General features: G+C 64.3%; 55 protein-coding genes and 1 pseudogene (1 of these 56 running past the window's edge). 33 read left to right on the forward strand and 23 right to left on the reverse strand.

What is annotated here, in order from left to right:
• From Q2941_RS25085 to Q2941_RS25095, 3 genes are all read right to left on the reverse strand, one after another.
• The coding region (locus tag Q2941_RS25085; protein ID WP_458194021.1) for a hypothetical protein at positions 1 to 249 on the reverse strand (249 nt) is incomplete at its 3' end.
• 170 nt (positions 250 to 419) lie between these two features.
• Positions 420 to 929 (reverse strand): GNAT family N-acetyltransferase, encoded by a 510-nt coding sequence (locus Q2941_RS25090; RefSeq protein ID WP_458194022.1) that lies wholly within the window; start codon positions 927 to 929, stop codon positions 420 to 422.
• A gap of 29 nt (positions 930 to 958) precedes the next feature.
• Complete coding sequence (locus tag Q2941_RS25095; RefSeq protein WP_027525656.1) at positions 959 to 1,513, reverse strand: PAS domain-containing protein; 555 nt, start codon at positions 1,511 to 1,513, stop codon at positions 959 to 961.
• A gap of 457 nt (positions 1,514 to 1,970) precedes the next feature.
• Here Q2941_RS25095 and Q2941_RS25100 point away from each other — a divergent pair, with 457 nt between their 5' ends.
• Positions 1,971 to 2,777: a rhomboid family intramembrane serine protease gene (locus Q2941_RS25100; protein WP_458194023.1), complete on the forward strand. Its 807-nt coding sequence runs from the start codon at positions 1,971 to 1,973 to the stop codon at positions 2,775 to 2,777.
• 190 nt (positions 2,778 to 2,967) lie between these two features.
• On the forward strand, positions 2,968 to 3,396 hold the full coding sequence (locus Q2941_RS25105; protein ID WP_027525654.1) for a CBS domain-containing protein: 429 nt from the start codon (positions 2,968 to 2,970) through the stop codon (positions 3,394 to 3,396).
• A 3-nt stretch (positions 3,397 to 3,399) separates the two neighbouring features.
• On the opposite strand, the gene Q2941_RS25110 is transcribed toward Q2941_RS25105, so the two are convergent.
• Positions 3,400 to 4,503: a patatin-like phospholipase family protein gene (locus Q2941_RS25110; RefSeq protein ID WP_458194024.1), complete on the reverse strand. Its 1,104-nt coding sequence runs from the start codon at positions 4,501 to 4,503 to the stop codon at positions 3,400 to 3,402.
• A 234-nt stretch (positions 4,504 to 4,737) separates the two neighbouring features.
• Here Q2941_RS25110 and Q2941_RS25115 point away from each other — a divergent pair, with 234 nt between their 5' ends.
• Both Q2941_RS25115 and Q2941_RS25120 read left to right on the forward strand, forming a co-directional pair.
• Complete coding sequence (locus tag Q2941_RS25115) at positions 4,738 to 5,799, forward strand: hypothetical protein (protein WP_027525652.1); 1,062 nt, start codon at positions 4,738 to 4,740, stop codon at positions 5,797 to 5,799.
• A 447-nt stretch (positions 5,800 to 6,246) separates the two neighbouring features.
• The gene (locus Q2941_RS25120; protein ID WP_027525651.1) at positions 6,247 to 6,441 is read left to right on the forward strand and encodes a hypothetical protein; all 195 of its coding nucleotides are present in this window, start codon (positions 6,247 to 6,249) and stop codon (positions 6,439 to 6,441) included.
• A 71-nt stretch (positions 6,442 to 6,512) separates the two neighbouring features.
• Here Q2941_RS25120 and Q2941_RS25125 read toward each other — a convergent pair.
• Positions 6,513 to 7,260, reverse strand: a pseudogene (locus Q2941_RS25125) (zinc-binding dehydrogenase); the annotation flags it as partial.
• 146 nt (positions 7,261 to 7,406) lie between these two features.
• Here Q2941_RS25125 and Q2941_RS25130 point away from each other — a divergent pair.
• A complete protein-coding gene (locus Q2941_RS25130; protein WP_254111798.1) occupies positions 7,407 to 9,869 on the forward strand; it encodes a putative bifunctional diguanylate cyclase/phosphodiesterase in 2,463 nt (820 codons plus the stop codon).
• On the opposite strand, the gene Q2941_RS25135 is transcribed toward Q2941_RS25130, so the two are convergent.
• The 3 genes from Q2941_RS25135 to Q2941_RS25145 form a co-directional block, all read right to left on the reverse strand.
• Positions 9,855 to 11,129 (reverse strand): serine hydrolase domain-containing protein, encoded by a 1,275-nt coding sequence (locus tag Q2941_RS25135; RefSeq protein ID WP_371933141.1) that lies wholly within the window; start codon positions 11,127 to 11,129, stop codon positions 9,855 to 9,857. The two genes, Q2941_RS25130 and Q2941_RS25135, sit on opposite strands and share 15 nt — an antisense overlap.
• A 126-nt stretch (positions 11,130 to 11,255) precedes the next feature.
• Positions 11,256 to 11,819: a nitroreductase family protein gene (locus Q2941_RS25140; protein WP_027525648.1), complete on the reverse strand. Its 564-nt coding sequence runs from the start codon at positions 11,817 to 11,819 to the stop codon at positions 11,256 to 11,258.
• Between the two features lie 112 nt (positions 11,820 to 11,931).
• Positions 11,932 to 15,456 (reverse strand): autotransporter outer membrane beta-barrel domain-containing protein, encoded by a 3,525-nt coding sequence (locus Q2941_RS25145; protein ID WP_458194025.1) that lies wholly within the window; start codon positions 15,454 to 15,456, stop codon positions 11,932 to 11,934.
• Between the two features lie 267 nt (positions 15,457 to 15,723).
• On the opposite strand from Q2941_RS25145, the gene Q2941_RS25150 reads away from it, so the two are divergent.
• Positions 15,724 to 16,638, forward strand: a complete 915-nt coding sequence (locus Q2941_RS25150; RefSeq protein WP_458194026.1) for a hypothetical protein — start codon at positions 15,724 to 15,726, stop codon at positions 16,636 to 16,638.
• On the opposite strand, the gene thrS is transcribed toward Q2941_RS25150, so the two are convergent.
• Positions 16,635 to 18,677 (reverse strand): threonine--tRNA ligase, encoded by a 2,043-nt coding sequence (thrS, locus tag Q2941_RS25155; RefSeq protein WP_027525645.1) that lies wholly within the window; start codon positions 18,675 to 18,677, stop codon positions 16,635 to 16,637. The genes Q2941_RS25150 and thrS overlap by 4 nt on opposite strands.
• A 403-nt stretch (positions 18,678 to 19,080) precedes the next feature.
• On the opposite strand from thrS, the gene Q2941_RS25160 reads away from it, so the two are divergent.
• The 3 genes from Q2941_RS25160 to Q2941_RS25170 all read left to right on the forward strand — a co-directional run bounded on the left by Q2941_RS25160 (position 19,081) and on the right by Q2941_RS25170 (position 21,975).
• Positions 19,081 to 20,247: a COG3904 family protein gene (locus Q2941_RS25160; protein WP_458194027.1), complete on the forward strand. Its 1,167-nt coding sequence runs from the start codon at positions 19,081 to 19,083 to the stop codon at positions 20,245 to 20,247.
• Positions 20,248 to 20,296: 49 nt separating this feature from the next.
• Positions 20,297 to 21,475, forward strand: coding sequence for an MFS transporter (locus Q2941_RS25165; protein WP_458194028.1), 1,179 nt, complete (start codon positions 20,297 to 20,299; stop codon positions 21,473 to 21,475).
• Positions 21,476 to 21,579: 104 nt separating this feature from the next.
• Positions 21,580 to 21,975, forward strand: a complete 396-nt coding sequence (locus tag Q2941_RS25170; protein ID WP_254111803.1) for a hypothetical protein — start codon at positions 21,580 to 21,582, stop codon at positions 21,973 to 21,975.
• Between the two features lie 35 nt (positions 21,976 to 22,010).
• Here Q2941_RS25170 and Q2941_RS25175 read toward each other — a convergent pair whose 3' ends face one another.
• Positions 22,011 to 22,403, reverse strand: coding sequence for a hypothetical protein (locus tag Q2941_RS25175; protein WP_458194029.1), 393 nt, complete (start codon positions 22,401 to 22,403; stop codon positions 22,011 to 22,013).
• Between the two features lie 83 nt (positions 22,404 to 22,486).
• On the reverse strand, positions 22,487 to 23,797 hold the full coding sequence (locus tag Q2941_RS25180; RefSeq protein WP_458194030.1) for an alpha/beta hydrolase: 1,311 nt from the start codon (positions 23,795 to 23,797) through the stop codon (positions 22,487 to 22,489).
• A gap of 353 nt (positions 23,798 to 24,150) precedes the next feature.
• On the opposite strand from Q2941_RS25180, the gene Q2941_RS25185 reads away from it, so the two are divergent.
• Complete coding sequence (locus tag Q2941_RS25185; protein ID WP_027525640.1) at positions 24,151 to 25,518, forward strand: APC family permease; 1,368 nt, start codon at positions 24,151 to 24,153, stop codon at positions 25,516 to 25,518.
• A 2-nt stretch (positions 25,519 to 25,520) separates the two neighbouring features.
• Positions 25,521 to 26,735, forward strand: a complete 1,215-nt coding sequence (locus Q2941_RS25190) for a hypothetical protein (protein WP_458194031.1) — start codon at positions 25,521 to 25,523, stop codon at positions 26,733 to 26,735.
• A 111-nt stretch (positions 26,736 to 26,846) separates the two neighbouring features.
• On the opposite strand, the gene Q2941_RS25195 is transcribed toward Q2941_RS25190, so the two are convergent.
• Positions 26,847 to 27,017 carry a hypothetical protein gene (locus tag Q2941_RS25195; protein ID WP_198031851.1) on the reverse strand — a complete coding sequence of 57 codons (171 nt, stop codon included), beginning with the start codon at positions 27,015 to 27,017 and terminating at the stop codon, positions 26,847 to 26,849.
• 104 nt (positions 27,018 to 27,121) lie between these two features.
• Positions 27,122 to 27,460: a membrane protein insertion efficiency factor YidD gene (gene yidD, locus Q2941_RS25200; RefSeq protein WP_027525638.1), complete on the reverse strand. Its 339-nt coding sequence runs from the start codon at positions 27,458 to 27,460 to the stop codon at positions 27,122 to 27,124.
• Positions 27,461 to 27,688: 228 nt separating this feature from the next.
• Here yidD and Q2941_RS25205 point away from each other — a divergent pair, with 228 nt between their 5' ends.
• Positions 27,689 to 28,588 carry a COG3904 family protein gene (locus tag Q2941_RS25205; RefSeq protein ID WP_027525637.1) on the forward strand — a complete coding sequence of 300 codons (900 nt, stop codon included), beginning with the start codon at positions 27,689 to 27,691 and terminating at the stop codon, positions 28,586 to 28,588.
• A 121-nt stretch (positions 28,589 to 28,709) separates the two neighbouring features.
• Here the strand turns inward: Q2941_RS25205 and Q2941_RS25210 are convergent, their stop codons facing one another.
• The gene (locus Q2941_RS25210; RefSeq protein WP_027525636.1) at positions 28,710 to 29,165 is read right to left on the reverse strand and encodes an iron-sulfur cluster assembly scaffold protein; all 456 of its coding nucleotides are present in this window, start codon (positions 29,163 to 29,165) and stop codon (positions 28,710 to 28,712) included.
• A gap of 257 nt (positions 29,166 to 29,422) precedes the next feature.
• On the opposite strand from Q2941_RS25210, the gene folE reads away from it, so the two are divergent.
• The 4 genes from folE to Q2941_RS25230 all read left to right on the forward strand — a co-directional run bounded on the left by folE (position 29,423) and on the right by Q2941_RS25230 (position 33,051).
• Complete coding sequence (folE, locus tag Q2941_RS25215; RefSeq protein WP_027525635.1) at positions 29,423 to 30,112, forward strand: GTP cyclohydrolase I FolE; 690 nt, start codon at positions 29,423 to 29,425, stop codon at positions 30,110 to 30,112.
• 28 nt (positions 30,113 to 30,140) lie between these two features.
• Positions 30,141 to 30,563 (forward strand): phosphoribosyl-AMP cyclohydrolase, encoded by a 423-nt coding sequence (gene hisI / locus Q2941_RS25220; RefSeq protein ID WP_027525634.1) that lies wholly within the window; start codon positions 30,141 to 30,143, stop codon positions 30,561 to 30,563.
• Between the two features lie 152 nt (positions 30,564 to 30,715).
• The gene (locus Q2941_RS25225; RefSeq protein ID WP_458194032.1) at positions 30,716 to 31,732 is read left to right on the forward strand and encodes a lytic transglycosylase domain-containing protein; all 1,017 of its coding nucleotides are present in this window, start codon (positions 30,716 to 30,718) and stop codon (positions 31,730 to 31,732) included.
• Positions 31,733 to 31,875: 143 nt separating this feature from the next.
• Positions 31,876 to 33,051: a DUF2336 domain-containing protein gene (locus Q2941_RS25230; protein WP_458194033.1), complete on the forward strand. Its 1,176-nt coding sequence runs from the start codon at positions 31,876 to 31,878 to the stop codon at positions 33,049 to 33,051.
• A 175-nt stretch (positions 33,052 to 33,226) separates the two neighbouring features.
• Here the strand turns inward: Q2941_RS25230 and Q2941_RS25235 are convergent, their stop codons facing one another.
• From Q2941_RS25235 to Q2941_RS25245, 3 genes are all read right to left on the reverse strand, one after another.
• A complete protein-coding gene (locus Q2941_RS25235; RefSeq protein WP_254111810.1) occupies positions 33,227 to 33,805 on the reverse strand; it encodes an Hpt domain-containing protein in 579 nt (192 codons plus the stop codon).
• 30 nt (positions 33,806 to 33,835) lie between these two features.
• Positions 33,836 to 34,381 (reverse strand): response regulator, encoded by a 546-nt coding sequence (locus Q2941_RS25240; protein WP_027525630.1) that lies wholly within the window; start codon positions 34,379 to 34,381, stop codon positions 33,836 to 33,838.
• Between the two features lie 87 nt (positions 34,382 to 34,468).
• Complete coding sequence (locus tag Q2941_RS25245) at positions 34,469 to 35,248, reverse strand: NAD kinase (protein ID WP_027525629.1); 780 nt, start codon at positions 35,246 to 35,248, stop codon at positions 34,469 to 34,471.
• 189 nt (positions 35,249 to 35,437) lie between these two features.
• On the opposite strand from Q2941_RS25245, the gene Q2941_RS25250 reads away from it, so the two are divergent.
• Entirely contained in the window at positions 35,438 to 37,000 is a 1,563-nt protein-coding gene (locus tag Q2941_RS25250) for a S10 family peptidase (RefSeq protein WP_027525628.1), read from the forward strand.
• On the opposite strand, the gene Q2941_RS25255 is transcribed toward Q2941_RS25250, so the two are convergent.
• Positions 36,990 to 38,375, reverse strand: a complete 1,386-nt coding sequence (locus tag Q2941_RS25255; protein ID WP_458194034.1) for a serine hydrolase domain-containing protein — start codon at positions 38,373 to 38,375, stop codon at positions 36,990 to 36,992. The two genes, Q2941_RS25250 and Q2941_RS25255, sit on opposite strands and share 11 nt — an antisense overlap.
• Positions 38,376 to 38,486: 111 nt before the next feature.
• Complete coding sequence (locus Q2941_RS25260) at positions 38,487 to 39,029, reverse strand: tetratricopeptide repeat protein (protein WP_027525626.1); 543 nt, start codon at positions 39,027 to 39,029, stop codon at positions 38,487 to 38,489.
• A gap of 272 nt (positions 39,030 to 39,301) precedes the next feature.
• Here Q2941_RS25260 and Q2941_RS25265 point away from each other — a divergent pair, with 272 nt between their 5' ends.
• The 4 genes from Q2941_RS25265 to Q2941_RS25280 all read left to right on the forward strand — a co-directional run bounded on the left by Q2941_RS25265 (position 39,302) and on the right by Q2941_RS25280 (position 41,749).
• A complete protein-coding gene (locus Q2941_RS25265) occupies positions 39,302 to 39,682 on the forward strand; it encodes a His-rich protein BRANT (RefSeq protein WP_027525625.1) in 381 nt (126 codons plus the stop codon).
• A gap of 204 nt (positions 39,683 to 39,886) precedes the next feature.
• The gene (locus Q2941_RS25270; protein WP_458194035.1) at positions 39,887 to 40,309 is read left to right on the forward strand and encodes a hypothetical protein; all 423 of its coding nucleotides are present in this window, start codon (positions 39,887 to 39,889) and stop codon (positions 40,307 to 40,309) included.
• 286 nt (positions 40,310 to 40,595) lie between these two features.
• Positions 40,596 to 41,303, forward strand: coding sequence for an outer membrane protein (locus tag Q2941_RS25275; protein WP_458194036.1), 708 nt, complete (start codon positions 40,596 to 40,598; stop codon positions 41,301 to 41,303).
• Between the two features lie 206 nt (positions 41,304 to 41,509).
• A complete protein-coding gene (locus Q2941_RS25280) occupies positions 41,510 to 41,749 on the forward strand; it encodes a hypothetical protein (RefSeq protein WP_027525622.1) in 240 nt (79 codons plus the stop codon).
• Positions 41,750 to 41,758: 9 nt separating this feature from the next.
• Here the strand turns inward: Q2941_RS25280 and Q2941_RS25285 are convergent, their stop codons facing one another.
• Complete coding sequence (locus tag Q2941_RS25285; protein ID WP_027525621.1) at positions 41,759 to 42,013, reverse strand: hypothetical protein; 255 nt, start codon at positions 42,011 to 42,013, stop codon at positions 41,759 to 41,761.
• A 290-nt stretch (positions 42,014 to 42,303) separates the two neighbouring features.
• A complete protein-coding gene (locus Q2941_RS25290) occupies positions 42,304 to 42,699 on the reverse strand; it encodes a hypothetical protein (protein WP_458194037.1) in 396 nt (131 codons plus the stop codon).
• A 107-nt stretch (positions 42,700 to 42,806) separates the two neighbouring features.
• On the opposite strand from Q2941_RS25290, the gene Q2941_RS25295 reads away from it, so the two are divergent.
• The 4 genes from Q2941_RS25295 (at position 42,807) to Q2941_RS25310 (ending at position 46,383) form a co-directional block, all read left to right on the forward strand.
• Entirely contained in the window at positions 42,807 to 42,971 is a 165-nt protein-coding gene (locus Q2941_RS25295) for a hypothetical protein (protein ID WP_254111815.1), read from the forward strand.
• Positions 42,972 to 43,014: 43 nt separating this feature from the next.
• Positions 43,015 to 43,551 carry a GNAT family N-acetyltransferase gene (locus Q2941_RS25300; RefSeq protein WP_198031849.1) on the forward strand — a complete coding sequence of 179 codons (537 nt, stop codon included), beginning with the start codon at positions 43,015 to 43,017 and terminating at the stop codon, positions 43,549 to 43,551.
• A 154-nt stretch (positions 43,552 to 43,705) separates the two neighbouring features.
• Complete coding sequence (locus Q2941_RS25305; RefSeq protein WP_027525618.1) at positions 43,706 to 45,403, forward strand: methyl-accepting chemotaxis protein; 1,698 nt, start codon at positions 43,706 to 43,708, stop codon at positions 45,401 to 45,403.
• A gap of 260 nt (positions 45,404 to 45,663) precedes the next feature.
• Complete coding sequence (locus tag Q2941_RS25310; protein WP_458194038.1) at positions 45,664 to 46,383, forward strand: class I SAM-dependent methyltransferase; 720 nt, start codon at positions 45,664 to 45,666, stop codon at positions 46,381 to 46,383.
• A 14-nt stretch (positions 46,384 to 46,397) separates the two neighbouring features.
• Here the strand turns inward: Q2941_RS25310 and Q2941_RS25315 are convergent, their stop codons facing one another.
• A complete protein-coding gene (locus tag Q2941_RS25315; RefSeq protein WP_458194039.1) occupies positions 46,398 to 47,132 on the reverse strand; it encodes a dienelactone hydrolase family protein in 735 nt (244 codons plus the stop codon).
• A gap of 100 nt (positions 47,133 to 47,232) precedes the next feature.
• On the opposite strand from Q2941_RS25315, the gene Q2941_RS25320 reads away from it, so the two are divergent.
• The 3 genes from Q2941_RS25320 (at position 47,233) to Q2941_RS25330 (ending at position 50,374) form a co-directional block, all read left to right on the forward strand.
• The gene (locus Q2941_RS25320) at positions 47,233 to 47,949 is read left to right on the forward strand and encodes a class I SAM-dependent methyltransferase (RefSeq protein ID WP_458194040.1); all 717 of its coding nucleotides are present in this window, start codon (positions 47,233 to 47,235) and stop codon (positions 47,947 to 47,949) included.
• 100 nt (positions 47,950 to 48,049) lie between these two features.
• Positions 48,050 to 49,891 (forward strand): outer membrane protein assembly factor BamB family protein, encoded by a 1,842-nt coding sequence (locus Q2941_RS25325; RefSeq protein ID WP_458194041.1) that lies wholly within the window; start codon positions 48,050 to 48,052, stop codon positions 49,889 to 49,891.
• Positions 49,892 to 50,200: 309 nt separating this feature from the next.
• Positions 50,201 to 50,374: a hypothetical protein gene (locus tag Q2941_RS25330; RefSeq protein WP_198031848.1), complete on the forward strand. Its 174-nt coding sequence runs from the start codon at positions 50,201 to 50,203 to the stop codon at positions 50,372 to 50,374.
• Between the two features lie 95 nt (positions 50,375 to 50,469).
• Here Q2941_RS25330 and Q2941_RS25335 read toward each other — a convergent pair whose 3' ends face one another.
• The gene (locus Q2941_RS25335; RefSeq protein ID WP_027525614.1) at positions 50,470 to 50,868 is read right to left on the reverse strand and encodes a hypothetical protein; all 399 of its coding nucleotides are present in this window, start codon (positions 50,866 to 50,868) and stop codon (positions 50,470 to 50,472) included.
• A 258-nt stretch (positions 50,869 to 51,126) separates the two neighbouring features.
• Between Q2941_RS25335 and Q2941_RS25340 the strand changes: the two genes are divergently transcribed.
• The 5 genes from Q2941_RS25340 to Q2941_RS25360 all read left to right on the forward strand — a co-directional run.
• Positions 51,127 to 52,347 (forward strand): tyrosine-type recombinase/integrase, encoded by a 1,221-nt coding sequence (locus tag Q2941_RS25340; protein WP_458194042.1) that lies wholly within the window; start codon positions 51,127 to 51,129, stop codon positions 52,345 to 52,347.
• A gap of 96 nt (positions 52,348 to 52,443) precedes the next feature.
• Positions 52,444 to 53,895: an SMEK domain-containing protein gene (locus tag Q2941_RS25345; RefSeq protein ID WP_458194043.1), complete on the forward strand. Its 1,452-nt coding sequence runs from the start codon at positions 52,444 to 52,446 to the stop codon at positions 53,893 to 53,895.
• Positions 53,892 to 54,947, forward strand: coding sequence for an argonaute/piwi family protein (locus tag Q2941_RS25350; RefSeq protein WP_458194044.1), 1,056 nt, complete (start codon positions 53,892 to 53,894; stop codon positions 54,945 to 54,947). The genes Q2941_RS25345 and Q2941_RS25350 overlap by 4 nt, the downstream gene beginning before the upstream one ends.
• Before the next feature lie 83 nt (positions 54,948 to 55,030).
• On the forward strand, positions 55,031 to 55,300 hold the full coding sequence (locus tag Q2941_RS25355) for a hypothetical protein (protein WP_458194045.1): 270 nt from the start codon (positions 55,031 to 55,033) through the stop codon (positions 55,298 to 55,300).
• 301 nt (positions 55,301 to 55,601) lie between these two features.
• On the forward strand, positions 55,602 to 55,910 hold the 5' portion of the coding sequence (locus Q2941_RS25360) for an AAA family ATPase (RefSeq protein WP_458194046.1). The gene runs 1,257 nt beyond the window's last position; only the first 309 of its 1,566 coding nucleotides appear in the window; it begins with the start codon at positions 55,602 to 55,604; its stop codon lies beyond the right edge, outside the window.

Raw genomic sequence — 55,910 nt, forward strand, 5'->3', positions numbered from 1 at the left:
ACCTCCGGCATTATTCATCGCTGAGTTGTAGCGGGAATCGGACTGCTTCATGTAGGTCGGGGACGTGTCGCGAGGAGGCGTCGGCAGACGAACGATGCGACGGCCTTCCGGGGTGACGGTCGGAAGAATTTCGCCACACCCCGCAAGGAAGAAGACGTCGCAGGTCGTAACGCGCTGGTGGAATGCGTTGGCGTTGGTCGCGGCCATCGCGGTCGTCACAGCGAAACTGATCAATGCAATTGCTGTCAATCTGGATTTCGTAAACATAAGAATTCTCCAGTCTTCGGTTCAGCGAAGCCCGGAACGGCCCGCTCAGCCGTTGGACGGGAGCTGATGAAGACCGGTTCGAGAGGCTACACGGCAACGTGAACGATCCGCGGCGGCAGCAGACCTGCACGCTGCGCCGCACTAGGCGCCGTTCAACCGCGCTGATCGAGATCGCGGATCATGTATCTCGCGCCTTCGCCATAGGACGCCAGCTTGATGCGCGACGCCGCGTCGGGCGCGATCACGCGAAAACCATGGCGCGCCCAGAACGGAGAGGTGTCGTAGACGGAGACGAGCGCGAGATGTTCGATTCCGTTCGCGCGCGCCAGGCGTACGAGCATCTCGATGTACGATGTCGCGACGCGACTGCCGCGTGAGGCAGGCATCACCGCGACGTCATGCACGTAGAGGCAGTCCGGCGCGAGCGGCAGCCTTTGCAGGAAGTCGTCGAGCGGCGGAATCCGGTGGAGCGTCCAGGGATGAGCAATGCCGTAGCCAGAGACATCGTCGCCCGCGATGAGCACCCCGCAACCTTCCGGAAACAAGCTCATCTTCTCCGCAAGGACGTCGGCGCGCTCCGGCAGATCGGGATGGATGGCCGTCGCGATCGCGATGATCGCCGGCAGATCGGAGGGCTTGGCGCGGCGCCAATCTGATTGCACGTTGTTTCCCGCGCGCCCGAAGCGGGCGTCTATCTCAGCCCCTCATATACCATCAATCCGCGCGCGATCTGCAGCTTGCGGATGGCGCGAGGCAACAGCTTCTCCGGCTGGTGCAGATAGCGCCAGGAGGTGAGGGCGAATTCGCCGAGCGCGCCATATTCGTCGTCGAACGGGGCGAGCACACCGGTGACGCTGACCGGCGTATGCGGGCGCGCGTTGAAGGGCAGCAGCAAGAGCTCGAGATGGGCGCGCGTTCCGTCCTGCCGCGTCGCGGTGAGGCCGGCGATGGCGCCGAGCGTCTCCTCGGCGACGATGGCAGTGATCTCCTCGATCTCGGTGCGGCTTTCGCGCGTAAAGAGCGCGGCAAAGCTCTGATCCTTGAGGTCACGTCCGGCGAGTGCGCAGACGCGCGTGCCGGCGACGCGGAAGGGGAAGCCGAGCGTCGGCTCGCAGGACAGGACAAAGATGTCGCCGAGCAGCCCGCGGACGGCGGCCGGATCGATATCGGCACGGTCAGGCGCCCGCGCGGTGCCGCGCTTGTCGTCCCAGTAGGCGAAGAATTCGCGGCTTGACGGATGTTTCATGACTCTACGCTCGCCCCTCGGCTGCACGTCGTGGGACAGACTTGTCCCGCTTCAGTGCACCTCGGGTCCCCTTCTTTGTTGTGCAGGAGCGGATCTGCAGCGTCCATGCCGCAGGCGCGTTTTTGGCCCCCAGGGACGGGCCTTTGCGTCGTTAACGTTAAATTAACGATGGGCTTTAACCCGTTCGCGCGGCTGCTATGGTCGCCGTGGTCGCAAGCCTCGCTGCTTTACTCCAGGTTCTCGGCGGGGCCTGTACACAAGGCGTCAAACAGTTTGGTCACGGGCCGTGGGGAGGGGTGGGGATACACCTTTTTCCTCCAAGTCCCGGAAGGCCGACACGGACAGGGAGGGCTTTCCCAGGGCCCTCCCTTTTCCTTTTGTGCACTTGCACGGGGTGGGCAAAGGCGACTATCTCCACGCTTGTCGCACTGTTCGCGCTTTGAAAGCCAAAAATCCCTTGGACGCCCCGCCAAATTCTCCGCCGGATGAACCGGCCGCACTTCAGGACGCGCGGCGCGAGCCGGTTTTGACGCTGCCGGGCGCGCTGACGGCCTACATCGCGCTGCTGGCGGTGATCCATCTGCGGGTGCTGCTGCCGCCTGAGCTCGAAAACTGGACCATCGACGTCTTCGGCTTCATCCCGAAGCGCTACGATTCTTCGCTGCTCAACCTGGCGATCCCCGGCGGCGCCGGTGCGAAGGTATGGACCTTCGTCACCTATTCGCTGCTCCACGCCAATCTCACCCATCTCGGCTTCAACGTGCTGTGGCTGTTGCCGTTCGGCAGCGCGCTGGCGCGGCGCTTCGGGCCGGTGCGCTTCTACCTGTTCCTGGCGGTGACGGCGGCGGCCGGCGCGCTTGCCCATCTGCTCACCCATGAGCATGCGGTGGCGCCGATGATCGGGGCGTCGGCGTCGGTATCCGGTGCCATGGCGGCCGCGATCCGCTTTGCGTTCGTGCGCGGCAGCTTCCTGTCCTTCAGCCGCAGCGATGCCGACACAGCGGCAAGAGTGCCGGCGCTGCCGCTGTCGCGGGCGCTGCGGGACGGGCGGGTGATGGGTTTTCTCGCGGTGTGGTTCGGCGTCAACATCATCTTCGGCATCGGGGCCATCGGGGTCGACACCGAGGGCGCAACCGTCGCCTGGCAGGCGCATATCGGCGGCTTCTTCGCAGGCCTTCTGCTGTTCTCGCTTTTCGATCCCGTGCCGCGCGCGCGCCCCAATGCTGCAGATGCGTCATCACAGGACATTTCAGACCGCGTTTGAAGCGACGCTTGCGGGATGGGGCGATTTCATCCATCATCGCATGCGAAGAATGTCGTGATGCGACAAGCCGGTAGCGGCCCTGCTTCGCGCAGCGCCTGAGAATGAAACCGGCATTGAGACTGTTAGTTGAAGACTCGCGAACAAGTCCGGCCCAAGCTTAGAGGGCCGGGTAGGATTCAGGGAGGCGGCAATGACGGTACGTTCTATCCTCGACACCAAGGGCCACCAGATCATGACCGTCGAGCCCGACGCAAAGATGTCGGCCGCAATCAAGCTGCTCGGGGAGAAGAAGATCGGCGCGGTGCTGGTGATGAATCAGAGCCGGCTCGAAGGCATCCTGTCGGAACGCGACATCGTGCGCGTGCTGGGCGAGCGGGGCGCCGGCGTGCTGGAGGAGCCGGTCTCGAGCGTCATGACCCGGAAGGTCGTGACCTGCAAGGACACCGACACGGTCTCCGCGATCATGGAGATGATGACCACTGGCAAGTTCCGACATCTGCCGGTCATCGATAATGGCAAGGTGGTTGGCCTGATCTCGATCGGCGACATCGTCAAATGGCGCGTGCGCGAATACGAGACCGAGCAGGAAGCCCTGCGCGACTACATCAAGACGGCCTAAGCCTCATTCGCTGACTTTCTCGGCCTTGTTTTGATCAGTCTTGTTCTGGTCAGTCTTGGGCGCGGTGCCTTCCGGCGCCGGCGCCAGCACGTGGATCGCCTCCTGGATGGAGTCGATCGCGCGCTCGGCGGCGCGGGTGCCGAAGGCGATCAGATCGTCGGCGCGGTGGAAGTCGAACCAGCCGATCTGGCCGACCCGCGGCGTGATCAGCATGTCCGGCGGATCGCCCGCAAGGCGCGCGCGGGTGATGCGGTCCTGCATGATGTTGAAGGCATCCACCATTACCGAGGAGATGCCGGGCCGTCCGCCGCCGCCGAAGAACTCGCGCTTCACGGTGCGCTCGGGCGAGAAAAATCTCGGGAAGCGCCGCTTGGCGGTATCCTTGGCGCCGTCCTTGGCCGCCGCGTCCTCGGTTGCTGCCGGCTCGACCGGGGCGGCCATCGCGCCGTGTGAATAGATGGTCGTGGAATGGGTGAAGATGTCGCTGGAAAGATTTGCGGCGATGACGATTTCCGCGCCCAGCGCCCGCGCCGCGGAGACCGGCACCGGGTTAACCAGCGCGCCGTCGACCAACCAGCGGTCGCCGATCAGCACCGGCGCGAAGATGCCCGGCAGCGCGTACGAAGCGCGCATCGCCTCGACCATGCGGCCGCGAGTCAGCCAGATCTCGTGGCCGGTGCGGACTTCGGTGGCGACCGTGGCGAACTTGATCGACAGATCCTCGATCAGGGTCTGGCCGATCGCTGCCTCCAGTCGGGTTGCGAGCTTCTCACCGCCGATCAGGCCGGAGCCATTGAGGCGAATGTCGAGATAGGAGAGGATGTTGCGCACGCCCTGGAAGCTGCGGGCCCAGTCCTCGAGCGTGTCGAGATGACCTGAGGCATAAGCGCCGCCGACTACCGCGCCGATCGAAGTGCCGACCACGACGTTCGGCACTATTCCGTTGGCGAGCAGCGTTCTCAAAATACCGATATGGGCAAAGCCACGCGCCGCACCGCCGCCGAGCGCAAGGCCGATGACCGGACGACGAATGCTGCCGAGCCCCACCTTTTCGCTGTTCGCACTGTTGGAGCCGTTCGCGCCGCGACCCTTCAACATATCCAGCACCGAAGATCTCCTACGACCCGACTGACGCTAACCAGACTAGGCACCGCGATCCAGCCCCGCCAGAAACACAGCGAAGCATGGTTTATGCCGCTTTGGGGAGGGCACTGGGCAGGAGTATGGCGATGGCTGGTTGCCGCAAGACTAACCATTTGAGGTTCCGCCCGTTCCAGAAACAGGTGTTTCCCGGGGTTCCGGTGGCTTGAATTTGCCGCGTTTTCGGTGAAAAGCACGTACATGATTTTCGGGGGTGACGGCATCAGACGGTGGCGGCGCGGCGGATGGCTGCTGCCGGCCGTTTTGCTTGCCTGCTTCCTCGGCGATGGCGCCGCTCACGCGCAATTGTTCTCCGACCGCCCGCCGCCGGTGCCACCGGCCGCCGTGCCCGATCCCGGTGCGGCCGTCAGCCTCGCGCCGCCCTCGGGCCCGGGCGCGGCGCCGCCGAGCCTGCCGCCGACGCTGACGCAGCCGGCATCTCCCACCATCCCGCCCTCGGTCGCGACCGTCCCGCCGGCCGCGCCCATGGGAGCTGCTGCGCCCGGCCAGGCCGTGCTGTCGCTGACCGCTAAATACGGCAAGGATCTGCCGCCGATCACCAGCGGGCTGGTGTGGCGGGTGTTTGCCGACCGCCCCGACGAGAACGGCACGTTCAAGCTGATCCGTGAGGATCGCAACGCCACGCCCAACATCGTGCTGCCGCCCGGCAATTACGTCGTGCACGTGGCCTTCGGTCTCGTCAGCGCCGTGCGCACGGTGAGCCTGAAAGCCGAGACCGACCGCGAGGCCTTCGTGCTGCCGGCGGGAGGCCTGCGCATCGAGGGCCGCGTCGGCACCAGTCGCATTCCGCAGAACCAGATCTCGTTCGCGATCTACAAGGGCAGCCAGTTCGAAGGCGGCGAGCGCTCCTCGTTGGTGCCGAACGTTGCCGCTGGCGACGTCGTGCTGCTGCCGGAGGGCACCTACTACATCATCTCCAACTACGGCGACGCCAACTCGGTGGTGCGCTCCGACATCCGCGTGCAGGCCGGCAAGCTCACCGACGTGACCATCACCCACCGCGCCGCCGTGATCACGCTGAAGCTCGTCAGCGACAAGGGCGGCGAGGCGCTCGCCAACACCGCCTGGTCGGTGCTCACCCCCGGCGGCGACGTGATCAAGGAATCGATCGGCGCCTTCCCGAAGGTCGTGCTCTCCGAAGGCGAATACCGCGCCATCGCCAAGAACGAGGGCAAGGTCTATGAGCGCGGCTTCAACGTCGTCAACGGCGTCGACGGCGAAGTCGAAGTCGTCGCGCGCTGACGCGTTCAGTCTGAACGGGACAGCGAAGCCTTCTTACCTCGCCCGCTTCTCATCCAGCGCACGAAATGCCGGCCAGGCGCTCGTCGACCGCTCGGCGCGATCGCGAAAGCTATACCGTCTCGAAGCGAGGGCAATCGTTATCCCGCGCATTTGCAGGCGCGAGTCGGCGGCTGAGATTTTGGCCTGGATGACCGGTGAGTCTCTCCTCACCGCACCTCCAGGCGTGAGTTCCGATTTGCATGCGCGTGCGAAAGCGCTACCAAAATCGTCTTCAGGCGCAAGGCCTGGGGAAACACCGCACCAGCAACGCAATTCCGATAATCAATTTTGTTCTCTTTCGCTCCTGCTGCGTTATATCTCTGGCATCCGTCCAAGGGGGCCGGATGCGCGGGTCGTCTGTCTTCGCCTCGCGTGGCCGGCAACGAGCAGGGGGCGCAACCCATCGGCATGTTCGAAGTGGTCCTAACGAGACGCAAGCGATTTGGCTGGCGGTGGCAGGTTTGCGACCAGTCAGGCAAGCTGTTTGCCGATGGCTTCGAGCGCACCCGTCCGGCGGCCAAGTATCAGGGTGAACGCGCGCTGTTCTTCCTGCTGTCCCAGGCCTATCTGAACAACCGGTCGGCAGCCTCGAGCGAGGACTAGCGGGCGGCAGCCTACCCGGCCTCGGAAGGGCGCGGGACCATGAAGCGCGACGAGATTGTCATCTCGCCGGCTCAGGGCCCGACGATTAGCGTGCCCTTTGCATCGCGGTCGCGGATCAGCGCGTAGGCGTCCGCGACGGTCTGAAGCGTGAAGCGGCGGGCATCGAGCAGCGACACGAGCTTGCCCGCTTCGGCAAGGCGGGTCGCTTCCGCCAGGATCTCGCCGTGATGCGCGCGGCCCTCGCCGCTGAGCAGAGGCAGCAGCGTGAACACGCCGGAATAGGTTGCGGCACGGAACGACAGCGGCGCGAGCGCATGCGTGCCCCAGCCGAGCGCGCTCACTTCATGGCCGAAGCGGCGCACGGCAGTGAACGAGGTGTCGAGCACGGTTCCGCCGACGGTGTCGTAGACGAGATCGAAACCGCGCCCTGCCGTGTGCCGCGCAACGTAAGCCTCCACAATATCGTCGCGGTCGATGAAGGTTGCGCCGACACTTTCGATGTACGTTCGCTGCGCCTTGGAGCCGGTGGCATACACCTCAGCACCGGACGCACGTGCGAGCTGGATCGCGATATGACCGACGCCGCCGGCACCGCCGTGGATCAGGACCTTGCTGCCGGGTGAAATTCTGGCCCGGTCGGCCAGGCCTCCCAGGCGGTGATGAAGATGAGGGCAGGGCGGCCGTCTCCCGCATACTGAGATTGGCAGGCTTCAGCGCCAGCAGGTCTGCATCCACTGCGGTGAATTCGGCAAGCGATCCCTGGACGCCACCAACGCCACCCGTCATCCCGTACACTTCATCGCCCGGACTGAAGCGCGTACGAACTGTCACAGTCGCTAATGCGCACTAACCATCGCCTGACTTAAAACTGTCATAATCGCCCCTCGAGCGCCGCAGGCAAAAACCTTTTACACGCCATTAAGTGCGCCTGCCTTGGATGCGTTGGGATAGCGTTGGGGACTGCAATGAGTGCCGCGAAGAAGATGCCGGGCAAACCGGCCACCGACATGTTTGACGACATCCCGGTGCTTCAGCGCAAATGGCACGCTGCGTTACGGCCGGGCGAACGGTTGCCGCGCTACGAGGATGTGATGCTCGGCAGCCTCGGGCGGCTCGCCGACCACATGGCGCTGCTTCGGGCCGACGGTGCGCTCGAACTGTCGCGCAGTGGACGCTACGTGCAGACATGGCTCGGCGACGAGCGCTGGGACGTTCCGGTGGCAGCCTTGGCGCCCGATTGCGCAACTGCGCTTACGGAAGTCGCGGCGAACGCGCTGCGGAACGGCCGCCCGCATCATGCGCGCGCACATTGCGTGCGCGACGGCATGGTCAGGACCTACGATGTGCTGGCGCTGCCGACCGCCTCGCGCTGGGGCGCCATGCTGATCGGGACTTACGTCAACGAGCGCGGCGCGCAATATAATCTCCTCGATGCGATCTTCTCTGCGACCGACGATGCGGTGGTGTCGCTGGCCGCGCTGCGCGATGCCGATGCGAGGGCCTTCGACTTCCAGATCGTGCATCACAACAGAAGCGCGGAGGTGCTGCTGAAGGCAGCGAGCGGAAGCCTGTTATGGCGCCGGCTCGGAGAGGGCGGCACGATCCTTGGAACACCCGGCGTCGTGGAGCTTCTGCATGCAGCCATCTCGGGCGGCCGCAGCGAGCAGCGCGAGATCGAGCACGATGGACGCCATCTCCGGCTCTGCGCCACCGCCTTTGCCGACGTCGTGTCGCTCACGATCTCCGATGTCACCGCGCTGAAGCAGCGCGACGCATCGTTCCGGCTGCTGTTCGACAACAACCCGATGCCGATGTGGGTGTTCGACGCCGAGACGAAGCGCTTCCTGGGCGTCAATGACGCCGCGGTCCAGCACTATGGCTACGACCGGGACGCCTTCCTGCGCATGAGCCTGCTGGAGATCTGGCCGCACGACGAATGGGACAGCCACTCCGAGGCGCTGCAGCGCCTTGGCGACACCTATCACTCCTCGCGCAACTGGCGGCACCTGCGCGCCGACGGCAGTGAGATCGAGGTCCTGACCTTCGGCCGCCGCGTCACGTTCGAAGGCCGCGACGGTTATCTGGTCGCTGTGGTTGACATCACCGAACGGCGCAAGGCCGAGGCGCGCATCGCCTACATGGCCCATCATGACGGGCTTACCAATCTGGCGAACCGGGAGCATTTCCAGGAACGCCTGAAGCTGGCGCTCGATCAGGCCGGGGGCAAAAGGGTCGGCGTGCTCTGCATCGATCTCGACCTGTTCAAGACCATCAACGATTCCTTCGGCCATCCCATCGGCGACCGTCTACTGAAACACGTCGCCGAGCGCCTGGCGATCGCGATCCGCGGCGCCAACCTTGCCGCTCGCGTCGGCGGCGACGAGTTCGCCGTAATCCTCGCAGCCGACGTGTCGCCGAACGAGGCCAGCGCTTGCGCCAGCCTCCTGATCGAGATGCTGAGCGCCCCCTACGAGATCGACGGCCTGGAGCTGGTGATCGGCGCCAGCATCGGCATCGCGCTGTCGCCCGGCGACGGCGTGACATCGGAGGAATTGATGCGCAATGCCGACATGGCACTCTACCGTGCCAAGTCCGACGGCGGCGGCGTGCATCATTTCTTCGAGAAGGAGATGGATCTGCAGGCGCAGCGGCGGCGCGACATGGAGCTCGACCTGCGGCGTGCGTTCGCCAATGGCGAATTCGAGCTGCACTACCAGCCGCTGGTCTCGATCGCTTCCGACCGCATCTCGGGTTTCGAATCGCTGTTGCGCTGGCGTCATCCGGACAAGGGCATGATCTCGCCGGCCGAGTTCGTCCCGGTGGCCGAGGATATCGGCCTGATCACCCAGCTCGGGGAATGGGTGCTTCGCGAGGCCTGCAGCGAGGCGGTGAAATGGCCGCGCGAGATCAAGGTCGCGGTCAACCTCTCGCCGGCGCAATTCCGCAGCCGCAACCTGGTCCAGGTCGTGATCTCGGCGCTGGCACGATCGGGCCTGGCGCCGAAGCGGCTCGAGCTCGAGATCACGGAGTCGATCTTCCTGGCCGAGACCGATGCCAACCTCGCCACTCTGCACCAGCTCCGCGAGCTCGGTGTCGGCATCTCCATGGACGATTTCGGCACCGGCTATTCCAGTCTCAGTTATTTGCGCAGCTTTCCCTTCGACAAGATCAAGATCGATCGCTCCTTCGTGAAGGATCTCGCGGAGCGCCCCGACTGCGTCGCCATCGTTCGCGCGATCTCGGGGCTCGGCCGCAGCCTCAACATCACGACGACGGCGGAAGGCGTCGAGACCGAGGACCAGCTCGACTGGCTGCGCGCGGAAGGCTGCAACGAGGTTCAGGGATTCCTGTTCAGCGCGGCGCGCCCCGCGGGCGAGATCAAAGAGTTGCTGACGACGATCGGACAGCGCGCCTCACGGGCGGCGTAGCCCGGGAGGGTAGGCGTCGTAGACGAGGGCCTTGAAGGCAGGCGTGATGCGGCCGCGCTCGTTCTGGGTCTGTTGCATCATGACGTAGACCATGTCGAGCTTGGGATCGACGCCGAAATAGGTGCCGCTGCCGGAATCCCACTTCAATTCGCCGATCGAGCCCGGCGGCGGTGGTTTGGCATTGCCGGGATCGGTGCGCACCGCAAGGCCGTAGCCATAGCCGAAGCCGTCACCCGGGAAATAAAAGTAGTCGCGATCGACGCCCGAGCCTGGCCCGATGTGATCCGTCGTCATGTCCTTGAAGGCGGCGGGGCTGAGATAGCGCTTGCCGTCGAGCTCGCCGCCGTTGAGCAGCATCTGCGCAAAGCGCCCGTAGTCGGTGATGGTCGAGAGCAGGCCGCCGCCGCCGGATTCCCATTCGGGATGGGCGAGACGGTCGCGCTCGGCGTCGAGCAGAATCGTGTCGTTCGGCAGCGGCCGCGCCATCCGCTTGAACTCGTCGGGCGTCGTCAGCACGAACTTGGTGCTGGTCATGCCGAGCGGATCGAGCACGTTCTGCTTGAGGAACTGGTAGAGCGTCTGCCCCGAAACGACCTCGATGACGCGGCCGAGCACGTCGGTCGAGTGGCCGTAGCGCCACAGCGTGCCGGGCTGGCGCGCCAGCGGCAGTCTTGCGATGCGCTCGGCGAACTCCCTGTTGTCAAAATGGCCTTCGAAGATGTTCGCGGCCATATAGGCCTCTTCGATCAGCTCGCCGCCGATATATCCGTAGGTGATCCCGGAGGTATGCCGCATGAGGTCCTGAATGGTGACCGGCCGGATCGGGGCCACGATCTTGAGCACATGCAATCGCTCGGCGGCCGGCGTGTCGAGCCCGACTTTCACGCTGGCGAAGGCCGGGATGTATTTGGAGACGGCATCGGACAGCGACAGCTTGCCGGCGTCGATCAGCATCATCGCCCCTAAGCTCGTGATCGGCTTGGTCATGGAATGGATGGAGAAGATCGTGTCCGGCGTCATGGAAAGGCCGGTCCGGACGTCGCGCACGCCGATGGTCTTCAGATACAGCGGCTTGCCGTGCTGCTGAACCAGGATGATCGCACCCGGCAGCCGGTGGGCCGAGACCTCGTTGTCGAAGAATGCCGTGATACGCTCAAGCTGGTCGGGCGAGGGCGCAGGGATGTCTTTCGCGCGGCTGCGCATGGCGGTGCCGGCGAGCAGCGCTGCGCCGGCGAGGAATGTTCGTCGCGTGGTGATCATGGCATGAGCCCGCGCAGCGTCAGGCGGCGGCACGGGCGTGAGCAAGCGTCACTTCGGTATCCTGCCCGGTCGACGCAACGGGATCAAAGCCGGAAGATGAGCGGTCCGTCAACTGGGTGAAGTCGACTAAAACCGCGTCACGATCTCCGAGAGTGCCGGGCGAGGGCGGTCTTCGCTTGGCTTGGTCGGCCTGCCGATGTGCACGAGGCCGGCGAGCTTCTCATCCGGCTTCAGCCCGAGCCCTTCCAGCACGTCGCGGTCGAAAGCAAACCAGCCGGTCAGCCAGCACGCGCCATAGCCGAGCGCGGTCGCGGCCGTGACGATGTTCATGGCGCTGGCGCCGGCCGACAATTCCTGCTCCCAGGCCGGCACCTTCGGATGCGGCTTGGTGAAGCTGACGATCCCGATGACGAGCGGCGCGTCAGTGAGCCGCTTCCTCTCGACCTCGATCTCGGCCGCCGGCGCGCCCGGATTCTTGCGCGCGAACACGCGCGCGATCACTTCGCCGGCGCGCATCCGGGCTTCGCCCTCGAAGACGATGAAGCGCCAGGGCGCGAGCTTGCCGTGATCCGGCACCCGCGCGCCGATGGTCAGGATCGTCTCGAGCTCGGACGGCGAGGGGCCGGGCCCAGCCATCTCGCGCGGCTTGACGGAGCGGCGGGTCTTTAACAATTCGATGGCGTCGGGCACGGGTATCTCTTTCATGGGGCCAATTTTGGCCATCGCATTAGCACGCGATCCTGCTGGCCACGAGACCGTAGACCCCCCATCTAGACGGATTGTGATCTGCGCCCGTTGCAGTTCACCAAGCGTAGCGCACCGCACCCTTGCCGGCATAGGAGCGCGTGACGGCGGAGAGCTCACCTTCGAATGTCGCGGCGGCCGACCAGCCGTTGGACCATTTCAGTTCGGCCGACGTCGTCGTGAGCGCGGCGTTGCGCGCCTGTGCCGCGCCGTTGACTACAAAGCTTGCGCCCGGCAGCGACTGGAAGGTCGCCGCGACCGAGCGATCCGGGTTGAAGTCGTACATCCAGGCGAGGCGGCCGCGCAATGTCAGGATGCCGTCAGGCACGGCGACGGACTTGTCGGTTCGAAGGCCGAGCTCGCTGCGGGCGTCGGTCACGTTCTTGCTGGCGTAGCTCAAATACAACGAGCAGGAAAACGTGGCAGGGGCTTCAAAGAGTATCCGCAGGATTACCTGCACGATACGCTCAAACTCTTCCGCATCCCGACTCGTCGTAACGACCGATCGAGTGCGAAGGCTTGATGAGACAAGTGAAAGCCGGGTGCGGGAAATCTGCATGCCCGGTGCAAAGGTCGACGCGCCAGAGACGACCTGTTCGGCGTAAGCCGGCAGATTGAAGGTGGTCGCCTGGGCTGCTGCGTAGGGCGTGAGGCCAATACCGGTGCCCACAGGTGCGACAAACCGGTAGCCGCCTTCGACGCGGCCCGAATAGGCATTGGCGTTGAACTCGGCGCGCAGACGGTCGACGCCGACGCTGCGGTCGGTGGTGATGTCCTGCCATCCATAGGCGAGGGCGGCAGAGATATACGCCGGTCCCTCGATGTGGCGCAGGTAGGCGCCGGCCTGGAACAGGTCGGAGCGACCCGAACCGAGACCGGTCACGCCAAAATTGGTGCCGCCGCCTGCCAGCGCAAAGCCGGCCAGCGTTTGCGGCGAGAAGCGATAGTCGGCGCCGACCGCGGTGCCCAAGATGCGGCTTGTCGTGTCGTTCGAGCCCAGGGCTGCGTTGCCGCTGGTCGATTGCGAGCCGCCAAAACCGCTCGCCCACGCGTTCCAGCGCTGGGCGAAGGTGTCTTCGCGCGGGTGGGGCAGCATTGCGAAGGCGTCGGTTGGCTTGCGATTGGCGCGCGTGGTCGCGGAATCGTCCGCCGCAAAGCCGCTCGTGCCGTTCGATCCGCCCGGCCTGTCGATCCATTGCATGGAGGGATCCATGAGCAAGCCGATGAATCCATTCATCGCGTTGAACGTGGTCTGCTGCGAACCAGTCCCGAGTTCGCCGGACGCCTGCGTCAGGCCCGCCGGCGTCATCGCGCCATAGACCAGCGGAATGCCGCCGTTCGCATTGAAGAAGTTGGTCAGTGCGTTGCCGACCGCCTGCTGATTGCGGTTGAGGCCGCTCGGAATGGTGTAACTCAGGGTCAGGTCGAGGAAGACGTCGTTGGCGTCATAGCTCAGGCTGGCCGCGAAATTCGCAGGCAGATTGGTGTTCACTAGCGAACTGAAGGTGCCGGAGATGCCGGCATCTGCGGTGAGGATGGTATAGGTCTTGCTGACATAGCTGCCATTGGCGAAGACCGCTTTCACGGTTGCGCCGCCGAGTGTCGCGCCACTGGTTACGTTCGTGGACGATGCCGCCGCCGGATCGAGCTGCACCAGATAGATCGCGCCGGATTGCAAGGCGAGGTTGCCGATGATCGTGAACGACGAGCCCGACGTACCATTGCCCGGCGCGAGTAGGCCGCCGGCATTGACCGTCAGAGTCTGCGGCGCGAGGGTGCCGGCGCCGGTCAGGGCGCCCCCGGCGTTGACGGTCGCCGCCGAGGTGGTGATCGTGCCCTCGACGTCGAGCACGCCGGCATTGACTGTCGTCGCGCCGGAATAGGAACTGATGCCGGCCAGCACGAGCGTCCCGCTGCCGATCTTGGTTAGACCTCCGGCGCCGCCGATTGGGCCATCAAGCGTCGCGTTGAAGCCGTTGGTGTCGAACGTGCCGCCGCCCGCATTCAGCGTCACCGTTCGAGCGGTGGAAAATCCAGCCAGGAATTGCAGCGTGCCGCCGTCGAGGGAGAGGCCGCCCGACGCCGCGCCGAGGCTCGAGTCGGAAGCAACGGCGAGAGTGCCGCCGTTGACGGCCGTCCCGCCGGAGTAGGAGTTGACGCCGGTCAGCGCGAGAGTTCCGTTGCCGATCTTGGTGAGGCCGCCGGTGCCGCCGATGGCGCCATCGAGTGCCGCGTCGTAGCCGTTGGTGTCGATCGTGCCGCCGCCCGCATTCAGCGTCACCGTTCGACTGCTGGAAAATCCCGCTAGAAATTGCAACGTGCCGCCACCGAAGGCGAGCCCGCCGGATGCCGCGCCGAGGTTGTCGTCGGAGCTGACCGCAAGCGTGCCCTGATTGATGCTCCACGGCGTCGTCGCCGTCGTCGTGCCTGTCAGGGTCCAGGTGCTGCCGCCGGTCTTCACGAAGCTCGAAAAGGCTTGATACTGCGCAGTCGAGCCGATGCCGGAGACGTCGAAGGTGCTGTCGGTCGAGCCGCCGAGCCGGAACGTATCGGTGCCCGTGCCGACGACGTTACCGTTGATGACCGAGCCGGCCCAGAGTTCGAGGATGTTGCTGCCCCCGGTGAACGTGATGGCGTTGGCGTCGACCGCCGCGCCGAGGTTCACGCCGGCCGAGATCGTGCCGCTGTTGATGATCGTGAGATTGGCGCCGACGACGCCGTCGCCGGCCGAGCCAGCCTCCCCGTCACTCTTCACGCCATTGGGTAAGCTTGAGGAGGAGCCGGCACCAGGCGCGCCGGACGTGCCGCCGGTGATTGTGCCCGAATTGATCAGCGTGCCGCCGCTGGCGAAAGTGACGGCGGTGCCGCCGTTGCCGCCGTCGCCGCCGGCCGAGTTCTGGGTGCTGGAGGTTGCGTTTCCGCCGCCGCCCCCGTTTCCGCCCGCGATGGTCCCGGAATTGCTGAGGATGCTGCTGCCGGTCAGGTAGACACCGTATCCGCCGTCGCCTCCGTTGCCGCCAAAGCCGTTGCCAGTGGTATTGGCGCCGCCGTTTCCGCCGTTACCGCCGCCGATGGTGCCGTTGTTGGAGTAGGTGAGGACGCTGCCATCGACCACGACGCCATAGCCGCCGGCGCCTCCGCCGCCCCCGCTCGCGGTGCCCGTGCTCGAACCGCCATGACCGCCCGCGCCGCCCGTTGTCGTTGCGGCGTTGACGGTGTCGACGGTCACGACGTCGCCATGCGCGCCGCCGCCACCTCCGCCGCCGCTATTGCCACTGCTGCCATTGCCGCCGCCGCCCCCGCTAAGCCCCGCACCGATGCCACCATTGCCGCCGACCGCGCCGCCGGAGCCCGATCCGCCGCCGCCGCCCGACGCCCCGGCGCCGCCGCCGCCACCGCCGCGGATGACCGCCGGCGAGTCGCCGCCGTAGCCGCCCTGGCTGGTTGCCGAGCTCGTGCCGCCATTCGAAAAGGCAGAGCTGCTGCCGCCCGCGCCGCCTTCGGTCGCCTGCGCGAAGGCAGGGCTCGCTGCAGCCAGTGACAGCGCCGTCGCCAGCCAAAGCTGCTTCGTCGCGACCAGCACTTCACCCCCATTGCATCAAGACGCATCCGGTGAATCCGACCTGCGACCAAGGACGGGTAGCCACCAAGAGGGCTTGCGAGAACTGCGACTTTTTGGGTGGATTCCGCAGATCGTTATCGTTCCAGCGCGCCGTGGCTTGCGTGCAACACCGGCGATGCCGCCTCTGCATTGCCGCCGTCATCAAGAGCGGTGGCAATTGTAAGAGTGTGCGTGAATTGCTAGTTGCCAAAGCGCGGCAGGAAGATCCGCATGTGATGTGAACCGGGAATGTCGGACGCCGCGTTAACTCCTTCTCCCGATGCCGTTGCCGCCTTGCGCGGTCATCCCGCCTTCGTCGCTGCCATCCGGGCTTGTGCGCAAAGTTCGGTCTCGCTCTACCGGGGCGACCGCATCCTGAATGCGCTGCTCAACGACCGCGCCCGCGCTGTGCTTCCGCACGTTGCCCTCTATCTTCATTACAGCCGACGGCGCGCCACAGAGCCGGGGCTGACCGTCGGTGCCATGAAGGACCTGTGCGTCCGCCTAGGCCTGTGCAGCCGCGGACGCTGCGAGGCCATGCTGGCGTTGATGCGTGCGGCCGGGTTGCTTTCGGCCGCGCCGGACCGTGACCGGCGCCGGCGGCCGCTGGTGCCGACCGAGAAGCTGTTGACGCTGCACCGGGTCCGATGGAGCGCCCATTTTGATGCCATCGGCATGGTGATCCCGCAGGCGAGGGCCTATCGGGCCGCCGTCGATGATCCCGCTTTCGTGGGTGCATTTGCGATCGAGCTCGGCCGCCGCTTTGTCGCGGGCTTGCGCGTGCTCGATAACGCCCCCGAACTCGAACTCTTTGCCGAGCGCAGCGCCGGAATGATGGTCTTGTTCAGCCTGGCGCTGGCGGGTCCGGCGGACGAGTCGTTTCCGCCGGTCAAGCCCGTGCCCTTGTCCATGAAGGCCTTGGCGACACGGTTCTCGGTGTCCCGCAAACACGTGTTCACGCTGTTGCGGGACGCCGAAGCGCAGGGATTGCTGCGGCGGGGCGGGGCCGCCAATGATGAAATCACCATCCTGCCGCGCGGGCGCGTGGCCATGGAAGGGCTGCTCGCCACCATGTTCCTCTATCTGGCCGAATGCGCTGAAGTAGCCTTGCCGGGAAGTGCCGCCGCCGGACGCCCGGTCGCGACGGCGGCACCGGTGGTTTAGGCAGCGCCGCGTGCCCGCTTGACGTCAGGCGGGCTCGCCTCGTCGACCAGCGCGGCGATCGCCTCGTCGGTCGGCATCACCTTCTGGCCGTCGCTGCCGAGCCGGCGAACGGAGACCGAGTGCGTCTCGGCCTCCTTCTTGCCGACCACGAGCAGCGCCGGGATCTTGGCCAGCGAGTGCTCGCGGACCTTGTAGTTGATCTTCTCGTTGCGCAGGTCGATCTCGACCCGCAGGCCGGCGCGGCGTGCCTGCTCCACCACCTGCTTGGCGTATTCGTCGGCTTCCGAGGTGATGGTCGTGACCACCACCTGCACCGGCGAGAGCCAGAGCGGGAAGTTGCCGGCATAGTGCTCGATCAGGATGCCGATGTAGCGCTCCATCGAGCCGCAGATCGCGCGGTGCACCATCACCGGCGGTTTCTTGCCGCCGTCATGGTCGATATAGAACGCGCCGAACCGCTCCGGCAGGTTGAAGTCGACCTGCGTGGTGCCGCACTGCCAGTCGCGGCCGATGGCATCGCGCAGCACGTATTCGAACTTCGGCCCGTAGAAGGCGCCTTCGCCCGGATTGATCTCGGTCTTGATGTGATTGTTCTGCGACTGGATCTCGCGCAACACCGTCGCCATCACGCGCTCGGCATGATCCCACATCGCATCGGTGCCGACGCGCTTGTCGGGGCGGGTCGACAGCTTGACGGTGAGGTCGCCGGTGAAGCCGAAATCGGCATAGGTCGACAGGATCAGGTCGTTGATCTTCAGGCACTCGTCGGCAAGCTGCTCCTCGGTGCAGAAGATATGCGCATCGTCCTGGGTGAAGCCGCGCACGCGCATCAATCCGTGCATGGCGCCAGATGGCTCGTAGCGATGCACCACGCCGAACTCGGCGAGCCGCATCGGCAGGTCGCGGTAGCTCTTCAGGCCGTGCTTGAAGATCTGCACGTGGCCGGGGCAGTTCATCGGCTTGAGCGCAAACCAGCGCTTGTCCTCGGCCTCGTCTCCGGCCGACTGCGCCGCGAACATGTTCTCGCGGTACCAGCCCCAATGGCCGGAGGTCTCCCACAGCACCTTGTCGAGGATCTGCGGCGCGTTGACCTCGCTGTAGTCGCCGGTCAGGCGCCGCCGCATATAGGCGATGAGCTGCTGGAAGATGGTCCAGCCCTTGGGGTGCCAGAACACCACGCCCGGACCTTCCTCCTGGAAGTGGAAGAGGTCGAGCTCTCGCCCGAGCTTGCGATGGTCGCGCTTCTCGGCTTCCTCGATCTGCTTGAGGTAGGCGTCGAGGTCCTCCTGCTTGGCGAAGGCGGTGCCATAGATGCGGGTCAGCATCGGGTTGTTGGAATCGCCGCGCCAATAGGCGCCCGCCACCTTCATCAATTTGAAGGCGTTGCCGATCTTGCCGGTCGAGGTCATGTGCGGGCCGCGGCACAGATCGAACCAGTCGCCCTGGAAATAGATCTTGATCGGCTCATTGCCGGGAATGGTGTCGACCAGCTCGACCTTGAAGGCCTCGCCCTTGTCGCGGAACACCTGCTTGGTCTTCTCGCGATCCCAGACTTCCTTGGTGAAGGGTTTGTCGCGCGCGATGATCTCGCGCATCTTCTTCTCGATCGCGGCAAAATCTTCCGGGGTGAACGGCTCGTTGCGGAAGAAGTCGTAATAGAAGCCGTTCTCGATCACCGGGCCGATGGTGACCTGAGTCCCCGGCCACAGCGCTTGCACGGCCTCGGCGAGCACATGCGCGGCGTCATGCCGTATCAATTCCAGCGCGCGGGGATCTTCGCGGCCAACGAACTCGATCTTGGCATCGGACTCGATGGGATCATTGAGATCGGTGAGCGCGCCGTCGAGCGCCATCGCCACCGTGCGCTTGGCGAGCGACGGCGAGATGCCCTTGGCGATGTCGAGGCCGGTAATGCTCTTGTCGAATTGGCGCTTGGCGCCGTCGGGGAAGGTGAGGGTAACCTTGGCGGCCGGGGTCACGGGCTTCAAATTGCTGAGGCTGTACTGGAAACCGGATTCGGACTTGTGGTCGTCGGACATGGCATTTCTCCTGAAGCTCACTCCTGCGAACGAGCGCAGGTAAGCGGGAACGAGCGGTATATCAGGCGATTCGGCCTGCGCAATCGGGCAAAACGAGGAAATTGCCTGCGTCCCGTTTCAGAGCCGGACGCCAGACGCACCTTGACGTTGCATGCGTCCACAGGTTGTTGTTTCATGGGACTTGTCGGGAATGGGCTGCGGTTTTGGGGTTAGTTGCTTCGTGACGTTCGTTGGATCGACTTGCCTCAGGGGCGGCGCCGGCATTGTCATCGTCACATTTCTGACATTGGTCGGCGGGCCAACGTTGGGTCCTGCCTGGGCCGCGCCGGCCCTGAGCCGCGTCTCGCGGGCCCCTCTGACGCCGCAGCCAAGTCAGCCGTTGCCGGGACGCCCGCTGCCACAAATGCGGCCAAAGACGCCGCCGACCTCGCAGCGGCCAATCACGTTCTATGTCGTCAAAGGAGGGCCCGATGCCTGCGGCCGCGGCTGCGACCGCTGGATCGCTGCAGAAGGCACAATCGACGCCGGAGCCGCGCCGCGGTTTCGCAAATTCCTGCAAAAGGTTCCCGATCGCCGCCTGCCGATCTATTTCGCCTCACCCGGCGGCAATCTGGATCAGGCTGTTGCGATGGGTGCCATGCTCCGGGAGCGGGCCGCGGTGGCGCGGGTCGGGCGGACGATGGCGGAAGAGTGTGGCTTCGAGGCGCAGGACAGTGACGTATGTCTGAAGGTGAAGGCCGCGGGGCGCGAATTGCATGGTGACCTCTCCACCCGCGGGGCAGTCTGCGCCTCGGCCTGTCCTTATGTGATGCTGGGAGCTGCGACACGGGAGATTGCACCGGATGCCGTGCTCGGGGTGCACTCGCCGAAGGTCGTGACGCATTTCCGGGTCGAGGCGCCGACAGCGGAGATGCGCGCGGCAGCCACCAGGCGCGGCCTCGATCGGGCCGAGCAGTTGCTGACGAGTTACATCACAAAAATGGGCGTCGACCTCGGCCTGCTCAGGCTTGCCGACACCGTGAGATATGAGGACATGCACATGCTCACGCGCGATGAGATCGTGCGGTTCGGCATCGACCGGCGCGAGCACGTGGAAACGCCGTGGCTGTTCGAATTCGGCATGCGCAGCATGGTCCAGAAGGTTGTCGCCGAGCGGAATGACACCGACAAATCCTTTCGCCTGATTGCGTGGCGCCTCACATGCTTCGACCTCGATCGTTTCGCGCTCGAGTTCCGGCGTCCTGCGGCGTCCGCGGCCAGCCCTACCTCGGTTCGCGTGGCGCTGGGAAGCGCAAACTCGCTGGCGCTCATCTCGATTCCAGTCAAGCTGCAGGGATTTGAGTTCTGGGGCACGCAATTCAGGAAGGCCACGCTGCTTTCGCTGTCGGATGCGCCACACTTCGATTTCACGGAGGCGGCGCAGGGGCAGGACGGCGCCGGGCCATCCCGCACCAGCCGGCTCTCGAACGAAGGGCTCACGGTGGCGCTCGACCGGCTGCTCGCTACCTGCGCGCCGGCGAAGGTGAACACGGCTGGTGCGCGCAGCGACATCGTGGATCCGGCGAAATAGACATGGTCGGACCTTCCGCGCCGTGCCGATGCTACCTACATGCACCTGCATGAAATCCGATCCCGCTTCCCGCCGCTTCGCGCCAACCGCCCTGATGCTTGGAAATGTCGTCACCGGCTGCGCGGTGCTCGCGCCGGCCGGAATGCTCCCTGAATTGTCGTCGGAGCTCGACATCAGCATCCGCACAGCGGGCCTTCTGATCACCTTCGGCGCCATCACGCTCTGCATCGGCTCGCCCCTGACGGCGTGGCTGACCAGTCGGATCGAGCGGCGCATGCTGCTCACCGCAACGCTGGCGCTGCTTGCCGTCGGCAATATCGGCTCGGCCCTCGCACCCGACTATACGAGCCTGCTCGCCATTCGCCTGTTGATGCTCGCGATCGGCGCGCTCTATACCCCGCAGGCCGCAGGCACTGCGGCGATCATCGTGCCGGTCGAAAAGCGTGGCAGCACGATCGCTTATGTGTTTCTTGGATGGTCGATTGCCGCGGCCGTCGGGCTGCCGCTGATCACCTTCATCGCCAGCCGTTACGGTTGGCGGGCATCCTACGGCGCGATTGGCGCGCTCGGCTGCCTCAGCTTCCTGCTGTTGCTGTGGCGGCTGCCGGAGGGGTTGAAGGGCACGCCGGTCGATCTGAAGACCTGGGGCGAAGTCGGGCGCAATCGCACCATCGTGCTGCTGCTTGCGATCACCATGCTGCAGATGTCCGGGCAGTTCGTGATCTTCACCTTCATGGGGCCGCTCCTGAACAAGCTGACGGATGCCAGTCCCGATGCGGTCGGTCTGGCCTTCGGCGTCTACGGTATCTGCGGCTTCCTCGGCCTCCTCATTGCCACGCGGATCGTCGATACCTGGGGGCCCTACAGGACCTCGGTTCTGTTCACGAGCCTGTTGCTCGCGGGCATCGCCGGATGGGCGCTCGGCGCCGGCAGTTTGGCACTGATGATCCTCTCGGTCGCGATCTGGGGGCTGGGCTTTGCCTCGACCAACTCGATGCAGCAGGTGCGCCTGGTCGCGGCAGCGCCGTCGCTGGCGCCGGCCACCGTCTCGCTCAATACGTCCGTGCTCTATGTCGGGCAGGCCGTGGGCTCCGCAGCGGGCGGGGCCTTGTTCGCGCGCGATCTCTTGCACACCATCGGCTTCGTGGCGGCCGGCTTCGTCGTTCTCGCGCTTGCCGTTGTCGGGTTGACCCGGCCCCGGCAGGCCGTGGCGACGGCCGCGGCATAGTGCAAAGCCCGTCACATCCGGCTTTTCTCCTCAGCGGACGCTTGGCAAACCGCGCAGGAGGGCGCTAGAAGGCGAGGGTTGGGGACCAACGAGAGCTGACTGACATGAGGATGATTCTGGCGCTTGTCGCGGTGCTGTATTCGGCCGCCGCTTTTGCGCAAACCGACACGCCGATGGTTGGCGACAAGCCGCTGGTGCAGGTCAAGCCCAAGGGGGCCAGCAAGGGTACCATGGAGGCGGCGGCCAAGGGCAAACCGGAGGCGGCCGCGCCCAAGGGCAAGCCGCAGTCCACCGCGGTCAGGCTGCAGGCCTGTCTCGATCTCGACGACGGCACCAAGGACCGGCTCAACTGCTACGACGGGGTGATCCCGCCCCAGCCGAAGCCGAAGCCCGCAAAGGCGAAGGGCGTCGCCGACTGCCGCTTCTTCAAGGAAGAGGACGAGCGCTTGGCCTGCTTCAACGGCTTTGCGGAAAGCATCCCGAAGCTCCCCAAGAACTGATTGGTGCCTGATCAGAGAAGCGTGCTGACCCGCGGCTAGTCGCTGATCCGGGTCAGCACGGCCCGGAATGCGACGCCGGGAAGCTGCAGAGCGCTGCCCTCGAATTCCGCCATCTCGCCGTCTTCCCGGCCGCTGAGCGTGAGGGTGATCCTGTCCGTTCCGAACAGCGGGCGGAAGGTCGGGTCGTCGTTGTAGCGCTCAGTCGAGATCTTGACCTTGATGCTCTCGCCTTCGCCCGTATACGTGCCGATGAAAGCGAAAGCGGAATTGCCGCCGCGGAGCTTGCCGTCCGTCACATAGAGCACCCCGCACCCCGTGCCGTGCACGGTGTGAAAGTTGGCCTTGTAGAGTCCCTCACGCAACTTCAGCCCCTTACCGAATCCCCAGCCCACGTTATGGGCATCGTCAGGGGAAACAATCCCGGGCACTCCGGGGGCTCGGGCCATCAACATCACATTTTGATCAGCAGGCGGCACCTTGGAGTGTGGTGGCGCGAGCAGCGATCGCCGGGCTAGCGGCTCGATGAGGATGGCGCACTCGCGGCCACGCGTGTCAGCGCCAGCGACGGTGTCGCCGACATCTTGACGAGCACGTCCTTCAGGGGATTCTGCGTCCAGGCGCGGGTCACGTAGTCGCGATGCCTGATGCCGTCGCCGGTCTCGACGAACACCACGCTGCCGGGACGCAAGGGGCCGTCCATGTCCTCCGAGACGCTGATGCCCTTTTGTCGGAGCATGCTCATCAGCTCGCGATCGCGCCGCGCGGTGTAGTGGGTGTACGAGCTGACGAAGAAGCCGGAGCGGTGGCTCTCGATCCAGGAGGCGAACTTGTCGAGCTCGCCATAGACCGCGTCGAGCAGCACGACGCCGCGAACGCGGTCGCTGATGCCGCCGACATCGAGGCTCCAGGCGGTCGGCAGGAAGCCGCCGCTGTAGCCGACGATGACGATCGGCATGTTGGCGAAGGCGCGCGCGCTGTTCGGATCGCCATAGAGGCGGGCGAGATGCTGGCTCGACTCCTCCATGAAGCGCTTGAGCCCGCCGGGCTGCCAGAACTTGCCGGCGCTGGAATCGGCGGCGTCGACCGCCATCTGCGGTGCAAGCAGCACGGCGTTGGCGCCGGACTCGGAGATTTGCTGCGGCACCAATTGCCGGTCGCGCACGTCGCGCTCGAGCGTCGCGCCGTTGCCGTGGAAGAACACAACGATCACGCCAGGCTTGCGCACGTCGAAATGCTCGGGAACGTGCACGAGCACGCGGTTGTCATTGTAGGTTTCGTCCTGCCAGAACACCCGTCCCGAATAGCTGCGATGGCCGCGGCGATCGCCCTTGGAGATGTTGAGGAAGGGCGCGTCGGAGGCGGGATTGTTGCCGAAATACGGGAAGGCGGACGATTTCATGCTGACGAGCGTCGTCAGGTCGTCGCGTTGCGGACGTTGATAGGGCACCTGCGGCTCGAGCGAGGCGACCTTGTAGCGGGCGGGCGCCGGCTCCTGCACCGCGCGCTTCGGCGAGAAGTCCGACATCTGCCGTTGCAGAAAGCTTTCGCTTGCCGAGGGGAAGCGCTCCTTGAACTGCGGGGCCGGGAAGCGATCCTCGAACGTGTCGCCGCTTGCGACTTGCGTGCTGGTCTTGGCGACGATCTGGGTATTGGCCTCGGAGGTTGCCTGGGAGTTCGCCGCCAGCATCGCCGGGTTGGGCGCCTTGCCGCATTGAACCAGCGTCAGCGAGAGCGGCACCAGGACTGAGGCGAGGCCGATCCGGCAGGCAAATCGAAACGCACGACGATGCATGCCGGGCGATCTCGCCCGGTCAGCACTCATGGCTGTTTCGACTCTCGGATCGGCCCCGACCATCCACCCACTAACCCCAAGGCAATCGGCTATCTTGAGCTAGTTGAGCCGACTGGCGTTTAGGCGACGTTAAGCTTAAGCTTCCGGAGAAAACTCCCCACATCCGGAACGCTTGAAATAACCACGCAATCGTGTCGCGATTGTGGGGAGGGGGAGCCGGCCTTCGCAGCTCCGCAGCAGATTTATTGCATGGCAAGGTACATGTGTGGTGCTGAGATACCGCGTTCGATTGCCTCATTTAGCCCTTGTTAACCCTGCTTGAATTGACTGGACCAATCTGCACGATGCTTGGGAGAGGCGCGAGGCCTCAGCTAAGGACGGCGATGACGGCATCAGATGCGGGAAGCGCGGCGTGGACGGGCCGGCGTCTCGGAAGCGGGGCCGGCGTTTCCGTCCTCGTGGCGACTGCGATTGTCGTCGCCGACATGGTCGGCGTCGGGGTGTTCACGAGCCTCGGCTTCCAGGTCAAGGACATCCCGTCCGGCTTCTCGATCCTGCTGCTGTGGACGGTCGGCGGCATTGTCGCGCTATGCGGTGTGTTCTCCTACAGCGAACTCGGCGCGATGTTTCCGCGCTCGAGCGGCGAGTACAATTTTCTCGGCCGCGCCTATCATCCCGCATTCGGTTTTCTCGCCGGCTGGGTCTCGGCGACCGTCGGCTTTGCCGCACCGGTCGCGCTCGCGGCGATGGCGTTCGGCCAATATGCGAAGTCGGTCATTCCGGCCTTGCCGCCGATTCCGCTGGCCATCGGCGTGGTGTGGCTGGTGTCGATCGTGCAGCTAACCGGCGTCAAACACTCATCGACCTTTCAGCTCGTCTCGACGATTCTGAAAGTCATTCTGATCGTGGCTTTCCTGGTCGCGGGCTTTGCGATCGGGGTGCGGCAGCCGGTATCGTTCGTGCCGGCGGCGGGCGACTTCGGCCACATCACCAGTGCGCCTTTCGCGATCGGGCTCGTCTTCGTGATGTACTCCTTCTCCGGCTGGAACGCGGCGACCTACATCATCGGCGAGCTGCACATGCCGCAGCAGAGCCTTCCGCGCGCGCTGCTAGCGGGCACGCTGATCGTGATGGTGCTCTATGTGGCGCTGAACGCGGTCTTTCTCTACGCAACCCCGATCGACAAGCTCGCCGGCCAGCTCGAGGTCGCGAGCATCAGCGGCGCTGCCATCTTCGGCGACCTCGGCGGCCGCATCGTCGGCACCATGATCTGCATCGGCCTGATCTCCTCCATCAGCGCGATGATGTGGATCGGTCCGCGCGTCATGATGACGATGGGCGAGGACATTCCTGCGCTCCGCGTGTTCTCCCGGAAATCGGCGAGCGGCGCGCCGGCCTATGCCATCCTGTTTCAGCTCGCGGTCGCCAACCTCCTGCTCTTCACGCGCAGCTTCGAGGCGGTGCTCGACTTCATCCAGTTCGCGCTGTTGTTCTGCTCGTTCTTCACCGTGCTCGGGGTGATCAAGCTGCGCTTTACGGATCCCGCCTTGCCGCGGCCCTACCGCGCCTGGGGGTACCCGGTCACGCCGGTGGTTTTCCTGCTCGTGACCGCCTTCATGATGTACTATCTGCTGACCGAGCGGCCGGTTCAGTCGCTGTCGAGCATGCTGATCATGCTCTCGGGCCTGTTGATCTACGCCATATTCCGCAGGCGGCCGGACGCCGCTGCAACCTCACACAATCGCGAATAGACATGTTTCGACCCATGAAGATCGCGGCTGTCGCCTTCACCTTGTTGTTCGCGGTCGTAACCCCCGCACGTGCGGCCGGCACCGTCACGGCCGACGACACGGCGCGCTTCCTCGCGGGCATGCAGCCATCCGCGGAGTCTCCGCTTGTGGCGCTGACCAGGGATCCGTCCTGGCAGCGTCACGCCAAGTTCTTCGACGGCGCCTTCGCCCAGCTCGAGCAGCGCCAGCTTTCGAAGATCCGCGCCTGGTCCGACGTCAATCTGGCCGCGCCCAGGCCGACCATGTTCTACATGTTCTCGGGGCCGGATTTCCTCTACGCCGACGCATTCTATTCCAAGGCGAGCACCTACGTGCTTGGCGCGCTCGAGCCGGTCGGCAACGTTCCCGACCTGACGCGTGTGCCGCGGGGCGCGATCGCGCCCGCGCTCTACAATGTCGAGCGCTCGCTTGGCTCGATCCTCAGCTTCAGCTTCTTCATCACCAAGCACATGAAGGTCGACTTGCACGCCAACGAGGTCAACGGCACCTTGCCGATCCTCTACGTTTTCCTGGCGCGTTCGGGGAAGACGATCCGCAACGTCGAGATGATCTCGATCGACGACAAGGGCGGCCTGCATGTCGCAGGCGAAAACGTAGGTCCGAACGCCACCCACGGCGTGCGCATCACCTTCGCCGGCAGCGATGGCGAGGCGCGGACGCTGTATTACTTCTCGACGGATCTCTCCAATTCCGGCGCGCGCGCGGCCGGCTTCCTGAAATTCTGCGAGACGCTCGGACCCGGCAACAGCCTGCTCAAGAGCGCGTCGTATCTCCTGCATGCCGGGAACTTCACGACCGTGCGCGACTGGCTGCTTGCCAACAGCGCCACCATCATCCAGGACGATTCCGGCGTTCCGCTCGCGAACTACAATGCGCGGCAATGGCGGTTCTTCCCGTTCGGGCGCTATCTCGGCCCGATTGCGGAATTTCCAGGCCGCTATCAGGAACGCTATGCCGAGCTCTTCACGCGTGCCCAGCCGATCGATTTCGGCATCGGCTATCGCTGGCGCATGAACGAATCGAACCTGCTGCTGTCGGTGAAGGTGCCGGGAAGCGAGGCCGTGCCGGCCGAGACCACCTCGTGGGCTGAACCGCCGCCAAAGCCGGTCCGTCCGAAGCGGCCGCGTCCGCCCGAGCCGATCCCGCCGCCGCCCGGACGCTTCTTCTGGTTTCGCTAAAGCGCGATGAGATCGCGCTTCAGGTTATTTGTTTGAGCATGATCTCCGCGCAAACGCGTTCCGCGTTTGTCGCGAGGAAACCGCTTCACACTTTCCGGATCATGCTTCTAGCTACCAGTGAACGCTCTGGCTCGGAACGATGAAGGCCGTCGTGCTTGGCGGGGTTGCGAGGCTCGTTGCCAGGTACCAGCCGGAGCCGAGGACGAGGGTGAGCAGCGCGATGATGGCGAGCAGGTCGATGGTCCTGCTGTCGTGACCATGGGGGCTGATTTTCCAGCGCATTGTTGCTTCCTCCCGATTGGGAGCATCACAACAACGCGATCGTAGCATCCGCGGTTCCCTGCACGTCAGAGATGCAGGGCACGCTTGGAAGCGGTGCGACGAAATCAGGGAGCGTTGACGCCGCGCCAGCGTCCATAGCGCCAGGGCAGATACCAGCGTGCGCCTTGCGGGGCTGTCAGCGGCACGTTGTCGATGCCTGACGTTCCGAACGGGTGGCAGCGCAACAGCCGCGCGAGCGTCATCCAGCCACCGGCCCAGAGTCCGAAACGTTCGATCGCCTCATCGCCATAGGCCGAGCAGGTCGGCAGGTGGCGGCAGTTGTAGCCGACGAGCGGGGACAGCGTGTGTCGGTACAGCCAGATCAGCCCGCGTCCGACAATGCGCGGCAGCCGCAGCAGCGATGCGACGATGGTGCGATCCGGTTCTGACGCTGAACGCTTCATGTGCGCCTTGCTGCGAAGCTGTGCGAGGTGTTGCGCGGTTCCAGCGCAGGGAACAGCAAGCCGTTGCGCGGACGCCATATTTTGCATGCTTTTAGGGGGCAGTGCAGCAAGTACCTATGGACGATCTGTATTCCCCCGGATACATTTTTTGTGACGGCCGTGTGATACAGAGTCGGACGTTGCATGGGGCTTGCCTGATCGCTTTTGAGGCTTGGGGAAGGAACCACGTTGAGACTTCTGAAGTCGCTTGATCTTCGCGGCTGGTTGCTTGTGGGAACCGCTGCTTGTTGCGTCGCGCTGACGGGCGCGGTCGCGACCTTCAGCTCTTCCGCGCATGCCGGCGGTACGCTCGAAGAGCGCAAGCTGCCCATGAAATTCAATTGGATTGCATGCGAGCCGAACTGCCGCGGCTGGGTCAGCGCCGTCGGCATCATCACAGCCGATACGCCGAAGGATTTTGAGGATTTTGCCCGCGGGCGCCAGCTTGGCGGCGCGACCGTGGTGCTCGACTCCAGCGGTGGTTCCGTCAACGACGCGATCACGCTTGGGCGGCGCTTCCGTAACCTCGGCCTTTTGACCACCGTCGGCATCAGCGTGCAGAACCGCGGCGGGCAGGGCGCGCGTCCAGTAGTCGCGCCCGAGGCGTATTGCGAGTCCATGTGCGTGTTCCTGCTGCTGGCCGGCAAGACGCGTTTCGTGCCGGAAGCGGCCCATGTCCGCGTGCATCAGATCTGGATGGGCGACCGCGCCGACGACGCGCGGGCCGCAAGCTACAGCGCGCAGGACTTGATGATCGTCGAGCGCGACATCGGCCGGCTCGCCAAGTACACCTTCGATATGGGCGGCGCCGGCGACTTGCTGTCGCTCGCATTGAATGTGCCGCCGTGGGAAGATCTGCACGAATTGGATGCGGCCGAGCTCAAGCTCACCAATGTAGTAACGACGGATGCCGCTTCTGACGTGCTGCCGCATGTCGATGTCTCGGCCCCTGCGATGGCGGACGCTGCGCCGAAGGCGCAGGATCGCTTTGCGGCGGAACCGGAGCAGCAGGTCAGGTCGACCAAGACGGCGGAAGCAATGGTGGCGACAGGCGGTGCGTCGGCGCCTGGCCCGGCGTCACAGAAGTAGTCTCATCTCTCAATGTCATTCCGGGGCGTCGCACAGCGACGAACCCGGAATCTCGCGCCCGAACCTCTGGATTCCGGGTTCGCGCTGGCGCGTGCCCCGGAATGACGTCGTTGGGGGAGGCTCAGTCCTGCGCCGCGGCCGGCTGTTTCGTCTTCGCTTCGATCTGGCCGATGGCGTCGACGACGGCATCGAAGGTCAGCAGTGTCGAAGCGTGGCGTGCCTTGTAGTCGCGGACCGGCTCGAGGAACTTGATCTCGGCCCATTTTCCGTCCGGCGGGGTGCCATTTTCCTTCAGCATCTTGCGAACGGCTTCGCGTAACTCACGGAGTTCGCTCGCAGTCGAGCCGACCACGTGACTTGCCATGATGGATGAAGACGCCTGTCCGAGCGCGCAGGCCTTCACGTCGTGGGCGAAGTCGGTGACGGTGTCGCCGCTCATCTTGAGATCGACCTTCACGGTCGAGCCGCACAGCTTGGAGTGAGCGGTGGCGCTGGCGTCGGGATCGGAGAGGCGACCCAGACGCGGGATATTCCCGGCCAGTTCGATGATCCGCTTGTTATAGATGTCGTTCAGCATGTGATGGAGTCCGAGACCTTCCGGGCGGCTTCCGGCGGGATCGGCCTTGGCGGCCGCCGTCCTCGGTCTTATATAGGGTTGGAACTGGCGGAAAAACAGCCCGGTGGCCTTGTCGGCGGTGGTCGAGCACCCCGCATCCGACGTAGAGGCGAGGGCGGTTGATCGCCTCAATTTGGTTGTTCTCTCAGGCGTCCGGCGGCTTGACCGCCCCGTCTGCCGGTGACACTCCGGCCGCAAGGCCGTCGAACGGAGTTGACATGGACGCGTTGATCAAACCCATCCGCCCGAGCAAGCCTTCCGACAAGCAGGTCGATCGACCCGCTGAGCTTGATCCTGCAGAATTTCTCGCGGCCGCCGTCCGTGCCGACCAGCCGCGCCCAGCGCGCGCCGAGGCCGAGCAGGCGGTGAAGACGCTGCTCGCCTATATCGGCGAGAACACCGACCGCGAGGGTCTGCTCGACACGCCGCGCCGCGTGGTCGAGGCCTTCGACGAGCTCTATCAGGGCTACCACCAGTGCCCGGCCGAAGTGCTGGACCGCACCTTCGGCGAGACCGCCGGCTATGACGACTTCGTGCTGGTGCGTGACATCGAGTTCACCTCGCAGTGCGAGCATCACATGATGCCGTTCTACGGCAAGGCACACATCGCCTACACGCCGGTCGAGCGCGTCGTGGGCCTGTCCAAGCTCGCGCGGCTGACCGACATTTTCGCCCGCAGGCTCCAGACCCAGGAGCATCTGACCGCGCAGATCGCGGCCGCGATCGACGAGATCCTGAAGCCCCGCGGCGTTGCGGTGCTGGTCGAGGCCGAGCATACCTGCATGTCGGTGCGTGGCGTCGCCAAGCATGGCGCGATGACGTTCACCAGCCGCTTCACCGGCATGTTCCGCGACAATCCGGCGGAGCAGGCCCGCTTCCTGTCCCTGGTGCGAGGCTCACAGCGCTGACCCTCGCCATGAATTTGCGAGAGGTCTCGTGTCCACGCACTCCCACGACATCGAGGAAGGGCTGAGCTTCCAGCCCAAATTCGACGCGGCCGGTCTCGTCACCTGCGTGGCAACGGATGCCGCGACCGGCGACGTGCTGATGGTCGCCCACATGAACGACGAGGCGCTGCGCAAGACGATTGCGACCGGCGAGGCCTGGTACTTCAGCCGCTCGCGTAACGCCTTGTGGCGAAAAGGTGAGACGTCAGGTCAAACCCAGCGAGTCGTCGAGATACGCACCGATTGCGACCAGGACGCGGTCTGGATCCGGGTCGAGCAGGTTGGCGCGGCCTGCCACACCGGTCGCCGGTCGTGCTTCTACCGCAAGGTGGAGGCCGATGGCGGAAGCGCGAAGCTCGTCTTCGTCGAGGCCGAGCGGCTGTTCGATCCGGGCGCGGTCTATAAGAAATAACCTCCGTCATTCCGGGTCCATCGCCGGGTGATGCCCCGGAATGACGGGGGATGAGAAATTAACTCCGCATTAACCATACCTGTCCCACCGTGAGACGACATGACGCCGAATTGCCGGCGTCATCAACGCCGCGCGGAGCGGGGCTGCGCAACATGTCGGTCGACAATTCTAGTGCCACGACGACGGCGGGGATCGATCCGTCGCGGGCGCGTGTGACCGGCGCGATCAAACAGGCCTCCAATCTCACCGGTGTCAGCTTCGAATACATGCTGACCACCGCCAAAATGGAATCGGATTTCAATCCGACCGCGGGTGCGTCGGCCTCGTCCGCGCACGGGCTCTATCAGTTCATCGACCAGACCTGGCTCGGCACCGTGAAGGAGGCCGGCACCCAGCTCGGCTACGGCAGCTATGCCGATGCCATCACCAGGACTTCCTCCGGCAGCTACACGGTCACCGACCCGACCATGCGGAGCTCGATCATGAAGCTGCGCGATGATCCGCAGGCCGCATCGAGCATGGCCGCCGTGCTGACGCAGTCGAACAGCTTCAAGCTCACGGGCCTGCTCGGCCGCCGTCCGAGCGACAGCGAGCTCTATATGGCGCACTTCATGGGCGTCGGCGGCGCGGCCAAGCTGATTGCCAACGCCGAGGACAATCCGCAAGCCGTGGGCGCGCGGCTGTTTCCCAATGCGGCCGCGGCCAACCGTTCGATCTTCTACGCCAGGGACGGCCGCGCGCGCAGCGTCTCCGAAGTCTATTCGGTGCTGGATTCACGCTATGCCAGCGCAGCGAATTCGAAATCGACGCGGAGCGCAATGGCGATGTACGGCGACACGCGGTCGACGACGCAGGTCGCGAGCGCAAACGGCGTGCAGCCCACGCCGCTGATCGACAACGCCGCCTATCTCCAGACCTTCCCGGACACGCGCGTGGCCACACCCGGCAGCGCGACCTCGGCAACAACGGTGGCGGACAATTCGCCGGGCACACCGGTGTTTCGCTCGATCTATCAGCCCGGCGACAGCACGCAGCCCGTCTCGGCCACGGTGCAGAAATTGTGGGGCAATAACGCCTCGCTCACGTCAGTTACGAATACGACGCCCGACGTTCGCGCGCCGCAGCCGCTCGACCTCTTTAGCGATCGCAGCGGCACCTTCTCGAGCTAGTCTCGCGCTGCAAAATTTGCAGCCCTTAACAAAACGTCAATAAAACCAGTCGGTTATGGTGAACGCTTTGTTAAGCGTCGTGGTTTATTTTGTCTTGCAGGTGACGGGGCGCCGTCGCGTTTGGTTGCGTAGGCCGGGGCACAATGATCGTTCGGCAGTTTATCAATTGGATCAGAACCGCGTCCGCCGGTGAGCGGGCAGAGGCAACACGGGCTTTGGCCCGTGCCTGGTTGATTTCAGATCTTTCCCACGACGATCGCGTCGCCGCCGAAGGCGCGCTGTTGATGCTGCTCGACGATCCGTCGCCGCTGGTGCGCCAGGCCATGGCGGAGGCGTTTGCACGCTCGACGGAGGCGCCAGCGGCCATCGTCCAGGCGCTGTCGACCGACCAGCCCTCGGTCGCGCTTCCCGTGCTCGAACATTCGCCGCTCCTGATCGATGCCGACCTCGTCGACATCGCCGCGACCGGAAATTGCGAGGTGCAATGCGCCATCGCCCGCCGCATCGCGCTGCCGGCGTCGGTCTGTGCCGCGATCGCCGAGGTCGGCTGCGCGGCGGCCGCGCTCGAGCTGATCGAAAATCCCTATGCCGAGCTCGCGCCGTTCTCCTGGGATCGCATCGTCGAGCGTCACGGCCATCTCGCCGCGATCCGCGAGGCGCTGCTGGTGCTCGAGGATCTGCCCGCGGCCACGCGCGCGGCGCTGGTCGCAAAGCTCTCCGAAACGCTGGCGCAGTTCGTGATCGCCCGCAACTGGCTGAGTGCCGATCGCGCCGAGCGCATCGCGACCGAGGCCCGCGACCGCTCCACCGTCAACATCGCGGCGCGCTCGCGTGGTGAAGATATGCAAGGCCTCGTACGCCACCTGCGCGCGACGTCGCAGCTCACGGCCGGCCTGATCCTGCGCGCGCTATTGTCGGGCAATCTCGAATTGTTCAATGCGGCGCTTGCGGAATTGTCGGAGCTGCCGCCGGCGCGCGTGGCAGCATTGCTGCATGATCGCGGCGGAGCCAGCCCGCATGCGCTGCTGCGCCGCGCGGGTTTTCCGGAATCGACCTTCGCGGCGTTCCAGGTCGCGCTTGAGGCCTGCCACGAGAACGGTTTTGTCGACAGCCACGATGGCGCTGCGCGGCTGCGCAGGCGCATGGTCGAGCGCGTGCTCACCCATTGCGAGACCGATCGCGGCGCGACCGAGCCGCTGCTGATCCTGCTGCGCCGCTTCGCGACCGAGTCGGCGCGCGAGGAAGCGCGCCTGTTCTGCGACGAGCTCGTCGCGGAGGAGGCGATCGCGCCGCTGTATGATGATTTGATCGCGGCGTAGCGATAGCCGTTGCCAAGGCGAACAAGCAACAAAATTCCGTCATTGCGAGGAGCGTAGCGACGAAGCAATCCAGGCTGTTTGCGAGGAGGGATTCTGGATTGCTTCGCGGAGCCTGTCATCGGGCCGCGCTACGCGCGGACCCGGTGGCTCGCAATGACGGGGAGTGGCCGGAACGTTATTCTCCCGGCACGATGCTCGGCGCCAGAATCGCTTCGAGATGCTCGGGGCGGTCGCGGTTGACGTGGGCGAGATAGTCGTCGGCAACGCTGCGCAGGCGGCGGCTGAGCTCGCTCGAGACGCTCAGGCTGTCGAGCTTGGTGTTCTCGTGCACGATGGCCTGAATGGCGTTGATGTGGTGCGAGAATAGCTCGCTCGGCACCCTGGCGAGATCCGGCGCATGCTCGATGACGCGGCACAGGCTTTCGGCGATGACCGCGGCGGACGGATAACCGAACGTCGCGGCATCGCCCTTGATGTCGTGGGCCGCACGAAACAGCTCGTCGCGCGCCTCCCTGGTGAAGCCGTCCGTCTGCACGGCCGCGTAGGCCGCAGCCAGCCGTCCGGCTTCGACCGCCATCCAGTCCTTGAACTCCCCGGAGAGTCCGGCGAGCGCCTGCTCGGCGCGACCGACCGGATCGTCCATGTCCTTCTCTCCGACCCGGCGCAGCACCTTGCGCAGCGGATTGGGCTGCGTGATCAATTGGTGGGTGGCGAAGGCCTTGACCTCGATGTCTCTGGGGCTGTTCTTGGCCATGATGCCTGCCTCGATGGTTGAGAACGCTCGCTAGATGGAGGACCGCGCTTTGTCGAGCAGCGAAGGCTGCTGCAGCACCTCGTGCTTTTCGCCGACGCGGCGTTCGGGGCCCATATAGGCGGAGCTGGTGTTGCGGCGGCGATCGGGCCCGAAATAGGTCTTGGTCTTGATGAAGGGCCGGGGGTTGGCGACCACGTTCAGGATGCGCTGGTAGAGGCCCTTGGCGGAGATCGGCTTGGCCAGGAATTCGGTGACGCCGGCATCGCGCGCCACGGTGACGCGGCGTTTTTCGGAGTGACCTGTCAGCATGATGATCGGCGCGTAGGGGTTACCCTTGGATTCCGGCTGCCGGATCATCTGCGCCAGCTCGAGCCCGTCGAAGATCGGCATCGCCCAGTCCGTGATGACGATGTCGGGCACGTAGTGGCTGTACATTTCGAGCGCGGTCGCGCCGTCTTCGGCCTCATAGACCTCGCGTGCGCCGAAGGAGTGCAACAGCGTCCGCAGGATGCGGCGCATGTGCGGATTGTCGTCGCAGACGAGGAAGCGCAGCTTGTTGAAATCGATGCGGAACATGACGCCCAGGCCGAAGCGGTCAAACTTCGTTAACCATATCGCGTCCGAGGTTAATGAAGCGTTGCCTCCCGCCTGCCGAGGCTGGTGCTAGTAGCCGAACTGCTCGCGCAGGATCCGCTCTTCCAGGCTGTGGCCGGGGTCGAACAGCATCCGCATCGAGATGGTCTTGTCGGACAGCACCTCGACGCGGCGCACGTCGCGCACCTCGTCATGGTCGGCGACCGCCGCCACGGGGCGCTTCTCGCAATCGAGCACCTCGAACACGACATAGGCCGTGTTGGGAAGAAGGGCGCCGCGCCAGCGGCGCGGACGGAAGGGGCTGATCGGCGTGAGGGCGAGCAGGGCGGCGTTGATCGGCAGGATCGGCCCCTGCGCTGAGAGATTGTATGCGGTCGAGCCAGCAGGTGTCGCCACCATGATGCCGTCGGCCATCAGTTCGGACATGCGCTCATGCTCGTCGACCAGGATCTTCAGCCGCGCCACCTGATAGGTCTGACGAAACAGGGCGACCTCGTTGATGGCGTGATGAATGTGAACCGCGCCCTGCACGTCGGTGGCGCGCATCAGCAGCGGATGGATCACGGACACATGTGCGGCCTCGAGCCGCACGCGCAGGTCGACCGTCGAGAATTCGTTCATCAGGAAGCCGACAGTGCCGCGGTGCATGCCGTAGATCGGCTTTCCCGTGCGCATGTTCTGGTGCAGCGTTTGCAGCATGAGCCCGTCGCCGCCGAGCGCCACGACGACGTCGGCTTCATCGGGTGCGCAATTGCCGTACAACCCGGTCAGTTGCGTATAGGCTTCCTGGGCCTCGGTGCCCGCGCTGGCGACGAAGGCGATCCGATCATATCGCTTGGGCTTTGTCATGTAATCGCGGGGCTCGAAAGGGTCAGGCCGGCTCGAAAAGGTGTGCCGAGTCGTCCTATACGACCTCGGCCGTTCTTGTCGAGCGTGACCCCGCGCCATGGCAAACGGTCAATACGCCGTGATGCCGCGCGTTTGTCGTAATCTTGTGCTACAGCCTGTAGCGGACAACAGGGAGTGAGCAACGTGACCATCACATCGCCGGCGCTTCGCCGCGGGGGGCTTTTGCTGGCGCTCCTCGCCTTTGCCACTCTCGGCCCGGCCCGAGCGGACGATCCGCCCCGTCCCGAGGCGACGGCGCCGGCTGGCCAGAAGGGCGGCGGGCGCGGCGGCAACGTGCAAAATGCGCAGCAAAATCCTCCTGTAACGGCCGAGCAGCATCGCTTGCCGCCGGACTCCACCACCCGGCAGACGCTCGAGCTGCCTGGGCGAACGCTGGCCTTCGCCGCGACCGCAGGCTCGATCCGCCTGTTCGACGACAAGGGCGAGCCGCAGGCCGAGATCGCCTACACCTCTTACCAGCTCGACGGCACCGACCGCGCCATGCGCCCGGTGACGTTCTTCTTCAACGGCGGACCCGGCGCATCGTCGGCCTGGCTACAGCTCGGCAATGCCGGTCCCTGGCGGCTGCCGATCAATGCCGACGAGGTCACGCCGTCGACCTCTCCGGAGGTGAAGCCAAATGCGGAGACCTGGCTCGATTTCACCGACCTCGTCTTCATCGATCCGGTCGGGACCGGCTATAGCCGCTTCGTGGCGACCGGTGAGGATGTCCGCAGGCGGTTCTATTCCGTCGACGGCGATGTCAGCGCGCTCGCGCTGGTGATCCGCCGCTGGCTCGAGAAGCACGACCGGCTGCTGTCGCCGAAATATGTCGCGGGCGAAAGCTATGGCGGCATTCGCGGGCCGAAGGTCGTACGCCAGTTGCAGATGCAGCAGGGCGTCGGCGTCAAGGGCCTGATCATGGTCTCGCCGCTGTTCGACTTCCGCGAGTTCACCGGCACCAGCCTTCTGCAATACGTCGCAACGCTGCCCAGCTATGCCGCGACCGTGCGCGAAGCCAAGGGGCCGGTGAAGCGAGCCGATCTCGCCGACGTGGAAGCCTACGCGCGCGGCGAGTTCTTGGCCGACCTCGTCAAAGGCGAGGCGGACAGGGAGGCGGCCACGCGTCTGGCCGACAAGGTCGCCGCGCTGACCGGAATCGACCAGGCGGTGAGCCGCAGGCTCGCGGGCCGCTTTGACGTCGGCGAATTCCGCCGCGAGCTCGACCGCAAGAACGGTAAGGTAACCGGCCGCTACGATGCCTCCGTGCGTGGCTTCGATCCCTATCCGGATTCCAGCAGCTTCCGCTTCGGCGATCCCTCGGGCGACGCGCTTCAGGCGCCACTGACCAGTGCCGCCGTCGACCTCCTCACGCGCAAGCTGAACTGGCGGCCGGATGGCTCCTATGAGGTGCTCAACGGCGCAGTCGAACGGGCCTGGGATTTCGGCCACGGCATCAATCCCGCGCAGTCGGTGTCGGAGCTGCGCCAGATCCTCGCAACGGACTCGAAGATGACGGTGTTGGTCGGACACGGCATGTTCGACCTCGCCACGCCCTATTTCGGCTCGCAGATCGTGCTCGACCAGTTGCCTGCCTTTGCGTCGGCGCCACGGGTAAAACTCGTGGTCTATCCTGGCGGTCACATGTTCTACTCGCGCGATGCGTCGCGGCAGGCATTTCGCGCCGAGGTCGAGGCGATAATCAAACAGTAGGCCGGCGTTTCCGCGGCGTATATTTGTGCGCGATCTCGCGGGCGATGACGCTCTCCGGCTTGACGTTGATGCCGGCGAGCCAGATGTCGCGGATCTTGCCGCGCTTGTCGCGGATACGGCGCACCGGCTCACCATGGCTGGCGTAGCCCGCGGCTGCGGCGAAGGTGCCGGAATCGCGGCCGGTGACTTCGATCTCGGCCGCATCCATGAACGGATTGTTGAAGTGCGGATTGGCGACCACGACGCGGTTGCCCATCGGCACGAGATCGACCGCGCCCCAGATCGTCCACCAGCGGCCCGTCCAGTCGCGTGACCGCCGGTCAGGCGTCCAGCGGCTCTGGAATGCACGCAGGATCTGCATCGCGCCGTCCATCCAAATCGGCGCCGCGCCGTCGATGCAGTTGCTGAGCATGGTGATAGCGAGCTCGCAGGCCGGAATGGAGCACGTCCTTGAGACGTAGCCCTGGAAGCCGCCGCTATGACCGAACCAGTCCCAGCCGTCGTCCCTGCTGGCGTTGACGCCGAGGCCATAATAGCACTCGAAGCTCTGGGGAATGCGCCAATGGTGCCGCGTCATTTCGCGGCGGCTCGCGACCGATAGCACGCTCTTCCTTGCGTTGGGCGCGAGCTGCGCGAAGAAGCGGGCAGTGTCGGCGGCGGTTGCAACGAAGCCGGCGGCGGACGTCATCGCGTGGGTGGGGTTGTCGCCGGGAATAACGCTGCGCTCGCCGAGCGGTAGCTTGCGCGTATGGCCGCGGGCGAACGGCGCGCCCTTGGCAAGCGGCGCGCTCGGCTCGGTCTCGCGCAGGCCGGCAGCCGCGATGATCTCGCGCTTGATCCAGGCAGGGTAAGGCTCTTTCGTGACGGCTTCGATCACAAGACCGATCAGGCCAAAGCCGTGATTAGAGTACTTGAAGCGTGTGCCGGGATCGATCGCCGTGGGCGTTCGCAGCTCGGCCAATAATTCCTTCTCGTTGAGGTAGGGACGGCTGTCGATGAACTGGCCGGAGTCGGCGCCGTCGCGCGTGAGGCCTGCGCTATGGGAGAGCAGCTGTGCGATCGTCGTCTCGGCAACACGCGGATGCAAGCCGCCGACATATTGGCCCACGGTGTCGTCGAGCCGCAGCTTGCGCTGCTCGCGCAGTTTCAGGATGCCGGCGGCGGTGAAGCTCTTGGAATGCGAGGCGATGCGAAAGCGGTGCCGCGGCGTCAGCTTTTCGCCGGTGTCGAGATCGGCAAGGCCGAAGGCATGCTCGGCGACGACTTCGCCGCGATGGGTGATCGCGATGATGAGGCCCGGCTGTTGCGATCCGACCAGCTGAAACTCGATCCATGAGCCGATGTAGTCGATCGCGGCTCGTAACCACGCATCCATTGCACACCATACGCGAAGGAGAGGTTCTTCGCGAAAGCTAGCCGACAAGACAGAACCGGCGCAACCCCCGAGAGTTGCGCCGGTTCATTCATCCCTGGAGTGGAGCGGTCGTCAGTACACGAGCGTCGCGCCCGTCGGCTTGTCGAGCGCAGCCGCAAGCGAGCGATATTCGTCGCTGCCGGTGCCGGCGAGCGAGGCGATCTTGTTCAGATGATACTGCGCCTGTTCGCGATTGCCCTGCTCGAGCTGCCATAGCCCGTAATACTGCCAGGTGCGCACGTGGTTCGGGTCGTCCTTGAGCGCCAGCTCGTAATAGGTCTGCGACTGCTTGTAGTCGCCGAGCTTGCGGTAGGAGTAGCCGATCAGGTTGGCGACATCGGCGACGTCGTCGCGCTTGAGCGTCTTGAGCTGGTCGATTGCGCTCGCATAGTCGTGGCGATCGTAGATCGTTGTGTAGGCCGTGCGATAGGCGGCGAGGAATTTGGGGTCGCTGACGGAGGAGCTCTTCTTCTTTTTCTTGGTCGACGTCGTATCTGATGACCCCGAGCCGGAGGGGGTATCGCTGCCATTGGCATAGGCGCTCTGGATTGCCGGCACGGCGACCAGCGTCATGCAGACGAGTGCCGGAACCAGAAGCTTTGCAACTTTGCTCATCTAAGTCTCCCGTATGGAATGCGGCGATCCTACACGATTGCCTCAAGACGGGAACACCCGCGCCGCAAAAACATTCCCGGCCGCACGGCTTATTCCCAGGACAACCATGGTCAGGCCCTCCGCCGAAACATGACAAAGATGTCATCGAGATGAACGGAGGCGAACATTGCGCTTCAGAATGGGTTCAGCGCGCCCCGCCTAACGTCTGCTCCATGATCGAAGGGTCGGCGAGAGGGCGCCGCCTCAAGATCCTTCAAAGAGGAGACAACACCATGTTGAAGACCATTTCCGCAGCCTTCCTTGCCGCTTCCGTCATCGCCGCTCCGGCCTTCGCCGCAGAGTCCGGCAAGACCACGACGCCGGCCCCGGTGATCAAGTCGGAGCAGACGCAGACCAAGGCGTCGAACACCGGCACCAAGGCTGACGTCAAGGCGGACGCCAAGACCAACGTCAAGACCGATGCCAAGGCGGGCGCCAAGCTCGATACCAAGACGAAAGCGATGAACGCCAACGCCGCGATCGCGCCGAGCGAGCACAAGTCGCTCCACAAGCATCGTCATCACCACAAGATGCTTTCGGCCAAGAAGCAGCCGAAGGCCCAGCCCGACGTCACCAAGCCCAGCGCGCCGGTGACGACCGAGAAGCGCAGCTAGCAACGTAACTGATCCCGCGCGGTGGCGACCCACATTGCCCCGCCATCGCGCGCAGGGTTCAGGCCCGGCCCGACTGCCATCGCCTCGCGAAAGCGTGAGCGATGGCGGCGGGCCGGTTAAGCCCATTTCAGGAGCGAGAAGCGAATTCCCTCGGCCCGACCTTGCGGCTAGAACGGCTTAGCGTCCGGTCGAGAGAGGGGAGTCGTGGGGGAATTGGCAAAACGCGTGAGCGTCCTGGTGCTGCCGCTGATGCTTGCGGCCTGCTTCGGCAGCGATGGCGGCCGGCCGTCACTGGTCGACGACGCGGGAAATCCAGCGCAGCAGCCGTTTCCGGACAGTTTCCGCAGCGAGGCGCTCGCCATCATGCACAGCTATCTGAACGATCCGCTCGGCGTACGCGATGCCGCCATGGCGGATCCGGTGCTGCGCACGGTCGGCGGCCGGCCGTTCTATGTGAGCTGCCTGCACTTCACCCCACGCGAGGGTGATGGCAGTTACAGGGGAATGCGCGAGCGGGCGATCATCTACGTCAATGGACGCGCCGACCGGGTCACTGACCGGGCTGGCGAGCTGTGCGCGGGAGCGGTTTACGCACCCTTTCCAGAACTGGAAAAGATGACGCGGTAGCGCAAAGCGCGTCTTCACCGGCGCCTGCTAGGACAGGAGCGACTGGAATCCGCTGATCACATTTCGGGGAGCTTTGAACGGGGGCGTTTTTCCTTGCGACAAATCATCACGGTAGTGTGCGCGCGAGCGAAAAAATCTGTCGTGATGAGGGAACGCCGGGGAACAAAAACCGTTGATGCGGCCTCGTCACTGCGCCGAACGATCAAGGCTCCGGCATCGCCGCGAAGCAACCAAATTCAGGCCACGTTGTTTGCTGAGGGTGAATTCGAGATAACGGGGATCATCCATGAAGACGTTCTTGCTTGGCGCAGCCGCAGTGCTTGCGCTGGCAGCGCCAGCCGCCGCAGCCGACATACCGGCGCGTCCCTACACGAAGGCTCCGGCCTATACGCCGCCGCAGGTCATCTATAACTGGACCGGCTTCTACATCGGCGGCCATGTCGGCGGTGCGTTCGCCGGCGACAACACCTTCCAGTCGAGCGACGCCCGCTTTCTCGGCGGCGTGCAGGGCGGCTTCGACTACCAGTTCGCGCCCAACTGGGTGATGGGTATCGAGGCCCAGTACTCCTGGCTGCCGTCCAACAACCACGGCGCGGTGTTTCCGGCCGGCACACTGGTTACCTCCAACACCGATCAGCTCGGCTCGGTGACGGGCCGCTTCGGCTACACTTGGGGCCCGGCGCTGGTCTACGCCAAGGGCGGCTACGCCTGGCGCAACAACAATTTCGGCGCCAGCGTCGGCGGCGTGCCCACCGCGGTCACCACCACCGGCAACAACAAGGACGGTTACACCTTGGGTGCAGGCCTCGAATACATGTTCGCGCCGAACTGGTCGGCCAAGGCCGAGTACCAGTATTATAATTTCGGCAACACCACCGTCACCGCAGGCCCGGCCGACGTCGTCGGCGTCCGCGGCCGGGAGGACGAGCATACCGTCAAGGTCGGCGTGAACTATCGTTTCGGCTGGGGCGGCCCGGCCGCCTCGCGTTACTGATCCTCGGGCAGCAAACGACAGACTGCAAAGGCCGGCTTTGCCGGCCTTTGTTTTTTAGGAAGCTGGTCTCACCAGCGTGGTCTCACCAGCGTGGTCTCACCGGCGTCATGGGCCTGCGGTAAAGCAAAAATAATTTTTGCCACTTACGGAACACGCGCGCCGGAACGCGTTATTATGTGATTGCCGGGCTGGGTGAGATGACGAACATGCGTATCTTGGCGTCGGTGGTGATCTCGTTATTCGTCACGCTGCCGTGCTCGGCACAGACGATCCTCAAATCCGAACCGCTGGTATTGGCGCCCTATGAGGTGGCCTTCGTGCAGGATTTCGCCTGCGGACCGGGCCGGGTGCTGAAGGTCACGGGCGCGATCCGCGGCCTGCATCGGCGCAAGGCCTGCGTGGTGTTGTCGGGCGAGCAGGCATCGCTGGCGATCGCAACGCCCTGAAGCGCGTCTTCACGAATTGAACTGCAGCTCCATCCTGGATTGTCGCTCCGCGTCTGCCTTGTTCTTGGCAGGATCCTCGCCGGGATCAGTGCGGCACGGCTTGATCTCATAATCATTGTCCAGGACGCGGCGCGGCCCCGGCCTGTCCTGGTCGGTGGCGACATCCACGACCAGGCCGCTCTCCTGCGCAATTTTCCAGACATCGGCCTCGCTTGGGTAGGCCTTGCTGAGTTGCGCGTCGTTGCAAAACAATGCGTAGGGCATCGGTCCTGCCTCCGGAACGGCCTTAACGCTCGAAAGGATTGAGGGTTTCAGCCTGGCTTGACCGGATGGCGCGTGATCACGGATCCGTGAACATTTCGACCGGGCCTTGAGTCGTAAACGAGTCCTGAATCCCAAAAAAAAGAATCCCTGGGACTCCCAGGCTGGAATCAGCGGATGTTTCTGGCCATGACGACTGGCCTGAAAACCTCCTGCGAGCACATGCTCCTGCCGCTTACGCTGGCGCTGATCGGCGCCTGCGCGGCCAATCTGCTGCTGGTCTGGTCCTGGCTCTAATGGCCTGAGCTTCCGGCTGGCGGCCGGGGCGGGGGATTGTGGATGGCGTTCCTGACCTTGGCGAGGGTCGACTGGCAAAACTCCTCACGCTCGCGCTCGAAACGCTCCTGATGCTTGCGGAAGTTGGCAACCCTGGCCTGCACTTCGCTGCGGAAATCGCCCGATCCTCTGGGCGGCGCGACCTGGAAGGGCTGGGGCGTGGGCGCCGCCTGCGGCGGCTGGTCGGCCTCACGGACCTCTTCGATCACCACCACGGAGGTGACCTCCACGGCTAGCGGAGGGGGTGCGGCAGCAGGCTCCGTCGGAAGCTGCTCCTCCTTCCGCCCGGTCACGGATTGAACAAAGGCCAATGTCTGCGCGATCAGCGCATCGCGTTCCCTGATCCACTTCATGGTCCACCTCTGCGCACAGCCCATTCCAGCAAACCGGCTGCTCCGAATCAAGGCATGCCTGCTTGCAGGGGATTGCATATTTTTCCCGGTCGCCCGAAACTGCGGCAATGAAACCAAAGGACGAACGGTCGGAAGAGGCCGAGGGCCTGTGTCTGGTGCGCGCCTTTCTGCTCCTGCCGCCCGACAAGCGGCGGCTCGTGCTCAAATTCGCCGATGAGCTTGCGCGCGCGCAGGACCGCCACGAGGAGGGGACGGAAGCATCCCCGACCTGAGCACGGCACCCTCGCTCAGGCTGTAGCTGTGTCCGCGCACAGCTTGCGCGTTCGTACGGCCTCGGCTCTTATCGGCGCCATGACCGAGATGGAAATTGCCGAGATAGAGACCTACATCGTCAACCCCGACACGCCCGAGATCGACATCTGCGCGCGCTGGCGCGCGGAGACGTTTTCGGTGCTCGAGGCGAGTGTCGAGCAAGAGCGACGCGCGCTCAATCGCTTCGCGGCGGACCAGACGCGGCAGGTGGCGCTGATTGCCAAGCGTGGCACGGTGCCGGTCGGCACCTGCCTGCTGGTGCCCTCCGAGATCGCGCCCAATCACCAGGTGTCGCCGTGGCTGGCAGGATTGTTCGTGACGCCCGAGCATCGGCGGCATGGGGCCGGCGCCGTTCTGGTGCGCGCGATCGAGGCGCAGGCCCACCTGCGCGGCTTTGCGCGGATCTTCCTCTACACGATCAGCGCTGCCGGGTTCTATCAGCGGCTCGGCTGGGATCTCGTCGAGCACACCGACTGGAAGGGTTTTGGACGAACCGCCTTCATGTCGCGCACGATCCGGTCGATGTCGCCGCAGCCATAGAAAGCTTACACGAAGCTTACGAAGCTTGGGCCAAATGCTATTTTCCCGTAATTTTACGCGCGGCATATTGTATCAAATTTTAACGTCCGTTGGGTTCCATTGGTCGGGTTCCCTGCCGGGTTCCACGCCGTTGGCTCTAACCGGACAAGTTGCGATGAGCTTTTTGAATAATCTGAAGATTGTCTTCAAGGTCGGCCTGATCGTTACCGCGCTGGGCTGTGCGCTCCTGGGCGTAGCGGCATTCAGTGCCGTCCAGCTTTCCTCGACGGTGGAGGGCTATGCAGAGTTGTCGGACGCACAGTCGGCGGCGCTCAACCTCACGCGCGCGCAACGCCGGATGGAGACCTATCACGCGGCGCTTTACGCGACGCTGACGGAGACGACCGAGGAGGGCAATGCAAGGCGTTTGAAGACGGCGCGCGAGAACCGCGATCCGATCGCAGGCTTTCTCGACGCAGCGATCAAGGAAGATGTGGGCCACGCCGGAGAACTTCGCGCTATCGGCGACAAGTTGAAGGGCGTCTTTGCCGTGTGCGACCCGGTGCTCGAAGCCGGTGCCAGGGCGAGCACGTCGGAGGAGAATGCCAAGGCTGCCGACCGCGCGCACAAGGAGTGCGATCCTCTGATGGATACAGCGCTCGCCGACATCGCGAGATTCGTAGCTCAGAACGGCGCGCTCGTCACCAAGCGCAAGGAGGAGATCGGCCTTGGGGCACATGCCTCGATCAGGACCGTGATCGGCGTCAGCGCCGCCGGTCTGCTGCTCGGCGTCGTCATCGCGCTCTTCATCGGCCTCAAGGCGATGTCGCAGCCGATTGCCCGGCTCAAGCTCGCGATGGAGGGATTGGCCCGGAACGATCTTTCGACCGAGGTGACCGAGAAGGATCGCCGCGACGAGATCGGCGAGATGGCGAAGACGGTCGAGATCTTCAAGACCAATGCGCTCGAGGTCGAGCGGCTCAAGAAGGCGCAGGAGGACGCCGAGCGGCAGGCCGCCGCGCAGCGCCGCCAGGACATGTTCAACCTTGCTGACGGTTTCGAGCGCGCGGTCGGCGAGATCATCGACACCGTCGGCTCCGCCTCCACCGAGCTCGAAGCGTCCTCCTCCACGCTCGCGACCACGGCGCAGCGCGCGCAGCAGCTGACGTCGGTCGTCGTGGCGGCCTCGGGTGAAGCCACCGGCAACGTCCAGTCGGTCGCCACCGCGACCGAGGAGCTGTCGTCCTCGGTCAACGAGATCAGCCGCCAGGTGCAGGAATCCGCGCGGATGGCGATCGATGCGGTGGGCCAGGCGCGCTCGACAACCGAGCGGGTCAGCCAGCTCTCGACCGCGGCGACGCGGATCGGCGACGTCGTCGAGCTTATCAACACGATTGCCGGCCAGACCAATCTGCTCGCGCTGAACGCCACCATCGAGGCCGCGCGCGCAGGCGAGGCCGGCCGCGGCTTTGCGGTCGTCGCCTCTGAGGTCAAGTCGCTGGCCGAGCAGACCGCGAAGGCGACCGGCGAGATCAGCCAGCAGATTTCCGGCATCCAGACCGCCACCCAGGATTCGGTGACGGCGATCCGTGAGATCTCCGCGACCATCGAGCGGCTGTCGGAAGTCTCCTCGACGATAGCCGCGGCGGTGGAAGAGCAGGGCGCCGCGACGCAGGAGATCGCACGCAACGTTCAGCAGGCCGCCCACGGCACCCAGCAGGTTTCCACGAACATCAGCGACGTGCAGCGCGGCGCTGCTGAGACCGGCTCGGCCTCCTCGCAGGTGCTCTCGACCGCGAAGATGCTGGCCACCGACAGCAACCGGCTGAAGCTCGAAGTCGGCAAATTCCTGTCGACGGTGCGCGCCGGTTAGTCGGGCTCTTGTGATCCGGCGGCCTTGCGCCGCCGGCGCCGCAGACCTTATGGCGCAATCAGCAGAGCCAACACGACCACGAACAGCATGCCCGTCGCGACGACGGCCGCGACCGCACCAGCGGTGATCTTGGCTCTCTCCTGGTTGGAATAGGGGCGCATGCGGTGCGCATGTTAGCTCATGTTGAACTTCGATCCAACGTGTGGTTAATGGCCGCTCCGCGAAGTAAGCGGCCAACATCCATTCCTGAAGGTCAAGCCATGAGCGACGATGTCAGCGACGGCTGGGCCGCTTCCGCGTCTGCATGGATCGTGGAGCAGGGGGACGAGGGCGACTATGGCCGCCGCTTCGTGCTGGACGCGCCGATGTGGGCTCGGATCGAGGGACGCGGCTTCCACCGTGCGCTGGATGTCGGCTGCGGTGAGGGGCGCTTCTGCCGCATCATGCAGCGCGCCGGCATCGCCACCACCGGCATCGACCCGACCGAGGCGCTGCTCGCGCGCGCCAGAGAGTTGGACCCTCATGGCGATTATCGGCTCGGCCGCGCCGAAACGATGGATGTCGATGCGTTCTTCGATCTGGTGGTCAGCTATCTCAGCCTGATCGATATACCGGATCTCGGCAGGGGAATCGCGAAGATGGTGGCGGCGCTGCGGCCAGGCGGCACGCTCCTGATCGCCAATTTGACGAGCTTCAACACCGCCGGCCAGCCGGATGGATGGATCAGCGACGGCGAGGGCACCTTGCGCTTCCCGATCGATCACTACATGGACGAGCGGGCGATCTGGGTCGCCTGGCGCGGCATCCGGATCCAGAACTGGCACCGTCCACTGAGCACATACATGACGCTGCTGCTCGATCACGGCCTCCAGTTGCGCCTGTTCAGCGAGCCTCAGCCCATGGGCGGGGATCCCGAAAGGAACGCGATGCATCGCCGCGTGCCGTATTTCCAAATCATGGAGTGGCAGAAGCCGGCTTGATCGCGCTGTGTCATCTAGCTGGCGAGCCGCGCCTGAAAGAACCTGCTGACGCGGTCGATCGCATCGGTGGTCATCGGATCGGTGTCGGAGAAGTCGAAGCCGTGCGGCTTGCCGGGATAGGGTACGAACTCGGTCTCCGCACCGACGGACTTCGCAAGCTCGATCAATTTCCGTCCGTTGGCGATCGAAACGTTCTGGTCGGCTTCGCCGTGCAATTCGATCGTCGGCGGCAGGTGCTTGACTTTGCCGGCCATCGCATCGGGCATGCCGCCATAGAGCACGGCGAGCGCGGCGATGCGCTCGTCGCGCGCGGCTGTGTTGGCGGCGATGAAGCCGCCGAGCGAAAAGCCGAGCAGGCCGATACGCCCCGAGCTGTCGGGCTGCCCCAGGATGGCTGTCACGGTGGCGGAGACCGTGTCCGACCAGCCGTCGAACCGCTTCGTCTCGAAAGTCTCGCGGCTCGCCTTCGTGCTGGTCTTGGACGTGAGCGTCGCCGTGTCGTGCTCAGTCATGTAGCGGAGCAAATAGGCATCGATGCCCTTGGCCGAAAGCGTCGCATCGGCATATCGCTCATAGGCGCGCCGCCTGAGCTCGATGCCACGCGAGCCGTGCTGCAGGATCACTGCGGGGCGTTTTCCGGAAACCTCCGCGGCATAACGCGTCATGGCGTCGTTGCCGGGCTCGGCGCGCGCCGCTGGCGACAGCGAGAGCAAGGCCAGGCCTGCAAGGGTGGTTCGTCGCGTGATCATCACTCAGCTCTCTTCAAGCGGAATTCCGATCGGGAAGCGCCGCCTGTATAGTGCACCCGCGACGGAAATTTGACCGTACATTTTTCTCGAGGTCTTGCCGATGATCCCCGATCGTCCGCCCGTGCTTGCTCACCAGCGCTTCCTCGCCGACCGCGAGAATTTTGCCGGTCTCGATCTTGCCGGACGGTTCGAGCGCATCGTCCGCACCAATCTGTGGGGCGCTTCGACCTCGGTGTCGGGGCTCGGCTCCGAAGACCCGGCCACCGCCGCGATCAAGGTAGCGCTGCCGCCTTTGCTCCGACGCCTCGGCGTGCGTTCGCTGCTCGATGCGCCCTGCGGGGATGCCGGCTGGATCGGCAAATGCGGGCTCGAAGTCGACTATATCGGCGTCGATATCGTGCCGTCTCTGATCGAAGGCAACCGCCGGCGGGTGGAGCAGGGCGAGCTGCTGGGCCGTTTCATCAGCGCCGACATTACGCGAGATGAGCTGCCGCAGGCCGACATCATTCTGTGCAGGGATTGCCTGGTGCATCTGAGCTTTCAGAACATCTCCCGCGCCCTGGGACGTTTCCGCGCCAGCGGTGCACGTTTCCTGCTGGCCACCACGTTTCCGGAATGGCAGGACAACCTCGACTGCGAGGATGGCGACTGGCGCGCATTGAATCTCCAGCGGGCGCCGTTCGCCTGGCCGGCGCCGCTGGAGCTGATCAACGAGCGTTGCGAGGAGAGCGGAGGCGGCTGGCGGGACAAGAGCCTCGGGCTGTGGCGGCTTGCCGATCTGTCCAGTGAGGCAGGAGACATTGCGAAGGCTGTGTGACGCGCCTCGCCGCAACGTCGGTTGCATCCTCCACCGGCTTCGCACTACACTTCGTCTTGCGTGACGGGATTTCGCTTCGCTGCTCTTGCCGGGGGGAACGATGAAGCTGAACGCGATCGTGGCCTTGTTGCTGATCTCTTGCGGCGCCCCTGCGATCGCGCAGCAGGATGGCGCCGCGCTCTATGCCGCACATTGCGCGCAATGCCACGATAGCAGCGAAGCGCAGAGCCGGGTGCCGCCTCGCAGCGCGATGCAGGCGATGTCGTTCGAGCAGGTGCTGGCGGCGCTCAGCACCGGCAGCATGGCGGCGATGATGCGGGGGCGCAACGATGACGAGCGCAAGGCGATCGCATCCTTCGTCACCGGCAAAGCGGCCGTGAGCAGCGCGGCTGCGGCCGCCGACGCGTCGGGCCACTGCACGCAAGCCTTCACCGCCTTTCCGAAAAGCATCGACGGGCCGCGCTGGAATGGTTGGGGCGCCGATCTCAACAACAGCCGCTTCCAGCCGGCCGGGATGGCCGGGTTGACGGCAGAACAGGTGCCGCACCTGACGTTGAAATGGGCGTATGCATTTCCCGGCGCGACGCTCTCCTTTGCGCAGCCGACGGTCGTCGGCGGGCTGTTGTTCGTCGGTGGCCCCGATCGAAAGGTGCGGGCACTCGATGCGAAGAGCGGCTGCACGCTGTGGACGTTTGCGAGCGACCTTGCGGTTCGCGGGTCGATCAGCTTCGGACAGGTCCCGGGCACGGATCAGTTCGCCGTCTTCTTCGGCGATGGCCGCGCCAATGCCTATGCCGTCAACGCGTTGACCGGCGCGCTGATCTGGAAGGTGAACGTGGAGGAGCATCCAGCCGCGCGGATCACCGGCGGGGTGGTGTTCCATTCCGGCGTGCTCTATGTGCCGGTCTCCTCGCTGGAGGAGGTGGCCGGATCGGAGCCGAGCTATGAATGCTGCACCTTCCGCGGCAGCCTCGTCGCGCTGGAGGCTGCGACGGGCAAGCTGATCTGGAAGGCCGACACGATCCCCGAGGTGCCGCATCCAACGACGAGGAACGCGCGCGGCACGCAGCTCTATGGCCCATCGGGGGCCGCCATCTGGTCGGCGCCGACGATCGACACGCAGCGCAACGCGATCTATGTCGCGACAGGCAATTCCTATTCGAACCCGCCAGCCGCGACCGCCGATGCGGTGCTTGCGTTCGAGCTTGCGACGGGACGGCTGCTCTGGAAGCAGCAGGCGTCGCCGAAGGACGCCTTCGTCGTGGCCTGCTTCGGTGCCAACCAGACCAATTGTCCCGATGATCACGGGCCGGATCATGATTTCGGCCAGTCGCCGATCCTGGTGACCTTGCACGACGGGAAGCGCGTCATCGTCATCGGCCAAAAGTCCGGCGTCGTGCATGCGCTCGATCCGGATAACGAGGGCAAGATCCTCTGGCAGACGCGGATCGGCAAGGGCGGCCCGCTCGGCGGCACCGAATGGGGCTCGGCTGCAGACCAGGACCGCATCTATGTCGCGCTCTCCGACGTGCGCTTCCTGCGCGACGGCACGCGGCGGCTGGACTCCACGCAAGGCGGCGGCCTGTTCGCGCTCGATCTCGCGAGCGGCAAGGTCTTGACGGAGGTGGCGCCGGTGCCTTGCGGCAGGCGCCCGCAATGCAGCCCCGCGCTGTCGGCGGCAATCAGCGTCATTCCCGGCGTCGTGTTTTCCGGCGGCGTCAGCGGTTACTTGCGCGCCTATGCGACGGCGGATGCAAAGCTGCTCTGGGAGTTCGACACCTCGCGGGACTACAAGGCCGTCAATGGCGTTCCGGCGTTCGGAGGTGCGATCGATGGCCCGGGCCCGGTGATCGTCGACGGCATGCTCTACACCAACTCTGGTTACGGCCAATGGAGTGGCACCGCCGGTAACGTGCTGCTGGCGTTTGAGGTGGGGAAGTGAAGTTGGGCGCCTGTGGCTCATGAGCGGGGCGCAACCGGATTCACATAAGCAAGTGCGGGAACCCGCGAAGCAGAGCAGCTTGCCGGCGTGCCGTTTTGACACCGGCGCGGACGTGCGGCCTCAGCATTAAGCCTCCACCAGGGCCCCCAGATGCTGAGGCCGTTTTTTTTGATCGTCTCGAGACTGTCCTGCTGCGGGACGAACGCCAGTCGACATTATTTACGAGCTGTGAACCATGAAAAATGATCGGAAAATTCTAGCGAAACGATCTGCGGGCCCTTCGCGTCAGTCTGCTGGGAGGGTGCAGCGATGGTCACAGATGCAGGTTTCGACGAGCGTGAAAGCGAGATCGCCCGCTACAGGATTTTGGCGCAGGAGGTGACGGACCCGCTTGCCGCGCGTCTGTTGCAACACATCGTCCTCGATCTCGAAGCCGACCTGCTGCGCGATCGCGCCGCCAGTACAGTCAAGCCGGATGGATGAGGCGAGCAGGCCAGTATTCGGCCGGGAAGCTGCTGCCGGCTGAGTGGGATTGAACCCGCGGTCCGCACGGAGCGTTCCTCGATGGCGGTCGGACGTCAAAGGCTGTCGATGGTTCTCACCAATTGCTGCAGCTCCTCATGGTCCTTTGCATCGGGGCGCCCCGCGAGTTCGATGAATTTGGCTCCAACATTTTCAGAAACACTCGTGTGTCCCGTCTCACGTAATTGGATGGACAGGCTAATCGCCGCCTCAATCGCGACATCCTCTTCAAGATCAAAGATCGCTCGCTGCAAGAGAGGTATGCATCCCGCGGGTGGCCCATAATGGAGTACATAGGCACAGTCTCGCCGCCAATGCGCTGGTCGTTCTGACCAAGCTAGATCGAGCGCCACCCAGTCATCGGCGTCCAACATGAAGATCAGATCGAAAGCCTCGTCAGGCGCATCGACTTTCGCGTGAAAAAACTCGTCGAGCCGAGAGAAATCTTCTGACATGAGGCCGTCGCGACTGAAACCTTTGCCGAGCCAAGGTATAATTTTCAGTTGGGCGAAGTGGTGCCGGCTGAGGGGATTGAACCCCCGACCTTCGGTTTACAAAACCCTTGGCCCCAGATATCGTCGGTGGCCCGGCGGCCCGAAGAAAGCTGTATAAATGATTGAAAGAAAAAGAAAATGTAAAAAGAAAGACCAGAAATCGTGATATAACAAAGGGATCGCCGGTGCCGAAATAGGACCCCCCGGAGGACCCCCAGAATGGCAGGCTCGAACCAGTTTGACGCAAATAAAATTGAGGCAACTTCTGAGCGAAAGGACCACCAGGTTCCCGGCTGCGACTGCCTGTACCTAACGGTCCAGCCAACCGGTGGGCGGGCCTGGTACTACAAGTGGCGCCGGCGAGGGACCAAGGGCGCCAAGGACAAGATCCGCCTGGGCTCCCCCCAGACCATGACCCAGGCGAAGGCCAGGCTGATCGGCGCTCAGATGAACGAGGCCAGGGAGCGGGGCCTGGACCCGAGGACCGTGCTCCAGCGGAACGACGACGGCGACTCCTTCCTCCGCTGCTGCCGGGACCACGTCACCCGGCACGTCAGCCAGTTAAGGGGCAGGCGGGAGACCACGCGACTGCTGGGCCTCGACCCAGAACTCAACCCGGTCCCGGGCGGGCTGGCCAAGCGGTGGGCCGAGCGACCAGTGACCAGCATCACCGAGGATGAGCTCTGGCAGGTGATCGACCACGCGAGGGGAGGGATCGGCGGCCTCGGGGTCAAGAAGAAGGCCCAGTTGAGCTCGAGGGCGCGAAAGATGCACTCGGCGCTGAGTGTTCTGTTTGGGTGGCTGAAAGCGCAGCGGCGGATCAAGGTCAATCCCATGCTGGGCATCGAGCCTCCGAAGCCTCCGGCGGCCAGGAGGCGGGTGCTCAGCCACTCGGAGCTCAAGGCCTTCTGGGCGGCCACCGACGCGGTGACCCCGCCGTTCGGCGATGTGTTCAAACTGCTGGCGTTGACGGCCGCGAGGTTGCGCGAAGTCTCCGAGCTTCAGTGGTCCGAGCTCACCGACGACGGCCGCTCGATCACGCTCGCCGGGGAGCGAACCAAGAACGGTGAGCCGTTCGTCATCCCGCTCTCGCCCATGGCCAGATCGATCATTCTGCGCCAGCCTCGCAGCGGCGGCTTCGTGTTCACGACCACCATGGGCCGGCGGCCCGTCTCCGGGTGGAGCAAGATCAAGCGGCGGCTCGATCTCGCGATGGGCGATCTCCCGGCCTGGAGGTTGCACGACTTGAGGCGCACAACCGCGACCATGCTGGCGGAGGAGCTGAACGTCCGGATCGAGGTCGTCGAGGCGATCCTGAACCACCTCAGCGGCAAGGGCCGGGGCGGGATCGCCGGCGTCTACAACCTGAGTGAGTATCGAGAGCAGAAGCGACAGGCGCTCGATGCGTGGGCGCTTCACCTGGCCCTCTTAACCTCATAGCTCGACCATTGCATCCATTGGTTGAACCCAGCCCTTGAAATGTTCCCTCTGCGTGCCCATTACTAGTGATGGGTCGTTTGCAGGATGGGGCACGGAATGAGGCAGCTCGAGGTTGAGAACCAGCTCCGCGACGTGGTCAGCCGAATCATCCTTCAGGTTGAGTTGGCGACCTCCCAGGGGCGGACCGACATCAACTTGGCACTGGAGGATGCTTTCATCCCCATCCTGAAATCGGTCTACAACCTCCCGCACCTCACCAATCTGAACCGCAAGCAAAAGAACTTTCCCGGCATCGATCTCGGCGACGACCACGACCGCGTGGCGTTCCAGATAACGTCGACGACGACGCTCGAAAAGGTGAAGTTCACCGTTCGGCAGTTCATGGACCGGGCTTATTTCAACACATTCGACGAGCTCTTCATCCTCATGCTCGGAAAGAAGCAGTCGTCCTACAGCCAAGCGTCGGTGAACGAGCTTTTGACCGACCAGTTCGCCTTCAACTGCAAGAAGCATATCATCGATCTCGGCGACCTTCTCGGCGAAGTGTCCGGTCTGCGGCTTGCGGCGCAGGAACGTGTGCTGTCCGAGTTCAAGCACATTTTGGGCGAGGTCGATGCCTACATCAGCTACAGCTCGGAGAGCGTTGCCGCACCGACGGCCATCACGTCCAATCTTCAACAGATCAGGCTACCCGAGGCCGTCTATGTGGCCGAGTTGACGATCGACGATAAGAAGGTGATCGCGCAGGCGAAGACGAAGCTCGACTATAAAGGCAAAGCGCGGAGCAGGAAGTCGGTCGTCAAGATGGCGCTGCTCTTGAACGGCGTGGAGACTGACGCGTGGGTCTGCCACGACAACAAGCTCTTCTCTTTCCAAGACATCGAACAGTGCGGCCTGATCAGCGTGGTCGACGAGGGCTCGGTCGAGCGGCTGGGCGTCTCGGATTTGGCCGACTCCCCCGAGTTGGACAACGTGAACATCCTGAAGCAGCTTCTCTCAGCCGAGACGCGGGAGCAGCTGAAGCAGCACCATGTGCGTATGCACTCGAAGGATGGGTTCTTCTTCTTCGGGCCCACCGAGGAGGGGCAGCTGGAGCGCAAGGAGACCTGGGTCGGCAAGAAGACCGCGATCCGTCGCGTCTATGAGGTCAAATACCAGAAGAAGGACCCGACGAAGGTCGCCCACCACCGGCATCTTTCGTTCGACCTGACGTTCACGAAGCTGGATGACGCTTGGTATGCGCAGATCGTGCCGAGCTGGTATTACTCTTACGACGGCTACCGCCGCTCGAACTGGCACGATGATCTCCTGTCGCGGCAGAAGCGACTCGAGCACAACTCGAGTGTCCGGAACATGGTCCGCTTCGTCGCATATTTCCTATCCGGCGCCAACAAGAGCGAGGACGATGACTATCAGCTCCGCTTCCTCTCCCTTGTAGAATTCAACGTGCAGGAGACCGACGAGGCGGAGCCAGTCGATGACGACGCGGAGCCTGTCGATGACGACGACGAGGACGTTGCCCACGTAGCAGGAGGAACGGCGGCATGAAGCTCACGACGCTTCCCGAACCGCTGCTAGAATTTGGTACGGGCACGCATATCTGTCCCCGCACCGGGATCGAGCATTTGGGCGTCTACGATAAGCGGGACGAACTTCGTCGGACCGAACTGCGGATCGGGGTGGTTGGGCGCGGAGAGGGAATAGACCTTCTAGACGAGTGGCTGGAGAGATGTCGGGATGGAATCGAGCGCAAGGAGGAGTCCAAGCTGAAGAACCTCTTCCGAGGCTTCGGCGGCATCAACCAGGACTACGGATTTCTGACCAGGCTCATCAATTCTCCCCAGTACACCCGCACCCTCAAGAAATCGGATATTTCGGGAGTCGTGAAGCTCGCGTCCCGCGCGGAGCGGGTGGAGCGGGCCGTTGAACTTTACTACGAGCAAATTCGCTTCCTCGCGGAGAACAGATCGGTTGACGTAATCGTCTGCGTCATGCCGAACGAGATGTTCGATTCCATCACGACTGCGGCAGGCGACGACGATTCGGAGGAGAGCGAGCTCGAACACAATTTCAGGCGCATCCTGAAGGCAAGAAGCATGCACCTCGGCACCCCGCTGCAGCTGGTGCGCGAAAAGACCATCCTCATTACCAAGCAGGCGGGCGACCAACAGGATCCGGCCACGAAGGCGTGGAACTTCTGCACAGCGCTCTACTACAAGGGCAACAGGACGATCCCATGGCGGCTCGTCGAGGACACGGCAAAGCTGCGGTCGTGCTACATCGGCATCGGCTTCTACAAGAGTCGCGACGGGGAAACGATATCGTCGAGCCTAGCCCAGGTTTTCGACGAGTTTGGGCACGGGATCATTCTTCGCGGTACGCCGGTGTCGATCGATAAGAAGAACCGTCATCCGTATTTGAGCGAGGATCAGGCCTACGAGTTACTGCGCGACGCACTGGACGAGTATGACCGCGCGCTCGAGCACATGCCGGCTCGGATTGTGATCCACAAGTCGAGCCACTTTCGGGAGAGCGAGCGAAGGGTTTCCTTCGGGCGCTCGACGAGAAAGGCATTCGATCGAAAGACTTCGTCGCTATAACGGACACTGATATCAGGCTGTTCGGTGACAAGGACTATCCGCCGAAGCGTGGGACACTCCTGACGATATCCGAAACCGAGGGGGTGCTCTACACGCGGGGTACAGTCGACTTCTACAAGACATACCCCGGCATGTATGTACCCAATCCGCTAAAGATCACCGTCTACGAGCAGGATTCGTCGCTCGAGAGTCTGTGCGACGAGATACTGGGGCTGACGAAGATGAACTGGAACAACACTCAGATGGACGGTCGTTTGCCGATCACGCTTGAGTGCGCCCGGAAAATCGGAGACATCATGAAGTACGTCAGCCCGACCGAGAAGCCGCAGGTCAGCTACAGCTTCTACATGTAGCGATTCCGCAGGCCTTCCGGTTGCGCTCCTAATTTTTTCAAGATTGAAGAAAAAATCCCCCAAGAACGAAAAATGGGAAAGTGGACAGCCAGAACCACAGGAGTAGACTATTTCCTGGCTCGCCGGTGCAGGTTGGTTGCATCGGAGAAATAACAAGGGCCTTTGGGAATGAAGCGGTCTGCCCGCCGCGCTCAAGGGGCCGGACATCGAGACTGCCAAAGCAGTCTGGTCAAGCAGCGATCCAACCTCCCTAGCTGCGCAACGGTGCCGCCATTCGAAACAACGCTCGCGCAGAGCGTCGATGGCGGCTTGGGTGATCTATCGGTGGCCCGCGATCATGCGAGCCGCGCCCGGCGCAACCGTGTTGGTCTGCGAGGGCGAGAAGAACGCCGATGATCTGGCCAAGGCCGGCCTGTTGGCCACCACCGTGATCAGTCATAAGTGGACCGCGGAGTGCGCTGCCGCGCTCACCGGATTCGAGATCATCATCCTCGAGGACCACGACGAGGACGGCAAGAAGCTCAGCGCCGCCTCCCGCGAGGCTCTGGTCTCCGTCGCCAAGTCGATCAGGGTCGTTCCGACCGCTCACCTGTGGAAGTCGCTCGATCCG

The sequence above is a fragment of the Bradyrhizobium sp. UFLA05-153 genome, assembly GCF_054185185.1.

Coding starts and splice junctions, on each gene's coding strand:
- Q2941_RS25280 (WP_027525622.1), top strand. CDS start 41,510: ATGCGTATCTTGGCGTCGGTGGTGATCTCGTTATTCGTCACGCTGCCG.
- thrS (WP_027525645.1), bottom strand. CDS start 18,677: ATGTCCGACGACCACAAGTCCGAATCCGGTTTCCAGTACAGCCTCAGC.
- Q2941_RS25315 (WP_458194039.1), bottom strand. CDS start 47,132: ATGATCACGCGACGAACCACCCTTGCAGGCCTGGCCTTGCTCTCGCTG.
- Q2941_RS25335 (WP_027525614.1), bottom strand. CDS start 50,868: ATGTCAGAAGATTTCTCTCGGCTCGACGAGTTTTTTCACGCGAAAGTC.
- Q2941_RS25285 (WP_027525621.1), bottom strand. CDS start 42,013: ATGCCCTACGCATTGTTTTGCAACGACGCGCAACTCAGCAAGGCCTAC.
- Q2941_RS25190 (WP_458194031.1), top strand. CDS start 25,521: ATGTTTCGACCCATGAAGATCGCGGCTGTCGCCTTCACCTTGTTGTTC.
- Q2941_RS25095 (WP_027525656.1), bottom strand. CDS start 1,513: ATGAAACATCCGTCAAGCCGCGAATTCTTCGCCTACTGGGACGACAAG.
- Q2941_RS25160 (WP_458194027.1), top strand. CDS start 19,081: ATGCGGCCAAAGACGCCGCCGACCTCGCAGCGGCCAATCACGTTCTAT.
- Q2941_RS25105 (WP_027525654.1), top strand. CDS start 2,968: ATGACGGTACGTTCTATCCTCGACACCAAGGGCCACCAGATCATGACC.
- Q2941_RS25225 (WP_458194032.1), top strand. CDS start 30,716: ATGTCGGTCGACAATTCTAGTGCCACGACGACGGCGGGGATCGATCCG.
- Q2941_RS25260 (WP_027525626.1), bottom strand. CDS start 39,029: ATGAGCAAAGTTGCAAAGCTTCTGGTTCCGGCACTCGTCTGCATGACG.
- Q2941_RS25255 (WP_458194034.1), bottom strand. CDS start 38,375: ATGGATGCGTGGTTACGAGCCGCGATCGACTACATCGGCTCATGGATC.
- Q2941_RS25130 (WP_254111798.1), top strand. CDS start 7,407: ATGAGTGCCGCGAAGAAGATGCCGGGCAAACCGGCCACCGACATGTTT.
- Q2941_RS25240 (WP_027525630.1), bottom strand. CDS start 34,381: ATGTTCCGCATCGATTTCAACAAGCTGCGCTTCCTCGTCTGCGACGAC.
- Q2941_RS25210 (WP_027525636.1), bottom strand. CDS start 29,165: ATGCTGAACGACATCTATAACAAGCGGATCATCGAACTGGCCGGGAAT.
- Q2941_RS25150 (WP_458194026.1), top strand. CDS start 15,724: ATGTCGGACGCCGCGTTAACTCCTTCTCCCGATGCCGTTGCCGCCTTG.
- Q2941_RS25330 (WP_198031848.1), top strand. CDS start 50,201: ATGGTCACAGATGCAGGTTTCGACGAGCGTGAAAGCGAGATCGCCCGC.
- Q2941_RS25235 (WP_254111810.1), bottom strand. CDS start 33,805: ATGGCCAAGAACAGCCCCAGAGACATCGAGGTCAAGGCCTTCGCCACC.
- Q2941_RS25195 (WP_198031851.1), bottom strand. CDS start 27,017: ATGCGCTGGAAAATCAGCCCCCATGGTCACGACAGCAGGACCATCGAC.
- Q2941_RS25165 (WP_458194028.1), top strand. CDS start 20,297: ATGAAATCCGATCCCGCTTCCCGCCGCTTCGCGCCAACCGCCCTGATG.
- Q2941_RS25120 (WP_027525651.1), top strand. CDS start 6,247: ATGTTCGAAGTGGTCCTAACGAGACGCAAGCGATTTGGCTGGCGGTGG.
- Q2941_RS25275 (WP_458194036.1), top strand. CDS start 40,596: ATGAAGACGTTCTTGCTTGGCGCAGCCGCAGTGCTTGCGCTGGCAGCG.
- Q2941_RS25340 (WP_458194042.1), top strand. CDS start 51,127: ATGGCAGGCTCGAACCAGTTTGACGCAAATAAAATTGAGGCAACTTCT.
- Q2941_RS25295 (WP_254111815.1), top strand. CDS start 42,807: ATGAAACCAAAGGACGAACGGTCGGAAGAGGCCGAGGGCCTGTGTCTG.
- Q2941_RS25325 (WP_458194041.1), top strand. CDS start 48,050: ATGAAGCTGAACGCGATCGTGGCCTTGTTGCTGATCTCTTGCGGCGCC.
- Q2941_RS25245 (WP_027525629.1), bottom strand. CDS start 35,248: ATGACAAAGCCCAAGCGATATGATCGGATCGCCTTCGTCGCCAGCGCG.
- Q2941_RS25305 (WP_027525618.1), top strand. CDS start 43,706: ATGAGCTTTTTGAATAATCTGAAGATTGTCTTCAAGGTCGGCCTGATC.
- yidD (WP_027525638.1), bottom strand. CDS start 27,460: ATGAAGCGTTCAGCGTCAGAACCGGATCGCACCATCGTCGCATCGCTG.
- Q2941_RS25180 (WP_458194030.1), bottom strand. CDS start 23,797: ATGAGTGCTGACCGGGCGAGATCGCCCGGCATGCATCGTCGTGCGTTT.
- Q2941_RS25350 (WP_458194044.1), top strand. CDS start 53,892: ATGAAGCTCACGACGCTTCCCGAACCGCTGCTAGAATTTGGTACGGGC.
- Q2941_RS25170 (WP_254111803.1), top strand. CDS start 21,580: ATGAGGATGATTCTGGCGCTTGTCGCGGTGCTGTATTCGGCCGCCGCT.
- Q2941_RS25310 (WP_458194038.1), top strand. CDS start 45,664: ATGAGCGACGATGTCAGCGACGGCTGGGCCGCTTCCGCGTCTGCATGG.
- Q2941_RS25230 (WP_458194033.1), top strand. CDS start 31,876: ATGATCGTTCGGCAGTTTATCAATTGGATCAGAACCGCGTCCGCCGGT.
- Q2941_RS25290 (WP_458194037.1), bottom strand. CDS start 42,699: ATGAAGTGGATCAGGGAACGCGATGCGCTGATCGCGCAGACATTGGCC.
- folE (WP_027525635.1), top strand. CDS start 29,423: ATGGACGCGTTGATCAAACCCATCCGCCCGAGCAAGCCTTCCGACAAG.
- Q2941_RS25185 (WP_027525640.1), top strand. CDS start 24,151: ATGACGGCATCAGATGCGGGAAGCGCGGCGTGGACGGGCCGGCGTCTC.
- Q2941_RS25265 (WP_027525625.1), top strand. CDS start 39,302: ATGTTGAAGACCATTTCCGCAGCCTTCCTTGCCGCTTCCGTCATCGCC.
- Q2941_RS25135 (WP_371933141.1), bottom strand. CDS start 11,129: ATGATCACCACGCGACGAACATTCCTCGCCGGCGCAGCGCTGCTCGCC.
- Q2941_RS25115 (WP_027525652.1), top strand. CDS start 4,738: ATGATTTTCGGGGGTGACGGCATCAGACGGTGGCGGCGCGGCGGATGG.
- Q2941_RS25345 (WP_458194043.1), top strand. CDS start 52,444: ATGAGGCAGCTCGAGGTTGAGAACCAGCTCCGCGACGTGGTCAGCCGA.
- Q2941_RS25320 (WP_458194040.1), top strand. CDS start 47,233: ATGATCCCCGATCGTCCGCCCGTGCTTGCTCACCAGCGCTTCCTCGCC.